The organism is Lysinibacillus sp. NPDC096382 (assembly GCF_044762845.1).
Classification (GTDB): Bacteria; Bacillota; Bacilli; order Bacillales_A; family Planococcaceae; genus Lysinibacillus.
Window position 1 is genome coordinate 1 of the sequence record NZ_JBIWFC010000009.1, and the last position, 57,157, is coordinate 57,157.

General features: G+C 39.1%; 70 protein-coding genes, 1 pseudogene and 2 other annotated features (1 of these 73 cut by a window edge). Of the genes and pseudogenes, 2 read left to right on the forward strand and 69 right to left on the reverse strand.

The annotated features are described in order from the left end of the window. Positions 1-564 precede the first annotated feature (564 nt). Positions 565-1,221, forward strand: a complete 657-nt coding sequence (locus tag ACIQZA_RS13675) for a hypothetical protein (RefSeq protein ID WP_402884596.1) — start codon at positions 565-567, stop codon at positions 1,219-1,221. A 40-nt stretch (positions 1,222-1,261) separates the two neighbouring features. Here ACIQZA_RS13675 and ACIQZA_RS13680 read toward each other — a convergent pair whose 3' ends face one another. Next, on the reverse strand, positions 1,262-1,939 hold the full coding sequence (locus tag ACIQZA_RS13680; protein ID WP_400937704.1) for a KinB-signaling pathway activation protein: 678 nt from the start codon (positions 1,937-1,939) through the stop codon (positions 1,262-1,264). A gap of 153 nt (positions 1,940-2,092) precedes the next feature. On the opposite strand from ACIQZA_RS13680, the gene gerD reads away from it, so the two are divergent. Beyond that, positions 2,093-2,695 (forward strand): spore germination lipoprotein GerD, encoded by a 603-nt coding sequence (gene gerD, locus ACIQZA_RS13685; protein WP_400937701.1) that lies wholly within the window; start codon positions 2,093-2,095, stop codon positions 2,693-2,695. A 54-nt stretch (positions 2,696-2,749) separates the two neighbouring features. On the opposite strand, the gene ACIQZA_RS13690 is transcribed toward gerD, so the two are convergent. The 68 genes and pseudogenes from ACIQZA_RS13690 to ispD all read right to left on the reverse strand — a co-directional run. Then, positions 2,750-3,805: a P-loop NTPase gene (locus tag ACIQZA_RS13690; protein WP_402884598.1), complete on the reverse strand. Its 1,056-nt coding sequence runs from the start codon at positions 3,803-3,805 to the stop codon at positions 2,750-2,752. A gap of 72 nt (positions 3,806-3,877) precedes the next feature. Then, on the reverse strand, positions 3,878-4,591 hold the full coding sequence (locus ACIQZA_RS13695; protein ID WP_400937697.1) for an N-acetylmuramoyl-L-alanine amidase: 714 nt from the start codon (positions 4,589-4,591) through the stop codon (positions 3,878-3,880). Positions 4,592-4,770: 179 nt separating this feature from the next. After that, complete coding sequence (locus ACIQZA_RS13700; RefSeq protein ID WP_402884600.1) at positions 4,771-5,721, reverse strand: DUF4822 domain-containing protein; 951 nt, start codon at positions 5,719-5,721, stop codon at positions 4,771-4,773. A gap of 201 nt (positions 5,722-5,922) precedes the next feature. After that, the gene (rpsI, locus tag ACIQZA_RS13705) at positions 5,923-6,315 is read right to left on the reverse strand and encodes a 30S ribosomal protein S9 (protein ID WP_004233744.1); all 393 of its coding nucleotides are present in this window, start codon (positions 6,313-6,315) and stop codon (positions 5,923-5,925) included. A gap of 25 nt (positions 6,316-6,340) precedes the next feature. Beyond that, positions 6,341-6,778, reverse strand: a complete 438-nt coding sequence (gene rplM / locus ACIQZA_RS13710; protein ID WP_049662886.1) for a 50S ribosomal protein L13 — start codon at positions 6,776-6,778, stop codon at positions 6,341-6,343. 513 nt (positions 6,779-7,291) lie between these two features. After that, complete coding sequence (gene truA, locus ACIQZA_RS13715) at positions 7,292-8,032, reverse strand: tRNA pseudouridine(38-40) synthase TruA (RefSeq protein ID WP_402884601.1); 741 nt, start codon at positions 8,030-8,032, stop codon at positions 7,292-7,294. 14 nt (positions 8,033-8,046) lie between these two features. After that, positions 8,047-8,844, reverse strand: coding sequence for an energy-coupling factor transporter transmembrane component T family protein (locus tag ACIQZA_RS13720; protein WP_402884603.1), 798 nt, complete (start codon positions 8,842-8,844; stop codon positions 8,047-8,049). Next, on the reverse strand, positions 8,841-9,713 hold the full coding sequence (locus tag ACIQZA_RS13725) for an energy-coupling factor ABC transporter ATP-binding protein (protein ID WP_402884604.1): 873 nt from the start codon (positions 9,711-9,713) through the stop codon (positions 8,841-8,843). The genes ACIQZA_RS13720 and ACIQZA_RS13725 overlap by 4 nt, the downstream gene beginning before the upstream one ends. Next, positions 9,689-10,534: an energy-coupling factor ABC transporter ATP-binding protein gene (locus ACIQZA_RS13730; protein ID WP_402884606.1), complete on the reverse strand. Its 846-nt coding sequence runs from the start codon at positions 10,532-10,534 to the stop codon at positions 9,689-9,691. Before ACIQZA_RS13730 ends, ACIQZA_RS13725 begins: the two co-directional genes overlap by 25 nt. Positions 10,535-11,027: 493 nt before the next feature. Continuing rightward, entirely contained in the window at positions 11,028-11,408 is a 381-nt protein-coding gene (gene rplQ, locus ACIQZA_RS13735) for a 50S ribosomal protein L17 (RefSeq protein ID WP_012296051.1), read from the reverse strand. A 57-nt stretch (positions 11,409-11,465) separates the two neighbouring features. Continuing rightward, positions 11,466-12,410 (reverse strand): DNA-directed RNA polymerase subunit alpha, encoded by a 945-nt coding sequence (locus ACIQZA_RS13740; RefSeq protein ID WP_403009909.1) that lies wholly within the window; start codon positions 12,408-12,410, stop codon positions 11,466-11,468. Between the two features lie 139 nt (positions 12,411-12,549). Further along, positions 12,550-12,939 (reverse strand): 30S ribosomal protein S11, encoded by a 390-nt coding sequence (gene rpsK, locus ACIQZA_RS13745; protein ID WP_142509888.1) that lies wholly within the window; start codon positions 12,937-12,939, stop codon positions 12,550-12,552. 25 nt (positions 12,940-12,964) lie between these two features. After that, a complete protein-coding gene (gene rpsM / locus ACIQZA_RS13750; protein ID WP_049662875.1) occupies positions 12,965-13,330 on the reverse strand; it encodes a 30S ribosomal protein S13 in 366 nt (121 codons plus the stop codon). Between the two features lie 24 nt (positions 13,331-13,354). Further along, entirely contained in the window at positions 13,355-13,468 is a 114-nt protein-coding gene (gene rpmJ / locus ACIQZA_RS13755) for a 50S ribosomal protein L36 (RefSeq protein ID WP_000868344.1), read from the reverse strand. A 37-nt stretch (positions 13,469-13,505) separates the two neighbouring features. After that, a complete protein-coding gene (infA, locus tag ACIQZA_RS13760) occupies positions 13,506-13,724 on the reverse strand; it encodes a translation initiation factor IF-1 (RefSeq protein ID WP_004233690.1) in 219 nt (72 codons plus the stop codon). An 86-nt stretch (positions 13,725-13,810) separates the two neighbouring features. After that, positions 13,811-13,888 (reverse strand): annotated as a pseudogene (locus tag ACIQZA_RS13765) (type I methionyl aminopeptidase); the annotation flags it as partial. 248 nt (positions 13,889-14,136) lie between these two features. Further along, positions 14,137-14,790: an adenylate kinase gene (locus ACIQZA_RS13770; RefSeq protein WP_142509889.1), complete on the reverse strand. Its 654-nt coding sequence runs from the start codon at positions 14,788-14,790 to the stop codon at positions 14,137-14,139. A 70-nt stretch (positions 14,791-14,860) separates the two neighbouring features. After that, a complete protein-coding gene (gene secY, locus ACIQZA_RS13775) occupies positions 14,861-16,156 on the reverse strand; it encodes a preprotein translocase subunit SecY (protein ID WP_400937681.1) in 1,296 nt (431 codons plus the stop codon). Then, positions 16,156-16,596 carry a 50S ribosomal protein L15 gene (gene rplO / locus ACIQZA_RS13780; RefSeq protein ID WP_142509891.1) on the reverse strand — a complete coding sequence of 147 codons (441 nt, stop codon included), beginning with the start codon at positions 16,594-16,596 and terminating at the stop codon, positions 16,156-16,158. Before rplO ends, secY begins: the two co-directional genes overlap by 1 nt. A 34-nt stretch (positions 16,597-16,630) precedes the next feature. Continuing rightward, positions 16,631-16,813, reverse strand: a complete 183-nt coding sequence (gene rpmD, locus ACIQZA_RS13785; protein WP_142509892.1) for a 50S ribosomal protein L30 — start codon at positions 16,811-16,813, stop codon at positions 16,631-16,633. Positions 16,814-16,826: 13 nt separating this feature from the next. Further along, positions 16,827-17,330 carry a 30S ribosomal protein S5 gene (rpsE, locus tag ACIQZA_RS13790; RefSeq protein WP_049662867.1) on the reverse strand — a complete coding sequence of 168 codons (504 nt, stop codon included), beginning with the start codon at positions 17,328-17,330 and terminating at the stop codon, positions 16,827-16,829. Between the two features lie 21 nt (positions 17,331-17,351). Further along, positions 17,352-17,711 (reverse strand): 50S ribosomal protein L18, encoded by a 360-nt coding sequence (gene rplR / locus ACIQZA_RS13795; protein WP_142509893.1) that lies wholly within the window; start codon positions 17,709-17,711, stop codon positions 17,352-17,354. Between the two features lie 32 nt (positions 17,712-17,743). Next, positions 17,744-18,283, reverse strand: a complete 540-nt coding sequence (rplF, locus tag ACIQZA_RS13800) for a 50S ribosomal protein L6 (protein WP_100542760.1) — start codon at positions 18,281-18,283, stop codon at positions 17,744-17,746. 30 nt (positions 18,284-18,313) lie between these two features. Beyond that, entirely contained in the window at positions 18,314-18,712 is a 399-nt protein-coding gene (gene rpsH, locus ACIQZA_RS13805; RefSeq protein ID WP_008181717.1) for a 30S ribosomal protein S8, read from the reverse strand. 29 nt (positions 18,713-18,741) lie between these two features. Then, on the reverse strand, positions 18,742-18,927 hold the full coding sequence (locus ACIQZA_RS13810) for a type Z 30S ribosomal protein S14 (RefSeq protein ID WP_004233656.1): 186 nt from the start codon (positions 18,925-18,927) through the stop codon (positions 18,742-18,744). Positions 18,928-18,948: 21 nt separating this feature from the next. After that, positions 18,949-19,488 (reverse strand): 50S ribosomal protein L5, encoded by a 540-nt coding sequence (rplE, locus tag ACIQZA_RS13815; protein ID WP_079562362.1) that lies wholly within the window; start codon positions 19,486-19,488, stop codon positions 18,949-18,951. 27 nt (positions 19,489-19,515) lie between these two features. Continuing rightward, positions 19,516-19,824, reverse strand: a complete 309-nt coding sequence (gene rplX, locus ACIQZA_RS13820) for a 50S ribosomal protein L24 (RefSeq protein ID WP_053596063.1) — start codon at positions 19,822-19,824, stop codon at positions 19,516-19,518. 35 nt (positions 19,825-19,859) lie between these two features. Next, the gene (gene rplN, locus ACIQZA_RS13825) at positions 19,860-20,228 is read right to left on the reverse strand and encodes a 50S ribosomal protein L14 (protein WP_004233650.1); all 369 of its coding nucleotides are present in this window, start codon (positions 20,226-20,228) and stop codon (positions 19,860-19,862) included. Positions 20,229-20,271: 43 nt separating this feature from the next. Then, on the reverse strand, positions 20,272-20,535 hold the full coding sequence (gene rpsQ, locus ACIQZA_RS13830) for a 30S ribosomal protein S17 (protein WP_053482810.1): 264 nt from the start codon (positions 20,533-20,535) through the stop codon (positions 20,272-20,274). A gap of 18 nt (positions 20,536-20,553) precedes the next feature. Continuing rightward, entirely contained in the window at positions 20,554-20,754 is a 201-nt protein-coding gene (gene rpmC, locus ACIQZA_RS13835) for a 50S ribosomal protein L29 (protein ID WP_049662852.1), read from the reverse strand. Further along, positions 20,744-21,178, reverse strand: coding sequence for a 50S ribosomal protein L16 (rplP, locus tag ACIQZA_RS13840; protein ID WP_010860599.1), 435 nt, complete (start codon positions 21,176-21,178; stop codon positions 20,744-20,746). The genes rpmC and rplP overlap by 11 nt, the downstream gene beginning before the upstream one ends. 1 nt (position 21,179) lies before the next feature. Further along, positions 21,180-21,833 (reverse strand): 30S ribosomal protein S3, encoded by a 654-nt coding sequence (gene rpsC, locus ACIQZA_RS13845; protein WP_049662850.1) that lies wholly within the window; start codon positions 21,831-21,833, stop codon positions 21,180-21,182. 3 nt (positions 21,834-21,836) lie between these two features. Next, the gene (gene rplV / locus ACIQZA_RS13850) at positions 21,837-22,181 is read right to left on the reverse strand and encodes a 50S ribosomal protein L22 (RefSeq protein WP_004233639.1); all 345 of its coding nucleotides are present in this window, start codon (positions 22,179-22,181) and stop codon (positions 21,837-21,839) included. 22 nt (positions 22,182-22,203) lie between these two features. Beyond that, on the reverse strand, positions 22,204-22,482 hold the full coding sequence (gene rpsS / locus ACIQZA_RS13855) for a 30S ribosomal protein S19 (RefSeq protein ID WP_049662848.1): 279 nt from the start codon (positions 22,480-22,482) through the stop codon (positions 22,204-22,206). A 60-nt stretch (positions 22,483-22,542) separates the two neighbouring features. Further along, a complete protein-coding gene (gene rplB, locus ACIQZA_RS13860; RefSeq protein WP_036124661.1) occupies positions 22,543-23,373 on the reverse strand; it encodes a 50S ribosomal protein L2 in 831 nt (276 codons plus the stop codon). A gap of 47 nt (positions 23,374-23,420) precedes the next feature. Further along, a complete protein-coding gene (gene rplW, locus ACIQZA_RS13865; RefSeq protein WP_053482811.1) occupies positions 23,421-23,705 on the reverse strand; it encodes a 50S ribosomal protein L23 in 285 nt (94 codons plus the stop codon). Beyond that, positions 23,705-24,328, reverse strand: coding sequence for a 50S ribosomal protein L4 (gene rplD / locus ACIQZA_RS13870; RefSeq protein WP_142509895.1), 624 nt, complete (start codon positions 24,326-24,328; stop codon positions 23,705-23,707). Before rplD ends, rplW begins: the two co-directional genes overlap by 1 nt. Before the next feature lie 26 nt (positions 24,329-24,354). Next, a complete protein-coding gene (gene rplC / locus ACIQZA_RS13875) occupies positions 24,355-24,984 on the reverse strand; it encodes a 50S ribosomal protein L3 (RefSeq protein WP_142509896.1) in 630 nt (209 codons plus the stop codon). Positions 24,985-25,029: 45 nt separating this feature from the next. Next, the gene (rpsJ, locus tag ACIQZA_RS13880; protein ID WP_004233624.1) at positions 25,030-25,338 is read right to left on the reverse strand and encodes a 30S ribosomal protein S10; all 309 of its coding nucleotides are present in this window, start codon (positions 25,336-25,338) and stop codon (positions 25,030-25,032) included. 369 nt (positions 25,339-25,707) lie between these two features. Further along, complete coding sequence (locus ACIQZA_RS13885) at positions 25,708-27,024, reverse strand: Na+/H+ antiporter family protein (RefSeq protein WP_400937671.1); 1,317 nt, start codon at positions 27,022-27,024, stop codon at positions 25,708-25,710. Positions 27,025-27,190: 166 nt separating this feature from the next. Then, complete coding sequence (locus ACIQZA_RS13890) at positions 27,191-29,179, reverse strand: FtsX-like permease family protein (protein ID WP_402881926.1); 1,989 nt, start codon at positions 29,177-29,179, stop codon at positions 27,191-27,193. Then, on the reverse strand, positions 29,169-29,930 hold the full coding sequence (locus ACIQZA_RS13895) for an ABC transporter ATP-binding protein (RefSeq protein ID WP_142509900.1): 762 nt from the start codon (positions 29,928-29,930) through the stop codon (positions 29,169-29,171). The genes ACIQZA_RS13890 and ACIQZA_RS13895 overlap by 11 nt, the downstream gene beginning before the upstream one ends. A gap of 96 nt (positions 29,931-30,026) precedes the next feature. Next, positions 30,027-31,043, reverse strand: coding sequence for a sensor histidine kinase (locus ACIQZA_RS13900; RefSeq protein WP_402881929.1), 1,017 nt, complete (start codon positions 31,041-31,043; stop codon positions 30,027-30,029). Between the two features lie 6 nt (positions 31,044-31,049). Then, positions 31,050-31,733 carry a response regulator transcription factor gene (locus ACIQZA_RS13905; protein WP_400937715.1) on the reverse strand — a complete coding sequence of 228 codons (684 nt, stop codon included), beginning with the start codon at positions 31,731-31,733 and terminating at the stop codon, positions 31,050-31,052. A gap of 510 nt (positions 31,734-32,243) precedes the next feature. Further along, positions 32,244-33,431 (reverse strand): elongation factor Tu, encoded by a 1,188-nt coding sequence (gene tuf, locus ACIQZA_RS13910; protein ID WP_142509903.1) that lies wholly within the window; start codon positions 33,429-33,431, stop codon positions 32,244-32,246. Positions 33,432-33,570: 139 nt separating this feature from the next. Beyond that, entirely contained in the window at positions 33,571-35,649 is a 2,079-nt protein-coding gene (gene fusA, locus ACIQZA_RS13915; RefSeq protein ID WP_142509904.1) for an elongation factor G, read from the reverse strand. A 42-nt stretch (positions 35,650-35,691) separates the two neighbouring features. Next, positions 35,692-36,162, reverse strand: a complete 471-nt coding sequence (gene rpsG, locus ACIQZA_RS13920; protein WP_132362681.1) for a 30S ribosomal protein S7 — start codon at positions 36,160-36,162, stop codon at positions 35,692-35,694. A 148-nt stretch (positions 36,163-36,310) separates the two neighbouring features. Continuing rightward, positions 36,311-36,730: a 30S ribosomal protein S12 gene (gene rpsL / locus ACIQZA_RS13925; protein ID WP_010860613.1), complete on the reverse strand. Its 420-nt coding sequence runs from the start codon at positions 36,728-36,730 to the stop codon at positions 36,311-36,313. A gap of 98 nt (positions 36,731-36,828) precedes the next feature. Beyond that, positions 36,829-37,077, reverse strand: a complete 249-nt coding sequence (locus ACIQZA_RS13930) for a ribosomal L7Ae/L30e/S12e/Gadd45 family protein (protein WP_142509905.1) — start codon at positions 37,075-37,077, stop codon at positions 36,829-36,831. Between the two features lie 138 nt (positions 37,078-37,215). Then, entirely contained in the window at positions 37,216-40,902 is a 3,687-nt protein-coding gene (gene rpoC / locus ACIQZA_RS13935; protein WP_142509906.1) for a DNA-directed RNA polymerase subunit beta', read from the reverse strand. 376 nt (positions 40,903-41,278) lie between these two features. Continuing rightward, positions 41,279-44,854, reverse strand: a complete 3,576-nt coding sequence (gene rpoB, locus ACIQZA_RS13940; protein ID WP_185903523.1) for a DNA-directed RNA polymerase subunit beta — start codon at positions 44,852-44,854, stop codon at positions 41,279-41,281. A gap of 242 nt (positions 44,855-45,096) precedes the next feature. Next, complete coding sequence (locus ACIQZA_RS13945; protein WP_142509908.1) at positions 45,097-45,699, reverse strand: class I SAM-dependent methyltransferase; 603 nt, start codon at positions 45,697-45,699, stop codon at positions 45,097-45,099. 76 nt (positions 45,700-45,775) lie between these two features. Next, positions 45,776-46,135, reverse strand: a complete 360-nt coding sequence (gene rplL / locus ACIQZA_RS13950) for a 50S ribosomal protein L7/L12 (RefSeq protein WP_132362671.1) — start codon at positions 46,133-46,135, stop codon at positions 45,776-45,778. A gap of 68 nt (positions 46,136-46,203) precedes the next feature. Next, entirely contained in the window at positions 46,204-46,704 is a 501-nt protein-coding gene (rplJ, locus tag ACIQZA_RS13955; RefSeq protein WP_134022296.1) for a 50S ribosomal protein L10, read from the reverse strand. Positions 46,705-46,736: 32 nt separating this feature from the next. Next, positions 46,737-46,883: a sequence feature (ribosomal protein L10 leader region), on the reverse strand. 61 nt (positions 46,884-46,944) lie between these two features. Then, a complete protein-coding gene (rplA, locus tag ACIQZA_RS13960) occupies positions 46,945-47,643 on the reverse strand; it encodes a 50S ribosomal protein L1 (protein WP_142509909.1) in 699 nt (232 codons plus the stop codon). 119 nt (positions 47,644-47,762) lie between these two features. Continuing rightward, on the reverse strand, positions 47,763-48,188 hold the full coding sequence (gene rplK, locus ACIQZA_RS13965; RefSeq protein WP_004233593.1) for a 50S ribosomal protein L11: 426 nt from the start codon (positions 48,186-48,188) through the stop codon (positions 47,763-47,765). Between the two features lie 225 nt (positions 48,189-48,413). Beyond that, positions 48,414-48,947, reverse strand: coding sequence for a transcription termination/antitermination protein NusG (gene nusG, locus ACIQZA_RS13970; RefSeq protein WP_049662801.1), 534 nt, complete (start codon positions 48,945-48,947; stop codon positions 48,414-48,416). A 517-nt stretch (positions 48,948-49,464) separates the two neighbouring features. Beyond that, the gene (gene secE, locus ACIQZA_RS13975; RefSeq protein WP_053596042.1) at positions 49,465-49,650 is read right to left on the reverse strand and encodes a preprotein translocase subunit SecE; all 186 of its coding nucleotides are present in this window, start codon (positions 49,648-49,650) and stop codon (positions 49,465-49,467) included. Between the two features lie 48 nt (positions 49,651-49,698). Next, positions 49,699-49,845 (reverse strand): 50S ribosomal protein L33, encoded by a 147-nt coding sequence (gene rpmG, locus ACIQZA_RS13980; protein ID WP_402881935.1) that lies wholly within the window; start codon positions 49,843-49,845, stop codon positions 49,699-49,701. A 76-nt stretch (positions 49,846-49,921) separates the two neighbouring features. After that, positions 49,922-50,569: an RNA polymerase sporulation sigma factor SigH gene (gene sigH / locus ACIQZA_RS13985; RefSeq protein WP_049662792.1), complete on the reverse strand. Its 648-nt coding sequence runs from the start codon at positions 50,567-50,569 to the stop codon at positions 49,922-49,924. 68 nt (positions 50,570-50,637) lie between these two features. Next, entirely contained in the window at positions 50,638-51,150 is a 513-nt protein-coding gene (locus ACIQZA_RS13990) for an NYN domain-containing protein (protein ID WP_142509910.1), read from the reverse strand. A 2-nt stretch (positions 51,151-51,152) separates the two neighbouring features. After that, positions 51,153-51,905, reverse strand: a complete 753-nt coding sequence (rlmB, locus tag ACIQZA_RS13995) for a 23S rRNA (guanosine(2251)-2'-O)-methyltransferase RlmB (RefSeq protein ID WP_142509911.1) — start codon at positions 51,903-51,905, stop codon at positions 51,153-51,155. Next, a complete protein-coding gene (locus ACIQZA_RS14000) occupies positions 51,905-52,324 on the reverse strand; it encodes a Mini-ribonuclease 3 (protein WP_053482829.1) in 420 nt (139 codons plus the stop codon). Before ACIQZA_RS14000 ends, rlmB begins: the two co-directional genes overlap by 1 nt. Before the next feature lie 5 nt (positions 52,325-52,329). Next, positions 52,330-53,730 carry a cysteine--tRNA ligase gene (gene cysS, locus ACIQZA_RS14005; protein WP_400937655.1) on the reverse strand — a complete coding sequence of 467 codons (1,401 nt, stop codon included), beginning with the start codon at positions 53,728-53,730 and terminating at the stop codon, positions 52,330-52,332. Continuing rightward, positions 53,727-54,377: a serine O-acetyltransferase EpsC gene (epsC, locus tag ACIQZA_RS14010; protein ID WP_142509913.1), complete on the reverse strand. Its 651-nt coding sequence runs from the start codon at positions 54,375-54,377 to the stop codon at positions 53,727-53,729. Before epsC ends, cysS begins: the two co-directional genes overlap by 4 nt. Positions 54,378-54,563: 186 nt before the next feature. Next, positions 54,564-54,782: a binding site (T-box leader), on the reverse strand. A 50-nt stretch (positions 54,783-54,832) separates the two neighbouring features. Next, positions 54,833-56,293, reverse strand: a complete 1,461-nt coding sequence (gene gltX / locus ACIQZA_RS14015) for a glutamate--tRNA ligase (protein ID WP_402881938.1) — start codon at positions 56,291-56,293, stop codon at positions 54,833-54,835. 92 nt (positions 56,294-56,385) lie between these two features. Then, positions 56,386-56,862: a 2-C-methyl-D-erythritol 2,4-cyclodiphosphate synthase gene (gene ispF / locus ACIQZA_RS14020; RefSeq protein ID WP_400937650.1), complete on the reverse strand. Its 477-nt coding sequence runs from the start codon at positions 56,860-56,862 to the stop codon at positions 56,386-56,388. A gap of 288 nt (positions 56,863-57,150) precedes the next feature. After that, positions 57,151-57,157, reverse strand: partial view of a 2-C-methyl-D-erythritol 4-phosphate cytidylyltransferase gene (ispD, locus tag ACIQZA_RS14025; RefSeq protein ID WP_142509944.1) — the 3' portion only. It continues 686 nt past the right edge of the window; 7 of the gene's 693 nt are visible here — the last part of the coding sequence; its start codon lies beyond the right edge, outside the window; its stop codon occupies positions 57,151-57,153.

Sequence of the window (57,157 nt, forward strand, 5' to 3'; positions counted from 1 at the left end):
AGGATCAAACTCTCCATAAAAAGAAATTTGATTAGCTCAAATTGTTTTGCTGGCATCATGTTTGATGTCCAAAATTTTGTTTCGTTCACTAACTCGAGGTTAGCTAGTAAAAACTTTATTGATTACGTTTTGCTTGTTCAGTTTTCAAGGTTCATTTTTTCATTTACTGCGTCACCTCTTGGCGACTTATACATAATAACATCGATTATTCATGAAAGTCAACACTAAATCATAAGTTTTTTTAGGAACTTATTTTTTCATATCAATTATGCCTCGGCTAATTGCGTCCGGAATCGGCTTTATGCTTAGGTCTGCAAATGGTTTTTGTGCGAAAGTGTAGCGTCTGTAGCACCGATGCAGGTCAGTTAGCCGTTATCGCATGGATGCGACGTGACAAAGCTTTGGGTCAACACGATGTTCTTAGACGTTTTCACAGGGAGTAGCTTAAACCCGCATTCATCTCACCGCCCTACAGGGATAAGAAACATTTGTAGCTGACGTTCCACTTTCGCTACGAAAACATTTGCTGAAAGAAGTTAAAAATATAGAAACGAGGTCGTTAAGATGGTTCGTAAAACGTTGATTTCACTGTTTTTAATCGTAATACTATTTGTCTTTATAAAGCCGATAAATTCTACTATGATTTCTGTATTCAACATTGCTGATGCTCCAGCAGTTGTAACAAAAGGACATTATGGTACATCACTTATTGTCGAAATTTCTTTCTCTGATGACACCCTGTTGGACTGGCTTAAAACTGTAAAAGAACCTTATCCGCTTCTATTGTTAGATGCTGCATGGATTGAACGTTCACCTGAGCAACTAAAAATCATTCAAGAGCGAAAACTACCTACAGGATTATTAGGACCTGAGGATTCAGTAGATAAGCCAATTGATCTTGCCGTCGTTCAAAAAGATATTAAAATTTACGAAAAGCATTTTCAAAAAATACCACTTTGGTTTGCAACACGAAATCACCAGTATTCGCAGGATTTACAAAACAACTTATTTCAACAGCAGATGAATATACTTTCTCCCTCTCTCATCTGGAAAGGTGAAAAAACACCTAAATTACAAAAGGGAGATTTTGTTTTTATGTCTTTACACCAAAATAATAAGATCTCGTTTAAAGAGCTGAATACATTTCTACAACAAAATAAATTTATGTCGATTGAGGAAAATATATTCGGCTATAAAGTTCAAACTAAAAAATCACCATAAAAAATAAGTTGCCTCCAAAAATAGAGGCAACTTATTTTTATTATGCATTTTTAGCTTGTTCACGACGACGTGCTTTGCGGCGCGCTTCTAATTTTTGACGATCTTCTTCGGATTTTGCATTATATTTTGGTAATACTAATAATTGATAAGCATTTACAGCGAGAAGTGGGAATAGTAAAAGTGCAACATACTCGTTAATATTTTCATCACGACCCATTAATGCAATTGTCCATTCAAGTGTTGTAACGACAATCATAAAAAATAATGCCGAAATGAACACATGTTTTTTCCCCGTTAATTTTACTTTTTGAATGGCTGTTGCAATAGCACCTAATAGTAATACAATTAACAAACCAACATAGAATAACCAGCTTTGACCATCTTTTACACCTGGTATAAAGCGGAAGAATATAATATCAAAAATAGTAATAGCAATTAATAATAGCTGTACCCAATTCCATAATGTAAGTGTTCTAAAAATATTTACTCCCACTTGATGAAGCGTTAAATAAGCAAAAAAGCCCGCTTGTGCAATAACACTCATCGTAAATCCTAAGAAAACCATCCATAAAAGCCCGGCAAAAAATTCGCCCCAGTGACCGTTTGTTATGTATGGTTGGAAGAAGTCCCATCGAATAAATAAACTGCAAAGTCCGTTGACTGCGCCACCAACGAGCATTGCAAAGAAGAAAAACTTTGCCCAATTTCGTATCGTCACAACTAAAAGTCCCCCAATTTCTAAATGTATATCTGTACTTATTTTAACAATGCATTGTTAAAAAAGCTATTTCTCATCGTAACCAATACATAAAGTCATCATAAATGTGAACAATAATTGAAAGAGTCTATTTATAGAAAGGACTGACGATTGATGCGAAAATTCTTCTTACTACTAATCCTAATGCTTTTTCTTTCTGCCTGTTCTTCACCAGATAAAGCCTCTACCATGTCCTATGATGAAATAAAAAAAATAATGATCGACTCTTTACAAACCGAGGATGGTAAAAAGGCGTTGCGAAAGCTTTTAGAGGAACCAAGTTTCCGTGAATTATTGGTTTTGGAGCATGATGAAGTGAAAAAAGCTACCGAAGCTACACTGCTTTCCAAAGAAGCAGAAGACTTTTGGAAGAAAACATTCGAAGATCCAAAGTTTAAAGAAACTGTAGCTAAAAGTATGCAAAAGCAGCAACAGGATATTATGAAGGAATTAATAAAAGATCCCTCTTTCCAAAAAGATATGGAAGCTTTCTTTGGCCAGCCAGATATGCAAAAGCAGTTAGAGACTATTTTAAAATCCTCCAATATGAGAAAACAAATGGAGGAAGTCGTCAAGGAAACGATTGAAAGTCCGCTTATGCAAACGAAATGGCAGGAGCTTATTAAGAAAAGCGGTGGCGAGACAGGTAAAGCTAGCGGCGGTAAAAAAGAGGCTGGTGGCAGTGGTGGAGGTAATGAGCAAAAAGGCTCTGAGTAACCACTCATATATGAAAAACGGATTTCCTCCATTGTTCGAGGAAATCCGTTTTCATTATTTATTTAATTTATTAATGATGTTCGTCGCGATGTCTAAATAAATTTGTCCTGTTGTGTGTTTTTCAGCATAAACAGAAGGTGCAAAATATTCCTCTGACCAGTCAGGCTGACCAAGAGGAATTTGACCAAGTAGCTCTGTACGTAGTTCTTCTGCTAACTTAGGACCTCCTCCTTGACCGAATACGAATTCACGATCACCTGATTTCGATTCATACCATGCCATGTTTTCAATAACACCTAAAATTTCATGATCTGTTTGTAAAGCCATTGCACCTGCACGAGCTGCAACGAACGCTGCGGTTGGGTGCGGTGTTGTTACGACAATTTCTTTTGAAGAAGGAAGCATTTGGTGAATATCTAATGCAACGTCACCTGTACCTGGTGGTAAATCCAATAATAGATAGTCTAGTTCACCCCATTCTACATCACGGAAGAACTGATCTAACACTTTCCCTAACATTGGCCCACGCCATACAATCGGTGCGTTATTTTCAACAAAGAAGCCCATTGAAATCATTTTCACACCTAAACGATCAACAGGGAAAATCCGATTGTCTACCACTTTAGGCATATCTGTAACACCCATCATATCAGGCACACTGAATCCATAAATATCAGCATCAATTAAGCCAACCTTTTTACCTAGACGAGCTAATGCAACAGCTAAGTTAACTGAAACTGTAGATTTCCCTACACCGCCTTTACCAGAGGCAATTGAAATAACTTGGACTGTGCTAAGTGGAGATAAAATATCTTGTGCCTCAGCCTCAGTTGCTACGCCACGGAAGCTCTGTAGTTTTTCTGCTGACAGCTCTTCGAAACGAATACCTACTGTACTTGCACCTGCTTCTTTCAGAGTTTCAACAATTTTCATTTGTAGCTGTAATTGTTCAGGTGTATTAGTTTTAGCAATCGCAATTTTTACACTGACATGATTCTTCTCTTCTTTTATTGCTACGTTTGTAATACCGTCTGTTTCTGCAAATGATTTATGTAAAAATGGATCTTGTAGTTGTCCTAGTATTTCCCGTACTTGTTGTTCAGTTATCACGACGAACACTCCCCTTATATTATCTCAATGTTAGTATATCATATATGATTTGATTTACGTTGTGTTGTTGCTCTATTCAATTTTAGCTAATAAATACTCTTCTATACCTTCAACAATAGCATCTCCCATTTTTTCTTGGTATTTCTTATCAGTTAATAGTGCACGTTCCTCATCATTACTTATAAATCCTGTTTCTACTAGTGCAGCAGGTACCTCAGCTTTTTTCAGTAAATATATTTGTTGTATAGACATTGCTTCTCGATCTGTATTTTTCAAATTAGTGCGAATGGAATCTTGAATGCTCTTTGCTAAAAATTCACTTTCAGCATGTCCTTCTTTATGATAAAATACCTGAGCTCCACGCCATTTTGTTTCAGGAATGGCATTTGCATGAATTGTAATAAAAATATCCGGTTTTTCTTTTTCTACTATGTCTTTTCTTAAAAAGATGTCCTGCTTTTTTCGTTCTCTCAATGTTCCAAACTTTTCTGATGCCGCGTGCTCATCAATAACATCGCCATCTTTTGTTCGTGTCATTACAACTATTGCGCCTTTTTTCTTTAATTGCTTCTCCACATGCTGGGCAATTGCAAGTGTAATAACCTTTTCAATTACTTCGCCCTTTGAAGCACCTCCATCCTGACCTCCGTGTCCCGCATCAATGACAATTTTTATGCCACCAAGTGGGTCCGGTAAGAAGAAGTTACGGTTCGAAGCATTCGTTTCATATGCCACGACCACTATACTCATTAGCATAATTACTCCTAGTGCAAGCCAGCGCTTCACCCATATCCACCACCCTTTTACAGATAGTGTACGAAGTTAGTGATTGAACTATGCCAGAAAGTAAAAAAAACTCTCAAGTATTAAAGTTGAGAGTTTAAACTTGTAATGGAAGATACTTTATTAGTAATGCTAAAACGGCATTACTCCATTAATAATACATGGACTAAAGCCGTTAATTTTTATTTTAGTGTAAATTCTGGTTTATACTTACCTGCATAAGGTTCATGCTCAACAAATACTGTTATATCCTTACCGTCTTTATCTTTACCAGTTCTGATATATGTGAATTTCTTATTATTTAGTTCAGTAATTTCGAGTACAACCCCATATTTATTTTCACCAATTGAAACATGAGCTCTTAATTTATTTCCATCGATCACATTAAAGTATCCATAGTCACCACGACTTTTACCTGTTTCAGGATTGAAAAATTCATATTTATTCGTATTAGCATCGTATTTCGCAATGCTAATAAAATTTGTATTATATTGTGTTACATCATTTTTACTTGCATCTAATACAACTGTTCCTTGCCAAAGCGTACCAGCTAAAATTTTATCTCCATCAACGTCCTGAACAATAGGACCTGTAGAATTATTTAATTTTTTATCTGGTGCAGTAAATGTTAAGTGTTTTTCCTTATAAGGGACATGCTCAACAAATACCTCTACATCGCTACCATTTACATCTTTCCCCATTCGTTTATAAGTAAACATTTTATTTGTTAGCTTAGTGATATCCGCAATTTCTTGATAATTTTTTGTTTCTGAGATCAATATTCTATGCTTTCCATCATTCGTAATAAAGAAAACCCCTTTATCGTCGATGCTTCCAGCTGTATTCGGATCGAAGAATTCATAGCGTCCTGAATTAGCGTCATATTTCGCTAGGCCCATTAAATTTGAATTTTCCGCTGTTAAGTCTTTATTATTTTTATCGTAAACTTTTGTGGCTTGCCAATCTGAACTACTAAGAATTTCAGCATTCGCTTGACCGTCTGTTATTTCTACCTGTCTTTGGTCTGCCTTATTTCCTGTTCTTACTTCTTCAGTTTTTTTTACATCAGTCTTATTACCACATGCACCAAGAAGCGCCATTGCCGCAATGGATAATATTAATAGCTTTTTCATATATTGACCTCCATTTTCAGAATTACCAACTTGAAAATAGTATCAGCCATTTCTATATAAATTACACATCGTAATTGCTATTTATACAACAACAGTGCCACAGGATATTTTGAAACACTTGAACTTGAAGTATCAAAACATTAAAAAACCCCTTCTCGAAAATTCGAGAAAGGGCTTGTAAACGTTGATATAACAACGATATTAACGTTTTGAGAACTGAGGTGCACGACGAGCGCCGCGTAGACCTGGTTTTTTACGTTCTTTCATGCGTGAATCACGAGTAAGTAATCCAGCAGATTTTAATGCAGCACGGAAATCTGGGTCTACTTGAAGTAGAGCGCGAGCGATACCGTGACGTACTGCACCAGCTTGACCAGTGTATCCACCACCGTTAACGTTTACGTGGATGTCATAGCTTCCTGTAGTTTCAGTTGCTACTAATGGTTGTTTAATTACTTCACGTAATGCAGCGAATGGTACGTATTCTTCGATTTCACGTTTGTTGATAACAATTTTACCTGTACCTGGTACTAAACGTACGCGAGCTACAGAGCTTTTACGGCGACCAGTGCCGATGTATTGAACTTGTGCCAAAGTAATATCCTCCTCTTAATTTATATTATCCGCGAAGCTCGTATGCTTCTGGTTTTTGTGCAGCATGTGGATGCTCTGTTCCAGTGTAAACGTTAAGTTTAGTGAACATTTTGCGACCTAAAGAGTTTTTAGGAAGCATCCCTTTAATTGCTAATTCGATCATTCTTGTTGGGTACTTGTCTAGCATTTCACCAGCAGTACGAGTTTTTAAACCACCCGCAAATTGAGTATGGTGACGGTATAGTTTACCCTCTAATTTGTTACCAGTTAAATGGATTTTGTCAGCGTTGATGATGATTACGTGATCACCTGTGTCAACGTTTGGTGTGAATGTTGGTTTATGTTTACCACGTAAGATAGCAGCTACTTCAGAAGCTAAACGTCCAAGAGTTTGGCCTTCTGCATCAACTACTAGCCATTTACGGTCTACTTCGTGACCTTTAGCCATGAATGTTGTACGCATGTATATATCCTCCTAATCGATTCGATTACCGTTATTTTTCATTAGACTACACTATAAGTTTTCGGGGCTTATTTGTGGTGGTAATGAAAATACCATCTGTTATCATATAATGAATGACTTTTAAAGTCAAGCAATTTCAATAAACACCTGGCGAAGTTGTTCAGATTCATTGATTGGTTAAATTAGGGCTTTTATGAGCCTTCATTTTTAAAATAATAATGTTATTTCGTGTCAAAAATTTCATATCATTATAATGGCTCATCACCAAAACGAGTGGTTGATTTCCGTTCCGACTGGGCGCTTTCCTGGGGGCGTCCGATGAGCCGCTTCGCTACGCTGCAGGGTCTCGGGCCAACACGATGTTGGTCACGAAGGCGTTATCACAGGATGTGATGCTTTTAGCCTTCGTTCCTCTATCGCTGATCCCCGAGGAGTCGCCAAGTCTCCACTCCAATCAACTTATCCTCATGATATACGTTAAACAAATGACAGCCCAACTTTGGATAAGCCATTTTAATAGAAGACTTTCTCAAGATATAGGCCTTGTGGAGGTGCAGTTTTGCCTGCTTGATCGCGATTCATAGATTGAACGACTAGCCCCACGTTCTCAATGTCACGACGTCCTATACCAACTTCCCAAAGTGTGCCTGCAATGATGCGTACCATATTATATAAGAAGCCATTTCCTTCAATCACCATATGAAGCTCTTCACCATACCACTCAAATTGTAGTGTAGTCACTGTACGGACCTTATCTTTGACACTTGTATTGGCTGCACAAAAGCATGAAAAGTCATGTGTACCGATAATAGCCTTTGCTGCCTCCTGCATTGCCTCAACATTTGGTTTCACACCATTCGTCTCTACAGTGTATTGTCTGCGGAATGGACTTTGTACAGGCTCACATGACCATATATATCGGTACCGCTTTCCTGTTACACTGTAGCGCGCATGAAAATCAGCAGCTACTTCTTCCATCGACATTACTCGAATATCTCTTGGCAGTTGACCATTTAATGCCTTCATGTATTTATCTACCGGAATCGCTAGTGGTGAATCAAAATGCAATGTTTGGCCTGTTGCATGTACCCTTGCATCTGTACGTCCACTAGCTGTTACCTTTATCTTTTCCCCTTTATGCATAATAGCTAGAACACGCTCAACCTCAGCCTGCACTGTGCGTTCTCCAGGCTGTACTTGATACCCAGAAAATTGCGTTCCATCATAACTTATAATTGCTTTTAATCGTCGCATAAAGCTTACTCCTTTTAACTTCTATAGAAGAATAGTAAAACGGCCATTGCTACTAATAACACAAGCGAAAATGTATCACTCATATCCCATTTTAGCTTGCGATACCTCGTACGCCCTTCGCCTCCACGGTAACCTCTTACTTCCATAGCTGTTGCTAAATCTTCGGCTCGTTTAAAAGCACTGACAAAGAGAGGTACCAGTAATGGCACAACCGCTTTAATGCGATCTTTAATTGGCCCAGAAGATAAATCTGAACCACGTGCCATTTGTGCTTTCATAATTTTATCTGTTTCATCCATTAACGTTGGAATAAAGCGCAATGAAATAGACATCATCAAAGCCAACTCATGTACTGGCACTTTCACCGCTTTTAATGGATTTAACAGTACTTCAATACCATCCGTAATGGAAATTGGTGATGTTGTAAGCGTTAAAATAGATGTCATAAACACTAGAACTAGGAAACGTATCGAAATAAAGATCCCTTGACGAATACCTTCTTCGTAAATAGTAATAAACTTCCACTCAAATACTAGTCCACCTTCTTTCGTCATAAATATATGAATTAAGAAGGTAAATGCCATTAAAAAAATTACTGGTTTTAGACCATTAATTAAAAAATATAAACGAATATTTGATATTAGCACAATAAGTAAAGTAAAAGCTAATAACAAGGCATATGTCACTGTGTTGTTTGCTAAAAAAACAATAATAATGAATGCAAACACAAATATAAGCTTTGATCGTGGATCGAGCTTATGAACTGGAGAATTTCCGGGAAGGAAGCGACCAAATATCATTTTCTCCATCATGACTGTCCACGCTCCTCTCTTAGTACCCGAGCAATTTCAGCTGCTAGCTCTTCTTCGGTTAAGCAGATCTTTGAGAAGGATTTGTTTATCATTGCTTCGATTTTTTGTTGAAAGCGTACGATACGAGGTGGTTCTAAGCGGAAATTTTTTAATGTCTCTACATCTTTAAAAATTTCTTGTGGTGTGCCACTTAGTACATTTTTCCCTTCATGCATAATGACAATATTGTCTGCATAACGAGCTGCGTCCTCCATACTGTGCGTTACAAGAATCGTCGTTAGGCCGCGTTCCTTGTGTAGCTTATAAAACATATCCATAATCTCTTTCTGACCGCGTGGATCAAGCCCTGCAGTTGGTTCATCTAAAACAATAACTTCAGGTTCCATCGCTAAAACGCCAGCAATTGCTACCCTGCGCATTTGTCCGCCTGATAAATCAAAAGGTGATTTTTCAAGTACGTTCTCTGGTAAGCCGACTAAGCCTATAAGTTCTTTTGCTCGTGCTTCTGCCTCTTGCTCTGATACACCAAAATTCATAGGGCCAAACATAATATCCTTTAATACGGTTTCTTCAAACAGCTGATGCTCCGGGAATTGAAACACAATACCAACCTTATGACGTACAGCCTTTAAATCCTTCGCCTTTTTCCCAGCTACAACAATGCGATCTCCTATATGTACTTCCCCAGAGGTTGGTCTTAGAAGTGCATTGAAATGCTGAAGAATTGTCGATTTACCGGAACCTGTATGTCCGATAATTGCCTGATACGTATGTGAAGGGATTTCAAAATCTACATCGAATAATGCACGTTTTTCAAAAGGTGTACCCTGTGAATAGGCATAGCTTACTTGTTGAAGTTTGATGTCCATAAATCATTCACCAACTCTTCTTCTGTCATATGTTGTCCCATTAATGGAACACCTTCCTTTTGTAATAGCTTTGATAACTTCATGGCAAATGGTAAGTCTAGTCCAAACTCAACTAACTTGTCCCCAAGTGCAAAAATTTCACCAGGTGTACCCTCAGCAAATTTCTTTCCATCATTCATAAAGAGAACACGATCTGCAAGCATGGCTTCCTCTAAATCATGCGTAATAGATATTACCGTTAACCCTGTTTCAGCACGTAAAGTTTGAACAGTGTGTAATACCTCAGCACGCCCCTGTGGATCTAACATAGAAGTAGCTTCATCTAATATAAGGAGCTTGGGTTTCATTGCAAGTGCACCTGCAATAGCAACACGCTGCTTTTGACCACCTGATAAGTGATGTGGCTCATGATCTAAAAAATCGCTCATTTTTACTTGGTCAAGTGCCGCATGTACACGTTCTACCATCTCTTCAAACGGTACTCCGTTATTTTCAAGAGCAAAAGCAACATCATCCTGCACTGTCGCTCCAACAAATTGATTGTCTGGATTTTGGAAAACCATGCCTATCTGTGAACGGCTTTCCCATAGGTTTTCTTCACTTAATGGTTCTCGTAATATACGTACATCGCCCTGCTGTGGGTATAACAAACCATTCATAAGCTTTGCAATGGTGGATTTACCAGAACCGTTATGGCCAACAATGGCAATCCATTCCCCTTCTTGAACCGCAAAGCTTACATTTTCAACAGCATTGCGACTTTCTTTTTCTTCTGGTGTATATGAAAATGTCACATTATTTAATGATAAAATTTCTGGCATTTCTAGAACTCCTCTCTACATGCTCAGCTCTACTAACTAACTTACACTTTTTTATGTATGAATTCTACTACAATCATTATGTCAATAAAAGAAAAGTGCTAAAATCACTTTTCATTTATTTTTTTAAAACAAATAGGACTAAATATAATTTATAGAATACATCAAATATTGGTGTGGAGCACCTCAAACACTACCGTAACTGCATTCTATAAATCAGCCTATAAAAAAAAGCACCACTAAATTGGCGCTATCATACTTCCCTAAAAAATAAAAAAGCGCGCACCTCATTCGAAATGCGCTAGTCGTTACATTTTCAAGAAACACGGGTGCTCAAGCCCTTGTTCCGTTTGAATGAGGTGCGGAGAGCTAAACGAGACGCCACACAACAGTGTCCGCTCATCATAACGCTCAGCTTAATTATTTGTCGTATAAATCGTTTATAAAGAAAGAGGGTGGTGATTCCACCCTCTTCATCACTTGTCTTCTCTAATGATTAAACTAATTCAATCACTACAACAGGTGCACCGTCACCACGACGAGGACCTACTTTAAGAATACGAGTGTAACCACCTTGACGCTCTGCATAACGTGGTGCAACATCATCAAATAACTTTTGAAGTGCAAATGAAGTTGTTTCGTTACCTTCTGCATCAGTAGTTGTTACTAGTTCACGACGGATGAATGCAGCAGCTTGACGGCGTGCATGTAAATCGCCGCGTTTACCTAAAGTAATCATTTTTTCAACAGCTTTACGTACTTCTTTAGCGCGAGCCTCAGTAGTTTCGATACGCTCGTTGATGATTAAATCAGTAGCTAAGTCACGTAACATCGCTTTACGTTGAGAACTTGTACGACCAAGTTTTCTGTAACCCATGGATGTTTCCCTCCTTTATAAAAAAATATCTGATCTTGTAAGTTTTGTTTAAATCGCTTAGTCTTCTTTGCGTAACCCTAAACCAAGCTCTTCTAACTTCGCTTTTACCTCTTCAAGTGACTTACGTCCAAGGTTACGAACTTTCATCATATCGTCTTCTGACTTATTCGCAAGTTCTAGTACTGTGTTAATACCAGCGCGTTTTAAGCAGTTGTAAGAACGGACAGAAAGTTCAAGTTCTTCGAGAGTCATCTCTAAAACTTTTTCTTTTTGATCTTCTTCTTTTTCGACCATGATTTCAGCTGTTTGTGCCTCATCTGTCATGCCAACGAAGATGTTTAGATGCTCGGTTAAAATTTTTGCTCCGAGCGAAATCGCCTCTTTCGGACCGATGCTACCATCTGTCCACACATCAAGAGAAAGTTTATCGTAGTCAGAAGACTGACCTACACGAGTATTTTCCACTTGGAAATTGACGCGTGATACTGGAGTGTAAATAGAGTCGATCGGGATCACGCCGATAGGAAGATCCTCACGTTTGTTTTGATCAGCAGGAGTGTAACCACGGCCGCGTTGTGCGTACATACGCATACGTAAATGACCGTTTTTAGCGATTGTTGCAATATATAGATCCGGGTTTAAAATTTCTACATCACTGTCATGTGTAATGTCAGCAGCTGTAACTGTACCATCGCCTTTTACATCAATCTCAATAACTTTTTCTTCGTCAGAGTAGATTTTAAGAGCTAGTTTTTTCACGTTCAAAATAATTGAAGCTACATCCTCTACAACGCCTTCTACAGTTGAGAATTCGTGAAGAACACCGTCAATTTGAATTGAAGTGACAGCAGCTCCTGGTAATGAAGACAGAAGGATACGACGTAAAGAATTACCCAAAGTGTTTCCATATCCGCGTTCAAGCGGTTCTACAACAAACTTTCCATATTTGGAATCTTCGCTGATCTCCACCGTTTCAATCTTTGGTTTTTCAATTTCGATCATTTTATTTACCCTCCTTCAAAACATCGAATGTATAGGTTCTTTCCATCATAGATTCGATCGTCAATGACGTATCGTTTATTATCTGCACAAGACAGTCTGTACAAAAAATGATGTTCTCATACAATATGAGACGCACCCATTACACGCGACGACGTTTTGGCGGACGGCAACCATTATGAGGAACTGGAGTAACGTCTTTAATAGCAGTTACATCTAAACCAGCAGCTTGAAGTGCACGAATTGCAGCTTCACGACCTGCACCAGGACCTTTAACAGTTACTTCCAACGTTTTCAGACCATGTTCAAGGGATGATTTAGCAGCAGTTTCTGCAGCCATTTGAGCAGCGAATGGTGTAGATTTACGTGAACCACGGAAACCAAGAGCACCAGCACTTGACCAAGATACAGCGTTACCTTGCATATCTGTAATCGTTACGATTGTATTGTTGAATGTAGAACGAATGTGTGCAATACCAGATTCGATATTCTTTTTCACACGACGTTTACGAGTTTGTTGTTTACGAGCCATGTTAAGAAGGAACCTCCTTTACTGATTATTTTTTCTTGTTCGCTACTGTTTTACGAGGACCTTTACGCGTACGCGCATTGTTCTTCGTATTTTGACCACGAACAGGTAAACCACGACGGTGACGGATACCACGGAATGAACCGATTTCCATCAGACGTTTAATATTTAATGAAGTTTCGCGACGTAAGTCACCTTCAAGTTTGTATGAGTCTAATTGTTCACGGATTTTGTTTAACTCATCTTCAGTTAAGTCGCGTACGCGTGTATCTTCTGAAATACCTGCGTCAGCTAATACTTTCTGAGCTGTAGTTTTACCAATACCGTAAATGTAAGTTAATGAAATTACCACGCGTTTGTCGCGAGGAATGTCAACACCAGCAATACGTGCCATGTACGTTGTGCACCTCCTTTAAAATTATCCTTGTTTTTGTTTGTGTTTAGGATTTTCACAAATTACCATTACTTTACCGCGTCGGCGAATTACTTTACATTTTTCGCAGATCGGTTTTACAGATGGTCTCACTTTCATCTAACCTAACCTCCTTAGTAGTCCGGAGCGCAAAAGATTATTTAAAACGGTATGTGATACGACCGCGAGTTAAATCATAAGGTGATAACTCGATAGTAACCTTATCTCCAGGTAGAATACGGATAAAGTGCATACGAATCTTACCAGAAACGTGTGCTAGAATTACATGTCCATTTTCTAATTCTACCTTAAACATCGCGTTTGGCAAAGTCTCAACAACTGTCCCTTCGACTTCAATTACATCATCTTTCGCCATCTACTCTGTCTCCTCTCTATATGCAAATTAAAGTTCTCATCGTTACATCAAACGGATATCTGCTGCAACTATAGAAGCAACCTCGTTTCAACATATGTTTGGATTGTATGAGAGATGTTTGAAAGACGCTCGTCTGGTTTCGCTTCACACAATCCACGGAACATACAGAACCATTAAGGGCACTGAACCTCCCATGTTTACACGAATACCGGAATGTCTTTGATGAGATATTCATACCCGTTACACAGATGCTTCCACGAAACCCATTATACTCTTTCAAAAGTAATGTTGCACTTTTTAAAAGAAATATATACCGGGCACAATATGCTTTTGCAACTCTCAAAAAATTATGTTTCGTTGTTGCTCCCGCATGCCTCCCGCGGAAGCAGTATTCTGCGCCCGGAGCCGGGTATCAGCTGCGGCTGCCCTGTAATAGAGCATCAAGATCAGCAAACACTTTGTTAATATCTTGCTGTCCATCAATATTTGTTAACACACCTTTTACTTCATAGTAGTCAAGTAAAGGTTGTGCTTGTTTCATATTTACTTCCAGACGGTTTGCAACCGTTTCAGGATTATCATCCGCACGTGTATAAAGCTCGCCACCATCTTTATCACATTTTCCTTCCTCAGCTGGAGGATTGAAAACAAGGTGATAAGATGTACCACAAGTTTTACAAATACGACGACCTGATAGACGAGCAACTAGCTCATCTTTTTCAACTTGAATGTTAATTGTATGCTCAATAGCTTTACCAAGATCAGCAAGAATGCTGTCTAAAGCTTCAGCTTGAGGAACAGTACGTGGGAATCCATCTAATAAGAAGCCCTTTTCACAATCATGTTTAGCAAGTCGTTCACGAACAATACCAATCGTTACTTCATCAGGTACTAGAGCACCTTGATCAATAAACGATTTAGCCTGCAAGCCTAGTTCTGTACCATCTTTCATAGCAGCACGGAACATATCGCCTGTAGAAATATGAGGAATCGCGTACTTCTCAACAATTTTATCTGCCTGTGTACCTTTACCAGCACCTGGCAGACCCATTAAAACGATATTCATACGGAAATAATCCTCCCACAAAAGGTTTGCTGATTTCAGGAAACGATAAAACGTTCCCTAAAAACCAACATTACTTCATAAAGCCTTTGTAGTGACGTTTAACAAGTTGAGATTCTAGCTGTTTCATCGTTTCCAGCGCTACACCGACTACGATAATAATACTAGTACCACCGATCTGCACTGTGGCAGGTAGTTTCATAATGTTTATGAATATAACCGGCATTACTGAAATAACAGTTAAGAAAATCGCACCGACAAATGTCAGACGATATAACACGCTTGTTAAATACGTTTGCGTACTTTCACCCGGACGAATACCTGGAATGTAAGCACCTTGCTTTTTCAAGTTATCTGCCACATTTTCTGGATTCACTTGTACGAATGCATAGAAATATGTGAACGCGACGATCAATGCAATGTAAACAATCATCCCAACAGGTTTAGAATAATCAAACGTGTTCTCAATGAATGTTGTTACAGCACCTTCGCCAAAGAACGGAGCTAACGTACGTGGTGTCATCAGAAACGCTGATGCAAAGATTACCGGAATAACCCCTGCAGCATTTACTTTTAACGGTAAATGCGTTTGTTGAGCACCTGTTTGTTGGTTGCGTCCAGTAACTCGTTTAGCATATTGAATTGGAATTTTACGTAGTGCTTGTTGCACGTAGATAACTCCAACAACAACTGCAAGCATAACTAAGATAAGTAAACCAAGAATTACTAGATTGATAAATAGCTTATCTCCAGCGCCCTCGATTTGCTGTGCATAGATTTGGTTAATGCCATTCGGTAATGCCGCAACGATACCTGCGAAAATTACAATTGAAATACCATTACCAACACCATGCGCAGTAATTTGTTCAGCAAGCCATACTAGGAATGCTGTACCCGCCGTTAATACAATAGAAATCGTAACATATGTTAATATTCCTTCTTCTTTAATCAATGATCCACCATACATTTTGTTAAAACCAAATGACATTGCGAATGATTGAATAAAGGCAAGAACAATTGTAAAGTAACGAGTAAATTGAGCAAGTTTACGTCTTCCGACTTCACCTTGCTTTGCCCACTCAGCAAATTTCGGTACTACGTCCATTTGCAATAACTGAACAATAATTGAGGCCGTGATGTATGGATATATTCCCATCGCGAAGATAGAGAAGTTTTTCAAAGCACCACCGCCAAAAGTATTCAGGAAACCAACGAGGTTGAACTCATCAGTTACCTTTAATACATTAGCGTCAACGTTTGGCACTGGTACAAACGTACCAATACGGAAAACGATTAACATTAAAAGAGTGAAAATGATTTTATTTCGTATATCTCGAACACGCATAAAGTTAGAGATCGTCTGAAACATTAAATCACCTCAGTAGTTCCGCCGGCATTCTCGATTGCTTCTTTAGCTGAAGCAGAGAATTTATGAGCTTTTACTGTAAGCTTTTTATCAAGAGTTCCGTTTCCAAGAACTTTAATTCCAGCTTTTTCATTGCTCACTAAACCTGATTCAAGTAATAATGCAGTTGTTACTTCTGCACCATCTTCAAAACGGTTTAATGTGTCAAGATTAACGATCGCGTATTCTTTACGGTTAATGTTAGTAAAGCCGCGTTTCGGTAAACGACGGAATAAAGGGTTTTGACCACCTTCGAATCCAGGGCGTACACCGCCGCCAGAACGAGAGTTTTGACCTTTATGACCTCTACCTGCAGTTTTACCGTTACCAGAACCGATACCGCGACCTACGCGGTTACGTACTTTACGGGAACCTTCTGCTGGTTTTAACTCATGAAGTTTCATATTGGATGGCACCTCCTTGTTCGTTAATTAAAAATTAGTTTTCTTTTACAGTAACTAAGTGAGCTACTACATCAATCATACCGCGAGTAGCTGCATTATCAACTTTCTCAACAGTTTGGTTTAATTTACGTAAACCTAGTGCTTCAATAGTTTTGCGTTGTGCTGGTTTAGAACCAATCACAGATTTTGTAAGGGTGATTTCTAATTTGTTAGCCATTATCTTTCCCCCCTTATCCTAATATTTCTTCCACTGATTTACCACGTAATTTAGCTACGTCCTCTACGCGTTTTAATTCAGTTAAACCTTGAACAGTTGCACGCACCATATTGATTGGTGTGTTAGTTCCAAGTGATTTTGAAAGAATATCAGTAATACCAGCAAGTTCTAGTACGGCACGTACTGGACCACCAGCGATAACTCCTGTACCAGGAGCAGCAGGTTTAATTAGGATTTCTCCTGCACCAAAGCGACCTTGCACTAAGTGTGGAGTTGTTCCACCTACGCGTGGCACTTCGATTAAGTTTTTCTTCGCATCTTCAACAGCTTTACGGATAGCATCTGGCACCTCTTGAGCTTTACCAGTACCGAAACCAACGTGACCGTTTTTATCGCCAACTACAACTAATGCTGTGAAGCGGAAGCGACGTCCACCTTTAACAACTTTAGCAACACGGTTAATAGTAACTACGCGTTCTTCAAGTTCTCCAAGTTTGTTTGCGTCAATTCGACTCATGAAATGTGTCCCTCCTTTTTATTAAAATTCTAAACCGTTCTCACGTGCAGCTTCAGCTAAAGCTTTAACACGTCCATGATATAAGTAACCACCACGGTCAAATACTACAGCAGTAATATTTTTTTCCGTAGCGCGTTTTGCGATTGTTTCACCGACTTTAGTTGCAGCATCAACATTGCTACCAGCACTTTCAAAACCATTTTCTTGAGAAGATGCGCTAACGATTGTTACGCCTGCTACGTCATCGATTAGTTGCGCGTAGATGTTCTTGTTAGAACGGAATACGTTTAAGCGTGGACGCTCAGCAGTACCCGAAATTTTAGAACGTACGCGTGCATGACGTTTTTTACGAACCTGATTTTTATCTTGTTTCGTAATCACAAGGGTCACTCCTTTCTAATGCTTAAGCAGCATTATTTACCTGTTTTACCTTCTTTACGACGAACGTATTCGCCTTCATAACGGATACCTTTACCTTTGTAAGGCTCTGGTGGACGCACGTCACGGATGTTAGATGCAAGAGCACCAACACGTTCTTTGCTGATACCTTTAACGATGATTTTAGTGTTTGAAGGAACTTCAACTTCTAGACCATCTTCAGGTGTGAACTCAACTGGATGTGAATAACCTACGTTAAGAACAAGTTTTTTTCCTTGTAATTGCGCACGGTAACCGACACCGATAAGTTCTAATGATTTTTCGAAACCTACAGAAACACCAGTAACCATGTTCGCTAATAGCGCACGAGTCGTACCGTGGTTTGTGCGGTGTTCTTTTGAATCAGAAGGACGAGATACAGTGATTACGTTACCTTCTTGCTCAATTTTCATATCTTGGTGGAAAGAACGAACAAGTTCGCCTTTAGGACCTTTAACGGTAACTGAGTTGTCAGCTGCAACAGTAACAGTTACGTTAGCTGGTACCTCGATAATTTTTTTACCTACACGAGACATTTAGTTGCACCTCCATTCATTTATTGCTAATTACCAAACGTATGCTAGAACTTCGCCGCCAACTTGTTTAGCGCGAGCTTCTTTATCTGTTAATAAACCTTGTGAAGTTGACACTAAAGCGATACCAAGACCGTTCAGTACTTTAGGAACTTCATTTGTTTTTGCGTATACTCGTAGACCAGGTTTAGAAATACGTTTTAAACCAGTGATAACGCGCTCGTTATCTTTACCGTATTTTAAGAAGATACGGATGATACCTTGTTTGTTGTCTTCCACGTATTCTACGTCACGTACGAAACCTTCACGCTTTAAAATTTCAGCGATTTCTTTTTTCACGTTGGAAGCTGGTACTTCTAACTTCTCGTGACGAACCATGTTCGCATTACGAATGCGAGTAAGCATATCTGCAATCGGATCAGTCATTGTCATTACATTTACCTCCTTCCCAAATTAGGGGATTACCAGCTGGCTTTTTTCACGCCAGGAATTTGTCCCTTATATGCAAGTTCTCGGAAACAAATACGGCAAAGTTTGAATTTGCGATATACAGAGTGTGGACGGCCACAGCGTTCACAACGTGTATATTCTTGCACTTTAAACTTTTGCTTACGTTGTTGTTTAACGATCATAGATTTTTTAGCCACGTTTTCGCCCTCCTTGTTTAATTACTTTTGGAACGGCATACCGAATTGTGTCAATAACTCGCGAGCTTCTTCATCAGAATTCGCTGTCGTTACGATCACGATGTCCATACCGCGTACTTTTGAAACTTTATCGTAATCGATTTCTGGGAAAATTAATTGCTCTTTAACACCTAAAGTGTAGTTACCGCGACCGTCGAATGCTTTTTTAGAAACACCACGGAAGTCACGTACACGAGGTAGTGAAATTGAGATTAATTTGTCCAAGAATTCATACATACGCTCACCGCGTAATGTAACTTTAGCACCGATAGGCATACCTTCACGTAGACGGAAACCTGCGATCGATTTTTTCGCTTTAGTTACAACTGGTTTTTGACCAGTGATAATTGTTAATTCTTCTACAGCTGCATCTAATGCTTTTGAGTTTTGAACTGCATCACCAACACCCATGTTGATAACGATTTTGTCAACTTTCGGCAATTGCATAACTGATTTATATCCAAACTTGCTCATAAGAGCAGTTGAAACTTCATTTAAATATTTTTCTTTTAGGCGGCTCATTTGTGTACCTCCCTTCTTTTATAGAAATTAGTCGATTACTGCACCTGATTTTTTTGCAACACGAACTTTTTTACCGTTTTCGATTTTATAACCTACACGAGTCGGCTCGCCAGATTTAGGATCGATTAGCATTACGTTCGAAACGTGAATTGCAGCCTCTTGGCTTACAATTCCACCTTGTGGATTCAATTGGTTAGGTTTTACGTGTTTTTTCACGATGTTTACACCTTCAACAAGAACGCGATCTTGTTTAGGGTAAGAAGCAAGAATAACGCCTTCTTTGCCTTTGTCCTTACCAGTGATAACCTTAACCTTGTCACCTTTTTTTACATGCATGCTGTCGCACCTCCTTGATTGGCACTATCATGAAATTAAAGAACTTCTGGAGCTAGAGAAACGATTTTCATGAAGTTGCTGTCACGTAATTCACGTGCAACAGGTCCGAAAATACGAGTTCCGCGTGGTGATTTATCATCACGAATAATTACACAAGCATTTTCATCAAATTTGATGTACGTACCATCTTTACGACGTACGCCTGATTTAGTACGAACGATAACAGCTTTAACAACGTCACCCTTCTTAACAACGCCACCTGGTGTTGCTTTCTTAACTGTACAAACAACGATATCACCGATGTTAGCAGTTTTACGGCCAGAGCCACCAAGGACTTTAATTGTAAGAACTTCACGTGCACCTGAGTTGTCAGCAACTTTCATACGACTTTCTTGTTGGATCACTTAGGTTACCTCCCTTCGGAAATTGGTTGTTCCGAAATAGTTATTAAATAATAACCGCTTTTTCTACAACTTCAACTAGACGGAAACGTTTAGTAGCTGATAGCGGGCGAGTTTCCATGATACGTACGATATCACCGATTTTCGCTGTGTTTAACTCATCATGAGCCTTAAACTTTTTTGAGTATTTTACACGTTTACCATAAAGCTTGTGCTTTTTGTGAGTTTCAACTAAAACAGAAATAGTTTTGTCCATTTTATCTGAAACAACGCGGCCCGTGTAAACTTTGCGTTGATTACGCTCAGTCATACTTGAAAACCTCCTTTATCAGTTGTTTGCACTGATTTCTCTTTCACGAATAACAGTTTTCATACGCGCGATTGCTTTACGCACTTCACGAATACGAGCTGTGTTTTCTAATTGACCAGTCGCCAATTGGAAGCGAAGGTTGAAAAGCTCTTCTTTCAGTGATTTCACTTTCAATTCTAATTCAGAAGTGGCAAGGTCACGGATTTCATTAGCTTTCATTAGATTCACCACCAGTTTCTTGACGTTTTACGATCTTACATTTAACAGGAAGCTTATGTGATGCTAAACGAAGTGCTTCACGTGCGATCTCTTCAGATACACCAGCGATTTCGAACATTACTTTTCCTGGTTTTACTACTGCAACCCAACCTTCAGGAGAACCTTTACCAGAACCCATGCGGACTTCTAGAGGTTTTTTAGTGTAAGGTTTGTGCGGGAAGATTTTAATCCAAACTTTACCGCCACGTTTCATGTAACGAGTCATCGCGATACGTGCAGATTCGATTTGACGGTTAGTAATCCAGCTAGCTGTTTGAGCTTGTAAGCCCCATTCGCCGAAAGATACTTCTTTACCGCCTTTCGCTTCGCCACGCATGTTTCCGCGGTGTTCACGACGGTATTTTACGCGTTTAGGCAATAACATATTATTTGCCTCCTTCCACAGATTTCTTCGTAGGAAGAACTTCACCACGGTAGATCCATACTTTAACGCCTAATTTACCGTAAGTAGTGTCAGCTTCTGCGTGTGCATAGTCGATGTCAGCACGTAGAGTATGAAGTGGAACAGTTCCTTCACTATAGTGTTCAGCACGCGCGATATCAGCGCCACCTAAACGACCAGATACTTGTGTTTTAATTCCTTTTGCACCAGCACGAATTGTGCGTTGGATCGCTTGCTTTTGCGCACGACGGAATGATACACGGTTTTCTAATTGACGAGCGATGTTTTCAGCTACTAGACGAGCGTCAAGATCAGCACGTTTGATTTCGATAATGTTGATGTGTACACGTTTACCAGTCAAATCGCTAAGGTATTTACGAAGATTCTCAACTTCAGAACCACCTTTACCGATTACCATACCTGGTTTCGCAGTGTGAATTGTAATGTTTACACGGTTTGCAGCGCGTTCGATTTCTACTTTAGAAACAGAAGCGTCTTTAAGAGCCGTTTCAATATATTTACGCACTTTGATGTCTTCGTGAAGTAGAGTTGCATAGTCTTTTTCAGCGTACCATTTTGACTCCCAGTCACGAATAATACCAACGCGCAGTCCTATTGGATGTACTTTTTGACCCACGGATTAACCCTCCTTCTTCTCAGATACCACTAGAGTAATGTGGCTTGTGCGTTTGTTAATTGCGCTTGCACGTCCTTGTGCACGTGGACGGAAACGTTTTAATGTTGGACCTTCATCAACGAATACTTCAGAAACTACTAAAGAGTTGATGTCAAGATCGTAGTTATGCTCAGCGTTAGCAACTGCAGATTTTAATACTTTTTCAACGACTGGAGACGCCGCTTTTGGAGTATGACGTAAAATTGCAACTGCCTCACCAACTTGCTTGCCTCGAATTAAGTCTACAACTAGACGGACTTTACGAGGAGCAATGCGAACAGTACGAGCGATAGCTTTAGCTTGTGTCATTAGGATTTACCTCCTCTCAAAATTAGCGTCTTGTTTTCTTGTCGTCTGCACCGTGACCTTTGTAAGCACGTGTTGGTGCGAATTCACCAAGTTTGTGGCCTACCATATCTTCTGTTACGTATACAGGAACGTGTTTACGTCCATCATAAACAGCAATCGTTAAACCGATAAAAGTCGGGAAAATTGTTGAACGGCGAGACCAAGTTTTAATAACTTGTTTTTTCTCAGAAGCCTCTTGCGCTTCCACTTTTTTCATTAAGTGGTCATCGACAAAAGGTCCTTTTTTCAAGCTGCGACCCATGTAGGAACCTCCCTCCGTGATTCCACCACGGCTCTCACATAGAACCGTAGTTTAACCACTTTATTTTTTACGACTACGGATGATGAATTTATCCGATTTGTTTTTCTTCTTGCGAGTTTTGTAACCAAGTGCTGGTTTACCCCAAGGAGTCATTGGTGATTTACGTCCGATTGGAGAACGTCCTTCACCACCGCCGTGTGGGTGATCGTTAGGGTTCATTACAGAACCACGAACTTCTGGGCGTTTACCTAACCAACGGCTACGACCTGCTTTACCGATGTGTACTAGTTCATGTTGTTCGTTACCAACTTGACCGATTGTAGCGCGGCAAGTAGCTAACACTAAACGTACTTCACCAGATTGTAGACGAACGATTACGTATTTGTCTTCACGACCAAGTACTTGAGCAGAAGTACCTGCAGAACGTACTAATTGTCCACCTTTACCAGGTTTTAACTCGATGTTATGGATTGTAGTACCCATTGGAATGTTTGCTAATGGTAATGCGTTACCTACTTTAATATCAGCATCTGGACCAGATACGATTGTTTGACCAACCTCTAGACCTTTTGGTGCTAAGATGTAAGCTTTTGCTCCATCAGCGTAGTTGATTAATGCGATATTCGCAGAACGGTTTGGATCATATTCAATAGTAGCAACTTTAGCCGGAATGCCATCTTTTACACGTTTGAAATCGATAACACGGTATTGCTTCTTATGTCCACCGCCATGATGACGAACAGTGATTTTACCTTGGTTATTACGACCAGCTTTGCGTTTAGTTGGTTCAAGCAATGATTTCTCAGGCTTGTTAGTTGTAATTTCCGCAAAGTCTAAAGACGTCATATTACGACGACCATTAGAGGTAGGTTTATACTTTTTAATCGCCATTGTGTTTCCCTCCTTCTTGATTGTTCAAATCATAAATCCATAAAGGATTACATTTCGAATAATTCGATTTCTTTGCTATCAGCAGTTAATTTAACGATCGCTTTACGACGTTTGTTAGTGTAACCACCGTAACGGCCTACGCGTTTGAATTTACCTTTGTAGTTAAGAACGTTTACTTTCTCAACTGTTACACCAAAGATTTCTTCTACAGCGTCTTTTACTTGAGTTTTGTTAGCGCGAGTGTCTACTTCGAAAGTATACTTTTTCTCTGCCATAAGTTCTGAAGAACGCTCAGTAATGACCGGACGTTTTAAAATATCACGTGCTTCCATTATCCAAGCACCTCCTCAACTTTTTCTACTGCAGATTTTGTGAATACAACTTTTTCATGACCTAATAGATCAAGAACATTGATTCCATTTGCAGTTAAAACTGTTACACCAGGGATGTTACGAGCAGATAATGCTACGTTTTCATCTAGGTCAGCAGTTACGAATAAAGATTTTTTCTCTAGAGAAAGATCTTTAAGGATTTTTGTAAATTCTTTTGTTTTTGGTGCTGCTAATGTAAGAGCATCAAGAACTAAGAAGTTTTGTTCTACTACTTTAGCTGATAAAGCTGATTTAAGAGCTAAGCGGCGAACTTTTTTAGGTAATTTATAAGAGTAGCTACGTGGAGTTGGACCGAATACGATACCACCACCGCGCCATTGTGGAGAACGGATAGAACCTTGACGAGCACGACCAGTTCCTTTTTGACGCCATGGTTTACGACCACCACCAGCAACTTCAGAACGGTTTTTAACCTTGTGATTACCTTGACGAAGAGAAGCGCGTTGTGCTACTACAGCGTCGAATAATACTGCTTCATTTGGCTTGATTCCAAAAATCGCATCGTTTAATTCGATTTCACCAACTGAAGCACCTGTTTGACTAAGTACAGATACTTTTGTCATTCCTGTTTCCTCCTTTCCTTAGGTGATTACTTAGCTTTAATTGCAGTTTTAACTGTAACTAGAGCTTTTTTAGAACCAGGAACATTACCTTTAACAAGTAGTAAGTTACGTTCCGCATCAACTTTCACGATTTCTAAGTTTTGGATTGTAACTACAGTGCCACCCATTTGACCAGGTAATTTCTTTTGTTTGAATACGCGGTTCGGAGCAACTGGACCCATTGAACCAGGACGACGGTGGTAACGAGAACCGTGGGCCATAGGACCACGAGATTGACCATGGCGTTTAATTACACCTTGGAAACCTTTACCTTTAGTAACACCTGTTACATCAATTACATCGCCTTCTGCGAAAATTTCTACTTTGACTTCTTGACCAACTTCGTATTCTCCAACGTTTACGTTGCGGAATTCACGGATGAAGCGCTTAGGAGCAGTGTTCGCTTTTGCTACGTGACCTTGTTCTGGTTTGTTAGAAAGCTTAACACGCTTGTCTTCAAAACCAACTTGGATTGCTTCGTAGCCGTCTGTTTCAACAGTTTTCTTTTGAAGAACTACGTTTGGAGCAGCTTCGATAACTGTTACCGGGATTAAATCGCCGTTTTCAGCGAAAACTTGTGTCATACCAATTTTTCTACCTAAGATTCCTTTAGCCATTTGTCACACCTCCTGTAAGTTTTAAAAAAGTTATATTTTTTACCATTAAAGTTTGATTTCAATATCAACGCCAGATGGTAAATCAAGTTTCATTAACGCATCAACAGTTTGTGGTGTTGGGTTAACGATATCGATCAGACGTTTATGCGTACGCATTTCGAATTGTTCACGAGAATCTTTGTACTTGTGAACAGCACGAAGAATCGTGTACACAGACTTCTCAGTTGGAAGTGGAATCGGACCTGATACACTTGCACCTGAACGTTTTGCAGTTTCCACAATTTTCTCAGCAGACTGATCTAAAATACGGTGATCATACGCTTTTAAACGAATACGAATCTTTTGTTTTGCCATTATTTTCCCTCCTTCTCGCCTATTTTCTAGACATTCTCCACGAAAATTTTCCCACACACCGCCATGGCAAAGCGGCCGGGTGTGTCGGCAACCTCTCGTTTCATCGCAGTCAAAGACCAACATTCAACATTATACACAATAAAAAAAGAATAAGCAAGGCCTTTCGCTAAATTCTTTTTAAATGTTGCAGATATTCTTACTACTAATATTTCTCGCTTATCTAAGCCGTTTACTAGTATATAAAATTTCAATGTACTTTGCAACACATAAGGCAATTACACCAACGTTTTCGGACATTTCTAACAATTAAGTAGTACCAATATATAAAAAAGCAGTCTCTACTATTTAGAAACCGCTCTTACTATTACTTTATAAGAAGAACACACATGCAATCCAGCCAAATATAATAAGTGGGATGTTAATAAAAATGAACGTTGGCACACATGTATCCCAAATGTGATTATGCTGTCCATCTACATTTAAACCAGCAGTAGGTCCAAGAGTAGAATCTGAAGCAGGAGAGCCCGCATCACCTAAAGCACCTGCTGTACCTATTAGACAAATAATCGCCAAAGGACTCAATCCCAGCCCTTGTGCAAGAGGAACAAATAAGGTCGCGATAATTGGTACTGTCGCAAAGGAAGATCCGATTCCCATCGTCACAATTAAACCAATGACCAACATAATAAATATAGCTAGACTCGTATTCCCTTGAAGAATGTTTATCGAACCATTAATTAAGCTATCTATTTGACCTGTGGCGTTAATAACAGATGCAAAGCCATTTGCTGCGATCATAACGAAACCAATAAAGGCCATCATCTTCATTCCTTCTGAAAGAATCTCATCTGCTTCTTTCCATTTAAGTGCACCAGTGAAATACATAATCATAATGCCTGCAAAAGCACCTACAATCATCGAATCAGTATAAATTTGGGCGCATAGAGAGATAATTAAAGCCACAGTCGTAGAGACAATAACATACTTACTAACATTTACGTTTAAAGACTCTGTCTCCACATCATTATTTTGATATTGTCGAGGCTTTCGGTAAACGAAAAAGGCCCCACATAACCCAATTAGCATCCCTAGAACGGGTATAGCCATCGCTGCTGGTACATCACGTGAAGATACCTCCATACCAGCCTTAGATACTTGCGTAGATACAATGTCTTGGAATATAGCTCCGAAGCCAGCGGGAACGAAACTATATGTTCCTATTAAACCAACAGCAATTAATGTTGCGATAATTCGTCGATCAACTTCTAGCATATTTAAAACTTTTAAGAGTGGCGGTAGCAATAATGGGATAAAGGCTATATGAATTGGAATTAAATTTTGTGAGAAAATAGACATCATGAAGATCAGTAAGAAGATTAAAACCTTTACTAAACCTTTTCGATTGCTTGTACCGTTTTTATTTAATATCTTTAAAATCCATGCAATCATTAATTCAGGAATTCCTGTTTTGGAAATGGCGATAGCAAAACCACCAAGCAACCCATAGCTTAAAGCAATCGTTGCGCCTGCCCCTAATCCTTCTGTAAATGATTTTACAGTTGCTTCTATACCCATTCCGCTTGTTAGACCTCCCGCAAAGGCCCCCAACACTAGAGAAAGAACAACATTGATACGGAGCAAGCTTAATATTAACATGACAGCTACTGCCACAATTACTGCGTTCATTTCAACACTCCACTTTCGTACACTAGATTACTAATACGTTAAACTTTAACCGTCTAACAATTGAAAGTCAAGATATTTTTATAGCCCTATATTAATCTTCCAAATTTAAACGACACAAAAAAACAGTATGATCTTAAATAACCATACTGTTTTAGATTTCTTCCTATTATAATGATTCACGAATAACTTTTTTATAATAGCCGACGGAAAGTATAGCGAAAATAGCGTATAACGCTATATAACAGCTCATAGCAATCCATAATGGTGCAGTTAACTCTGAGCCGAATAAAAACCATCCTGACTTTACAGCAAAGTAACTATGAAGCAGCCCTATTATTAATGGAACACCAAAATTAAAGGCTTGTTTCATATATATACCTTTCATAATATCTTTTTCAGCGAAGCCAATCTTTCTTAATATCGTATAAGAGCCTCGCTCCTCTTCAGCCTCAGACATTTGCTTAAAGTATAAAATACTACCAGTTGTCATTAAAAATGCTAAGCCTAAAAATGCTGCTGTAAAAATTGTTAAGCCTAAAATTTCTAAATTCTCTTTGCGTAGTTTTTCATAGGACTTTATATAGGATGGATTATAAACAACAGCCCCATTTCCTTTCACATGCGTACTCTCATCATATAAATTCTCCGCTAAAGCTAAATCACTTTTATTCTTTAAGTTAATAGAGGTTTGTTTATACAACAAATCAGATACATTGTAAGTAGCTAATTCTTCAAACAATGCGTCTGGAACTACGAAAACCGGTCCTCCAGGCCCACCAGTTATAGCACCACTTATAATACTTTCATGCCGAACCTCTTTAACATGAAGCGTCTCTTTCTTAGTTTCCTCTGGTCCTCCTATAGTGACATCTACATCACGATCCTTTTCAAGCGGAAACATTTCTGCCATATAGCCACCATAGTTTGTTAAAATAACGTCGTAATCCGAAATGGAAGCTTCGGGGGCTATTTGTTGATAATCAGAAAGTGGAATTGTAGTAATGCTTCCTTCTGCACCATAAAGGGGATTATCTGCATTTTGCTGACTTTCAGATAATAATTGTGAAAATGAAGCTAAAACACTTTGTGTTCGGTACTCTATTTTATCAAAAGCTATATTATTTTCTTCAAGTTCCTTTAAAAACTCCTGACCGTGATCTTCAAGTAAAATATAATCTGCAGGCACTTGGCTATATGACGACGAGCCTGTTGAATAATAAGCTATATATGCTAATGTTGTAACCCCCAGTGAAACACCCGTTAAAACCGTTATAAGCGTTAAGGATTTCGCATTACCTTTCATACGATGCATAATTGGTGTTAATGCTAATACATCACGCACAGTCAAATGTCCATTTTTCTTAAGACGAATTGAATTCATAATAAATGCTACAGAGAAACGGAAAACAAGGAACGTTCCGCCAATGGTAGTTGCTAAAATAATAATCATATTAAGCGTTAAATTACCCTGAGAGTTAATATCGAAAAGCTTAGTTGATGCATAGTAGCCATATACAATAAATACAAGTCCTAAAAAACCAATAACCATTTGTAATGGGCTGAAACGTTTTACACGCTCATCAGCTTGCTTGGAAGCACTGAATAATGACAGTAATGACACTCGGTATATCATCCAAGCCATTTGCACGAGTACAATGACTAGTAGAATGGCAAATACTATGATAGATTGCTGTAATGCCTCTATACTAAATGTCATCGTCACAAGCGCTTCTTTTTCGAGTACACGCAGTAAAATCATTGCAAATAAGCGCGAACTAAAGAACCCAGCAAGCATACCTAATACGATAGCGCCTACAAATAATAGAATACTTTCTACCGCTAATAAGCGAACAATAAGCCCCTTTGTCATTCCTATTAGCTGATACAAGCCTATTTCCTTACTACGACGCTTCATAAATAGATGATTTGCATAAAGCACAAAAAATAGGACAATAAAGTACAGCATATATGTTGCCGCAGCAAAACCCGCTGTAGCTGTACCGCTCTCCTGTACTGTAGCCAGCACTTCAGCATTATTCTGCAATGTCACAAAAGAAAAATATAAAGTAACACTAAAAATAAGTGCGAAAAAATATAAATAATAATGCTTCATATTTTTCTTCATACTGCGCAATACGAGTTTACTAAGACTCATAGCCGTCACCGCCTAGCACACTTTGCGTATGCATGATTTCTTGGAAAAATGCCTGTCTCGTTTTATCTCCTTTATATAGCTCACTATAAATGAGTCCGTCCTTTAAAAATAAAACACGGGTACAAAAACTCGCTGCTACCGCATCGTGCGTAACCATCATAATCGTTGCTTTTTTTGACTCATTAATACTTTGTAGATTTTTTAAAAGTGCAGTAGCTGATTTTGAGTCAAGTGCGCCTGTAGGTTCATCAGCGAATACAAGCGACGGATTTGTAATTAGTGCACGCGCTGCTGATGTACGTTGCTTTTGACCACCCGATATTTCATTTGGATATTTATTTAAAATTTCAGTAATACCTAATAAATGAGTAAGCTCTTTTAAGCGACTCTCTGCCACAGCCTTTGGTAGCCGACCAATAGCTAACGGCAGTAAAATATTTTCTTTTACCGTCAGTGTATCTAACAAATTATAATCTTGGAATATGAATCCTAATTGTTCACGACGGAAATTAGCTAACGCCTTCTCCTTCATACCACGTAAGTTTTGACCATTTATTTCAATTACACCTTCTGTTGCAAAGTCAATCGAACACAAAACATTTAAAAGTGTTGTCTTCCCAGAGCCTGAAGGTCCCATAATACCAACAAATTCACCTTTACTAACTTCTAAATCAATACCCTTTAAAACCTCTTGGGCTGTTGATTTTTTGCCATATACTTTTTTTACTTTACGACCAATTAAAACTGCCACTTGTAAACGCCCCTTTCTATAGTTCAAGTGTATCCTGTCTTCTTCACTAATTCGTGTGTTTTACATGACAATATAAAAAGGTAGGTGACAATTTCGTCATCTACCTGTTAGTTTGACATATTCATTTTGCAATGGAAAACGTAATGTAAATATCGAACCTTCCCCAACATTAGATTGGACAGTTATACGAACGCCGATTTTCTGCGCCACGTTATGTGCTAAGTATAGACCCATACCTGTTGATTGTGCAGACTCTCTACCGGCTGTCCCAGTATACGACTTATGAAAGATTCGAGGTAAATCCTCCTTACGAATGCCAATACCTGCATCTTTTATATGTAGTAATGTTGCTCCAGTAGCATCTACTTCCGTAAAAATCAATACCTCTGAATTTGCAGGACTATATTTAATCGCATTGGACAGAATTTGTCGGATTATAAAGGCTAGCCATTTTCCATCTGTCATCACTGTCACTGTTAACGCTTCAACATCGAAACCGATACCTTTTTCAATACACCATGCCTGCATAGCTCTTATTTCCTTATAGACCACAGTTCTTAGCTCGACCTCTGTCATATAATTATCTTTTTCAATAGAAGCTAAACGTGTTTGGTGTAGCTGCTGATCGACCAATAAATGTAGTCTTAACCACTCCGTCTCTAATTTACGACGTAGTGTCAAATCTTCTACGTGATCCAGCATTAAATTAATTGAAGTTAAAGGTGCCTTAACTTCATGAACCCACGCTAGCAGTTCATCCGAATATTCCTGCAGCTGTACTTTTGCTTGATTTAACTCTGTATTCTTATCATAAAATACATCTTCAATTTTCGTCAGGTATGCTGCTTGAAAGGGTGATAACGTCATACTTTTGCCATGCACATCCTCGAGTTGACTTTCCACATTTCCCAGGAAATCCTTTAACTGCCTTACTTCTAGTATATATCGCCAAATAAGAAAAATCATAAAACTAATAAGTACACTAATATTCATATACCAAATAGATATTCCCTCTAATCCAGCATCTAAAGAGAATAAAACATTGATCATAACAATGATAAAAGCAAAAAAGCCTATCCAAGCGAGGCGTTCTTTTAAAAATAAAATTAGCATTGTCACTCACTTCCCTTGTGTTACAGCCATATAACCAAGTCCCTTTTTAGTTAAAATCGCTTCTTGTAAACCTATATCCTCAAGTTTAGTACGTAATCGATTAACATTTACCGACAATGTATTATCATTAACAAAGCGTTCATCATCCCATAACTTTCTCATTAAATCATCTCTTGAAACTATTTGATCGGCCTTCTCCACTAAAATACGTAAAATAAAGAGTTCATTTTTAGTTAGCGAGGCAAGATTACCCTCATACATAATTTCACTGCGTGCATAGTCAATGACTGCACCATTAAACCGTGTGACATCCATAGATTCTTCTATATAATCATATGTACGACGTAAAATGGCTTGTACCTTTGCTAGTAATACTTCCATATGGAAAGGCTTTTGTACAAAGTCATCCGCACCCATTTGCATTGCCATGACCATATCCATTGGGTGGTCTCGTGAAGATAGAAAGAGAATTGGCACCTTTGAGATATAACGTATTTCGCGACACCAATGAAAACCATCATAAGCTGGAAGCTGAATGTCAATCAATACAAGCTGTGGCTTTTGTTCAATAAAATCATCCATTACCTTTTGAAAATCTTTAGGACCCACAACCTGAAGCGACCACTGTGCAAAACGTGTCTGAATCATTTCGAAAATTGATGGATCGTCTTCAATTAGCAATATTTTCATTTCCATATGCAAATTCTCCTTCCATGAAGTGTTCTTATGTATTAAATAGGCTAATCGTCATAACGTGAGGTCGATTTTCGCTCCGACTGGGCGCGTCCGATGAACCGCCCAGCCTCCACTCCAACCAATTTATATATATCATACGTTTTTAACAAATATTATCCTAACTTTTTAAAGATGAATTATTAAACGGCTAATAGTAATTAAAAGGGGTGCGATTCTATACTCTACATGCTACACTGCCTTTTAATTTTAACTTTTTTAAGCAGCTGTCCAAACATCCGTTGAAAGAAGTTAAAACTTCCGGCGGATGTCTCTGGTACTAGCTTTCACCTCTAGCGGTTTCGTAAAAAGTCGATATTTCTACTTTTTGATATTTCACCCATTATGTACACATAAAATAATCTAATTCAACTAAGATTACCAAATATTCTTTACATATTTTAACACAAAAAAACCAATCTGTAAGCGTCCCTACAGATTGGTTTGGAAAATTAGCTTGCGCTAAAATTATTTTTGGATAGAAGCAACTACGCCAGCGCCTACAGTACGGCCACCCTCACGGATAGAGAATTTAGTACCTTCTTCAAGAGCGATTGGAGCGATAAGTTCTACTGTCATTTCGATGTTATCGCCAGGCATTACCATTTCAACGCCTTCTGGTAAGTTACAGATACCTGTTACGTCAGTTGTACGGAAGTAGAACTGAGGACGGTAGTTAGAGAAGAATGGAGTATGACGGCCACCCTCTTCTTTTGATAAAACATAAACTTCAGCTTTGAAGTTAGTGTGTGGAGTGATTGAGCCTGGTTTAGCTAATACTTGACCACGTTGGATTTCTTCACGAGCTACACCACGAAGTAAAGCACCGATGTTGTCACCAGCTTCAGCGTAGTCTAATAATTTACGGAACATTTCTACACCAGTTACAGTTGTAGATTTAGCTTCTTCAGTGATACCGATGATTTCAATAACGTCACCAACTTTAACTTGACCACGTTCAACACGGCCAGTTGCAACTGTACCACGACCAGTGATAGAGAATACGTCCTCTACTGGCATCATGAATGGTTTGTCAGTTTGACGTTCTGGAGTTGGGATGTAAGAATCTACAGCGTCCATTAATTCAATGATTTTTTCTTCCCATTCTGCTTCACCTTCAAGAGCTTTAAGAGCAGAACCTTTGATTACAGGAAGATCGTCGCCTGGGAAGTCATATTCAGAAAGTAGGTCACGGATTTCCATTTCTACTAATTCTAATAATTCTTCGTCGTCAACCATATCACATTTGTTCATGAATACTACTAAGTATGGAACACCTACTTGACGAGATAAAAGGATGTGTTCACGAGTTTGTGGCATTGGGCCGTCAGCAGCAGATACTACTAAGATACCGCCGTCCATTTGTGCAGCACCAGTGATCATGTTTTTAACATAGTCAGCGTGTCCTGGGCAGTCAACGTGTGCATAGTGACGAGTATCAGTTTCGTATTCTACGTGAGAAGTATTGATTGTGATACCACGTTCTTTTTCTTCTGGAGCGTTATCGATATCAGCGTATGATTTAGCTTCTCCACCCATTTTTTTAGAAAGAACTGTTGCGATAGCAGCAGTTAAAGTAGTTTTACCATGGTCAACGTGTCCGATTGTACCAATGTTAGCATGCGTTTTTGAACGGTCGAATTTTTCTTTAGCCATTAGAGATTGCCTCCTCAAAATTATATGTTTATATTTTTTAAAAATTTATAGAATGATTGCTGATGGCGGATGGGCCCATCCACCATCCCACAATCATAGCTTACAAATTAGTTATACTTTATGCAAGATGAAAATTCAATTATTCACCTTTATTTTTTTTGACGATTTCAGCAGCAATTGATTTTGGTACTTCTTCATAATGATCAAATGTCATTGAGAATACACCACGACCTTGTGTTGCTGAACGAAGAGTTGTTGCATAACCAAACATTTCCGATAGTGGAACCATTGCACGAACAACTTGAGAGTTACCGCGAGCTTCCATACCCTCAACGCGTCCGCGACGAGAAGTAATGTTACCCATGATATCACCAAGGTATTCTTCTGGAATTACAACTTCTACTTTCATCATTGGTTCTAAGATAACTGCGTCACATTGTTTAGCAGCTTCTTTAAGAGCCATAGATGCAGCAATTTTGAACGCCATCTCATTCGAGTCAACGTCATGGTAAGAACCGAATACTAATTTCGCTTTAATGTCGATAAGTGGGTAACCAGCTACTACACCGCGGTCAAGAGAGTCACGAAGACCAGCTTCTACTGCAGGAATGTATTCACGAGGTACTACACCACCAACGATAGCGTTTTCGAATTCAAAGCCTTTACCTTCTTCATTTGGAGAGAACTCAATCGTTACGTCACCATATTGTCCACGACCACCAGATTGGCGAGTGAATTTACCTTGAACTTTTGCAGAGCCACGGAATGTTTCACGGTAAGATACCATTGGAGCACCTACGTTAGCTTCTACTTTAAATTCACGGCGCATACGGTCAACTAAGATATCAAGGTGAAGCTCACCCATACCTGAGATGATTGTTTGACCAGTTTCTGTGTCAGTGTGAGCACGGAAAGTTGGATCCTCTTCTTGAAGTTTTTGTAAAGCTTGACCCATTTTATCTTGGTCAGCTTTTGATTTTGGTTCTACAGAAAGAGAAATTACTGGCTCAGGGAATTCCATTGATTCAAGAATAACAAGGTTTTTCTCGTCACATAGAGTATCACCAGTAGTAGTATCTTTAAGACCTACTGCTGCTGCGATATCCCCAGCAAATACTTTAGAAATCTCTTCACGAGAGTTTGCGTGCATTTGTAGGATACGGCCTACACGTTCACGTTTACCTTTAGAAGAGTTTTGTACGTATGAACCTGATTCTAAAGTTCCAGAATACACACGGAAGAAAGTTAATTTACCTACGAATGGGTCAGTCATAACTTTGAATGCAAGAGCTGAGAATGGCTCTTCATCTGAAGAATGACGTTCTAATTCCTCGTCACCATCAACATCAGTACCTTTGATTGCTGGTACATCTAATGGAGATGGTAAGTAATCAACTACTGCATTTAACATTGGGCGTACGCCTTTGTGTTTGAATGCTGTACCACAGATTACTGGGTAAAATTCTACTGCGATCGTAGCACGACGGATAGCCGCTTTAAGTTCAGCAACAGAAATTTCTTCGCCTTCTAAATATTTTTCCATGATTTCTTCATCAACACTTGCAACAGCATCGATTAATTTTTCACGGTATTCTTCAGCTTGTGCGCGGTGTTCTTCAGGAATTTCGCCTTCAGTCACTGCTGTACCTTTTTCGTCGCCGTAGAAAGTAGCTTTCATTTCAACTAAGTCAATGATTGCTGAGAACTGATCTTCAGCCCCGATAGGTAATTGGATAGGGTGAGCGTTTGCTTGTAAACGTTCGTGTAGAGTTCCTACAGAATATAGGAAATCTGCACCTGTTTTATCCATTTTGTTAATGAACACGATACGTGGAACGCCATAAGTTGTAGCTTGACGCCATACTGTTTCAGTTTGAGGCTCAACACCAGATTGAGCATCAAGAACTGTTACAGCACCATCAAGTACGCGTAGTGAACGTTCAACTTCTACAGTGAAGTCTACGTGTCCAGGAGTATCGATGATGTTTACACGGTTGCCGTTCCATTGAGCTGTTGTCGCAGCAGAAGTGATTGTGATACCACGTTCTTGCTCTTGTTCCATCCAGTCCATTTGAGAAGCGCCTTCGTGAGTTTCACCGATTTTGTGAATCTTACCTGTGTAATAAAGGATACGCTCAGTAGTTGTTGTTTTACCAGCATCAATGTGAGCCATGATCCCAATATTACGAGTATTCTCTAGAGAGAATTCGCGTTTCATAAGGTATTTCTCCTTCCATATTGGGCTTATGCGATGTTTAGATTACCAACGGTAGTGAGCGAATGCTTTGTTCGCTTCTGCCATTTTGTGCATATCTTCACGTTTTTTAACTGATGCACCAGTGTTGTTAGAAGCATCAAGGATTTCGTTAGCTAAACGCTCTTCCATAGTTTTTTCACCACGAAGACGAGCGTAGTTAACTAGGTAACGAAGACCTAAAGTTGTACGACGTTCTGGACGTACTTCTACTGGCACTTGGTAGTTAGAACCACCAACACGGCGAGCGCGTACTTCAAGAACTGGCATTACGTTATTTAGAGCAGCTTCGAATACTTCAATTGGATTTTGACCAGAACGTTCTTTAACTAAATCGAACGCACCGTATAAAATCTTTTGAGAAGTACCTCTTTTACCATCAACCATCATTTTATTAATTAAACGAGTTACTAGTTTTGAACTATAAATTGGATCTGGTAACACGTCACGTTTGGAAACAGGACCTTTACGAGGCATGTGTTTTCCTCCTTTCGAATAATTATCGATTTATTTTATAAAAATTGTCTTGTCATATTTGCCGCAAAAAATCCCAATCTGCTAGCAAGATTAGAAATTTGCGACAACTACTCAAGCTCATTATTAAGCAATGCTCAATAATGTTAAATTATTTTTTTTCTTTAGGGCGTTTTGTTCCGTATTTAGAACGTGATTGTAAACGACCGTTTACACCAGCTGTATCAAGAGCTCCACGTACGATATGGTAACGAACACCCGCTAAGTCTTTTACGCGTCCGCCACGGATAAGAACAACACTGTGCTCTTGTAAGTTGTGGCCTTCACCTGGGATATAAGCTGTAACCTCGATTTGGTTAGTTAAACGTACACGAGCGTATTTACGTAACGCTGAGTTTGGTTTACGAGGTGTCATTGTACCCACACGAGTACAAACTCCGCGTTTTTGTGGAGACTTAACATCAGTTAAAGATTTTTTAAATGAGTTATATCCTTTGTTTAACGCTGGTGATTTTGATTTCGTGATTTTAGATTGACGAGGCTTACGTACTAATTGGTTAATTGTAGGCATCGATATTTCCTCCCTTCATTTATTCCTTGTTAATACCACACATCCAGGTGGTTCATTTTTTGGGTAAAAACAAAGTCTTTGTGTTTAATACACAAAAACTACTCTACAGTAATCGCAACTACCGCAGCTCCAACATGGATTCCACAGGCCTTGCCCAGTTCCTTTTTGGACTCAACAAGAATAACTGGTATACCGATTTCTCTCGCGAAAGATATGGCCGAATCGGTTACCCAATTGTCTGCATCAAGTGCCACGAAAAGTTCTTTCACTGAACCAGCTTGCATTGCTTTTACTGCTTGCTTTGTACCTATGATTGTTTGACTATCCCTTACTCTATCATAAGACATTTTCATATCCTCCGAAGTACAGACAGTTAACTATCAACCTTCAATATATTATCATTACCAATTTCGACTGTCAACTAATATCTTTAAAAAGCCCGAAGAGATGATCAAAATACATCTCTTCGGCACTTATTTTAATGATTATTCAGCAGAAATTAGGTCTTCTGTGTCAAGCTCATCTTTTTCAATACGGATTTGACGGTAACGTTGCATACCAGTACCTGCAGGAACAAGTTTACCGATAATTACGTTTTCCTTCAGACCAAGAAGTTCATCACGTTTTCCTTTAATAGCAGCATCCGTTAACACACGAGTTGTTTCTTGGAATGATGCAGCGGATAAAAATGATTCTGTTTCAAGAGACGCTTTTGTAATACCTAGGATAACAGGACGACAAGTTGCAGGGTTTTTGCCATTTAGCACAGCATCTGCATTTGCTTCTGAGAATTGGTGAATATCTAGTAATGAGCCTGGTAATAATTCTGTATCACCAGCTTCGATCACACGAACTTTACGAAGCATTTGGCGAACCATTACCTCGATATGTTTGTCTCCAATTTCTACCCCTTGCATACGGTATACTTTTTGTACTTCTTTTAACAGATATTCTTGAACTGTAGAAACGTCTTTAACTTTTAATAATTGTTTTGGATCAATAGAACCTTCTGTTAATACTTGACCACGTTCAACAAAGTCGCCTTCTTGTACTTTCAGACGAGCATTGTAAGGTGCTGCGTATTTACGTGTTTCTACTTCACCTTCAATTGTAATCTCTTTTAGACCTTCACGGATTTCGGTGATGTCTGAAACAGTACCTGCGATATCAGAAATAACTGATTGACCTTTAGGATTACGTGCTTCAAAAATCTCTTGGATACGTGGAAGACCTTGTGTAATATCATCCCCGGCAACCCCACCTGTATGGAATGTACGCATTGTTAATTGTGTACCTGGTTCACCGATTGATTGAGCCGCAATAATACCAACTGCTTCTCCAACTTCAACCTCTTCACCTGTTGCTAAGTTCATGCCGTAACATTTTTTACATACACCATGTTTTGTATTACATGTGAATGCTGAACGGATTGTTACTTCCTCGATACCAGCCTCGATAACCGCACGAGCGATATCTTGATCGATTAAGCCATCTTTTTCTAAGATAACTTCAGCTGTTTCTGGATGCATAATTGTTTTCTTCGTATGACGACCGATAATACGTTCATCTAACGCTTCAATTAACTCTGTGCCTTCCATTAACGCACCAATTGTTAAACCGCGGTCAGTTCCACAGTCATCCTCACGAACGATAACATCTTGTGCTACGTCAACAAGACGACGTGTTAAGTAACCTGAATCGGCAGTTTTTAGGGCTGTATCGGCAAGACCTTTACGAGCACCGTGAGTTGAGATGAAGTACTCTAATACCGTTAAACCTTCACGGAATGAAGATTTAATTGGAAGTTCGATGATACGACCAGCCGGGTTGGCCATCAGACCACGCATACCAGCTAACTGTGTAAAGTTAGATGCGTTACCACGGGCACCTGAGTCAGACATCATAAAGATTGGGTTTGTTTTCTCAAGCGACTTCATCAGCTTCGATTGAATTTCATCTTTCGCAGCACTCCAGCTTGAGATAACGCGATCATAACGCTCCTCTTCCGTGATGAAACCACGACGGAATTGCGCTTGAACTTTATCTACTTTTTCTTGAGCTACCGCTAAAATTTCACCTTTGTCTGGTAATACGACGATGTCAGAAACACCTACAGTGATACCAGCACGTGTTGAATATTTGAATCCTAAGTTCTTCATGCGGTCAAGCATTTTAGATGTTTCAGTGATGTGGAAACGTTTAAATACTTCAGCAATGATATTACCTAAGAATTTTTTGCGGAATGGGTTTACAACTGGTACTGATGCAAAGTGTTTACGCAGTACAGCTGTGCGTTGTGCATCAACTTTACCTTTTTCATCAAGCCCATTATAAGTAGCATCTGCTTCAAGTTCTTTTAACGTTTCTTCATCAATTGTTAAATTAACAAAGTATTTGTCTGGTGTTTCTTGTTCTAAGTTGAATGCAGTTGGCTCATTAATGTATGGGAATGATTTAGGCAAGATTTCGTTAAAGATTACTTTACCAACAGTCGTTAATAGGAACATATTATTTTGTTCCTCAGTAAATGTTGGGTTATTTAACGAACTTGCTTTAATCGCAATACGAGTATGCAAATGAACATGACCTGTATCGTATGCAATTAATACTTCGTTTGGTCCATAGAAAGTTGTTCCTTCACCGCGAGCTGTTTCACGCTCAAGTGTTAAGTAGTAGTTACCTAATACCATATCTTGAGATGGTGTAACAACCGGTTTCCCGTCTTTCGGATTCAGGATATTTTGTGCAGCAAGCATTAGAAGACGAGCTTCTGCTTGTGCTTCTGCTGATAATGGTACGTGAACCGCCATTTGGTCACCATCGAAGTCAGCGTTATAAGCTGTACATACTAATGGGTGAAGACGAATAGCACGACCCTCAACTAGTGTTGGTTCAAACGCTTGAATACCAAGACGGTGAAGCGTAGGTGCACGGTTTAGTAATACTGGATGCTCACGAATGACATCTTCTAAAACGTCCCATACATCGTTGTTTAAACGCTCGATTTTACGTTTAGCAGATTTAATATTATGAGCAAGACCACGTTCTACTAACTCTTTCATAACGAAAGGCTTAAATAGCTCAATTGCCATTTCTTTCGGTAGACCGCATTGATACATTTTTAAGTTTGGACCTACTACGATAACCGAACGACCAGAGTAGTCAACACGTTTACCAAGCAAGTTTTGACGGAAACGACCTTGTTTACCTTTCAGCATATGTGAAAGTGATTTTAATGGACGGTTACCAGGACCTGTAACAGGACGACCACGACGACCGTTATCGATTAATGCATCAACAGCTTCTTGTAACATACGTTTTTCGTTTTGTACGATGATACTTGGAGCGCCAAGGTCTAGTAAACGTTTTAAACGGTTATTACGGTTGATTACACGACGATATAAATCATTTAAGTCAGAAGTTGCAAAACGACCACCATCTAATTGCACCATTGGACGTAGCTCTGGCGGAATAACCGGTAGTACATCTAAAATCATCCATTCAGGAGAGTTACCTGAGTTACGGAATGATTCAACAACTTCAAGACGTTTAATTGCACGTGTACGACGTTGACCTTGTGCTGATTTCAACTCTTCTTTTAAAGAATGAGTTTCATCTTCAAGATCAATTTTGCCTAGCAATTTCTTAATTGCTTCCGCACCCATAGCTGCTTCGAATGTGTTGCCGAATTTTTCACGATATGCACGGTACTCTTTTTCAGAAAGCAGTTGCTTACTTTCTAAGTTTGTAGCACCTGGCTCGATTACAACGTAAGAAGCAAAGTAAATTACTTCTTCTAGTGCACGTGGGGACATATCTAAAATAAGTCCCATACGGCTAGGAATACCTTTGAAGTACCAGATATGAGATACCGGTGCTGCTAATTCGATGTGGCCCATACGTTCACGACGAACTTTAGCGCGTGTTACTTCAACTCCACAACGATCACAAACTACGCCTTTATAGCGTACACGTTTGTATTTACCACAATGACACTCCCAGTCCTTAGTTGGACCAAAAATACGCTCACAGAATAAACCATCTTTTTCTGGTTTTAAAGTACGATAGTTGATTGTTTCAGGTTTTTTGACTTCACCGTATGACCAAGAACGAATCTTGTCAGGAGAAGCTAAACCGATTTTCATATATTCAAATTCATTAACGTCTATCAAGGAGCCTACCTCCCTCTAGTATAGGTCTTTATAAAGACTCTTTTACGCAGCTCGATAATCGTTTGCAAGAATCATGTCTCTTTAGCAAAAGATTAAAAATAGAATGATTTAATCAATTATGCCTCGGCATAATTGTGTCCGGAATCGGCTTTGTGTTTCCACAAAGAATTCCTTTCCGATTCCGTGACATCCGCCGGAGGCTTTCACTTCTTTCAGCAAGTGTTTTTTGTAGCGAAAGCGAAGCGTCAGCTACAGACATTTGGACTTCTGCTGAAAGAAGTTAAAAGAAAAAGCCGGACAGGGCGTTAAATCCTGCCCGACTAATTTGAAAAATAACTTTGATCGTGTTCACAAAGTTGTGAACTAACGTTTTCCATTATTCAAAAGACTCTACTGGCTCTTCTTCTTTTTCTTGCTGTGGTGCAATGTTAAGTGCGTCAGCTGGTTGAAGATCTTCTTCTTCGTCTAAGTCGCGAAGCTCTACCTCTTCATCATTAACTGTTAACATTTTCACATCCATACCAAGAGATTGAAGTTCCTTAATCAATACTTTGAATGATTCAGGAACGCCTGGCTCTGGTACACTTTCACCTTTAACGATTGCTTCGTATGTTTTTACACGACCAACAACGTCATCAGATTTAACTGTTAAGATTTCTTGAAGTGTGTAAGCAGCACCGTATGCTTCAAGTGCCCATACTTCCATCTCACCAAAACGTTGTCCACCGAACTGTGCTTTACCACCAAGCGGCTGTTGAGTAACAAGTGAATAAGGACCTGTTGAACGAGCGTGAAGTTTATCATCAACCATGTGAGCAAGTTTGATCATGTACATGACACCAACTGATACACGGTTATCGAATGGTTCACCTGAACGTCCATCATACAGGATTGTTTTACCATCACGGTTCATGCCTGCTTCTTCCATTGTTTCCCAAACATCTTCCTCGTTGGCACCATCAAATACTGGAGTTGCCATATGAACGCCTAAGTAACGAGAAGCCATACCTAAGTGTAGTTCTAAAACTTGTCCGATGTTCATACGAGAAGGTACACCAAGTGGGTTTAACATGATATCAACAGGAGTACCGTCTGGCATGAATGGCATATCCTCTTCCGGTAAGATACGAGAGATAACCCCTTTGTTACCGTGACGTCCGGCCATTTTGTCCCCTACGCGAATTTTACGTTTTTGAACAATATAAGCACGAACTAATTGGTTAACACCCGGTGGTAATTCATCGCCATCTTCACGGTTAAATACTTTAACGTCAAGAATAATACCGCCAGCACCATGTGGTACACGTAATGAAGTATCACGAACTTCACGAGCTTTTTCACCGAAGATAGCATGTAATAAACGTTCTTCAGCAGTTAATTCTGTAACCCCTTTAGGTGTTACTTTACCTACAAGAATGTCACCATCACGTACTTCTGCACCGATGCGGATAATACCGCGTTCGTCTAAGTTACGAAGCGCATCTTCCCCAACGTTTGGAATATCACGAGTGATTTCTTCCGGTCCTAATTTTGTATCACGAGACTCTGATTCATATTCTTCAATATGAACAGATGTATAAACATCGTCTTTTACAAGGCGTTCGCTCATGATAACAGCATCCTCATAGTTAAAGCCGTTCCAAGTCATGAACGCAACAAGTACGTTACGACCAAGAGCAAGTTCACCATTTTCCATAGATGGACCATCTGCTAAAATGTCACGAGGTTTCACACGTTCGCCAACTTTTACAAGTGGACGTTGGTTGTATGAAGTACCTTGGTTAGAACGAATGAATTTTTGTAATTTATATTTTGTTAAATCGCCTTTTACCTCTTTACCGTCAACGACTTCAATGCGGCGAACATGGATAGAGCGAGCTTCAACGTGCTCAACAATACCATCATATTTCGCTACTACAGCCGCACCTGAGTCACGCGCATCAACGTGTTCCATACCAGTACCAACGAATGGAGCTTCTGGGTTAAGAAGAGGAACTGCTTGACGTTGCATGTTGGCACCCATAAGTGCACGGTTCGAGTCATCGTTTTCTAAGAACGGGATACATGCAGTCGCAGCTGACACTACTTGTTTAGGAGATACGTCCATGTAGTCCATTTGCGATTTATTAAATACTGTATTGTCCCCACGGAAACGACCTACTACTTCGTCTTTAGCAAATGTACCATCAGGATTTAATAGTGAGTTCGCTTGTGCTACATAGTAGTTATCTTCTTCATCAGCTGTTAAGTAATCAATTTGATCCGTTACTTGACCTGTTTCATGGTCAATACGACGATAAGGTGTTTCAATGAATCCGAATTTATTTACTTTGGCAAATGAAGATAGTGAGTTAATTAAACCAATGTTTGGACCCTCTGGTGTCTCGATTGGACACATACGACCATAGTGAGAATAGTGAACGTCACGTACTTCGAAACCAGCACGCTCACGTGTTAAACCACCAGGTCCTAATGCAGATAGACGACGCTTATGCGTTAACTCTGCCAATGGGTTTGTTTGGTCCATGAATTGTGATAATTGAGAGCTACCAAAGAACTCTTTAATTGACGCAATTACCGGACGAATATTAATTAATTGCTGTGGTACGATCGCAGCTGTATCGTTAATAGACATACGCTCACGCACTACACGTTCCATACGGGATAAACCGATACGGAATTGGTTTTGTAAAAGCTCACCAACAGAGCGTAGACGACGGTTACCTAAGTGGTCGATATCATCTGTTGCCCCTACTTGGTAAAGTAAGTTGAAGAAATAACCTACTGAAGATAATACGTCAGCCGGCGTAATATTCTTCACTTCTTCATCGATGTACGCATTACCAATAATATTGATTTCTTTTTGCGCTTCATCTTTTGGTGCATAAATTTTAATAGACTGGATTGTTACATCGTCTTCAAGTACCCCGCCAACTTGTGATAAAGTGCGGTAACCGATTCCTTTTGATGAATCTTCTAAATACGGTAAGATTTTATCTAAAGTACGACGATCAAGAACTGTACCCTTCTCTACTAAAATTTCGCCTGTTTCTGGGTCTACAAGCGTTTCAGCAATCGTTTGGTTAAATAAACGATTTTTGATATGAAGCTTTTTATTCATTTTGTAGCGACCAACATTCGCTAAATCATAGCGTTTTGCATCGAAGAAACGAGAGTATAATAAACTCTTCGCACTTTCAACTGTTGGTGGCTCACCTGGACGCAAACGTTCATAGATTTCTAAAAGTGCTTTTTCAGTACTTTCAGAGTTATCTTTTTCTAACGTATTACGTAAATACTCGTTATCACCGATAATATCGATAATTTCTTGGTCTGAACCGAAGCCTAATGCACGAAGTAACACTGTTACTGGTAGCTTACGAGTACGATCAATACGCACGTATACTACATCTTTCGCGTCAGTTTCATATTCTAACCATGCACCACGGTTCGGAATAACTGTCGCTCCGAAACCTTTCTTACCGTTTTTATCAGTTTTATCATGGAAATACACACTTGGCGAACGAACTAATTGTGAAACGATAACACGTTCAGCACCATTGATAATGAACGTACCTGTCTCTGTCATTAATGGGAAGTCACCCATGAAGACATCCTGTTCTTTCACTTCGTCTGTTTCTTTGTTGTAAAGACGTACTTTCACACGTAATGGAGCTGCGTAAGTAACATCTCGCTCTTTACACTCATCAACATCATACTTAGGATCTCCTAATGAATAATCGATGAATTCTAATGAAAGATTGCCTGTAAAGTCCTCGATCGGCGAAATGTCACGGAACATTTCACGTAAACCTTCTTCAAGGAACCACTCGTAAGACGCCGTTTGAATCTCAATCAGATTTGGAAGCTCAAGCACCTCGTTAATACGCGCAAAGCTTCTACGCTGGCGGTGTTGTCCATACTGAACTAGTTGACCTGTCAACTCATTCACCCCTCAATAAAGCGATATTAGGTCTTTGCAAAATCATACAAATAGTGTATGATTTCGAAAGACAAAAAGAAAACGAGTCTTCAAAAAGATCTCATTTTCGGTTAACTAAACTTATCTTGGCAAGTATACCCACATTATAACAATCATATTCAAAAAGGGCATACGACCTCAAAATAATATTTTTGCATTGTATCATGTTATCATAGCCGATTTGTCAAGTCAATAATTTATGCATATTTCACTTATTTTTTCGCGCGTACTATCCAGTACCCTTTTTTCTTCTCCACAACATCGACTTCAGAAAATTTTTCTTCCAAGTAACTTACCGTTGATGGTGCACCTTGCTTCTTCTGTATTACTACCCACAGCTCACCAGATGACACTAACTTATCATAAGCTCCATCGTAAAAGCGGAAAATTGTTTCCTTTCCTGCGCGAATTGGAGGATTGGTTAAAATAGCTGCGGCGTTTACATTATTGTCAACCATCGATAGTCCGTCACTCACAAATATCCGTACATTTTGAACACCGTTTACTTGCGCATTTTTTTGTGAGAGTGCAACAGCACGTTCATTGATATCCATCATAAGAACGGTACGGTCTGGGTTTGTTTTGGCAATCGATAATCCGATTGGTCCGTACCCACACCCCACATCAAAAATCGCACCATCAATATCAGGCATTTGAAAAGCATCTATTAAAACACGGGATCCAAAATCTACTTCGCTTTTACTAAATACACCTGCATCCGTTTCAAAGGAAAACGTATGCCCTAACAACTTGAATGTCCAGTGACGAGGTTTACTCTCGGTTTGAGGCTTACTCGTATAATAGTGATCTGACATTTCCACGCCTCCTCAGAATGAAGAAAAAAGCTCGCCACAATGACGAGCTTCCCTTTTGTTTAAAAGTAATGCGAGATTACTTAACTTCTACAGATGCGCCAACTTCTTCAAGTTTAGCTTTGATTTGTTCAGCTTCATCTTTAGAAACGCCTTCTTTAAGAGCTTTAGGAGCGTTATCTACTACTTCTTTAGCTTCTTTAAGACCTAAACCAGTGATTTCACGAACCACTTTAATTACTTTGATTTTTTCTGCACCAGCAGATGCTAATACTACGTCAAACTCAGTTTTTTCTTCAGCAGCGCCAGCAGCAGCACCTACTACTGCTACAGGAGCAGCAGCTGTTACACCGAATTCTTCTTCGATAGCTTTTACTAAATCGTTTAATTCAAGAACTGTCATAGCTTTGATAGCTTCTAAGATTTGCTCTTTATTCATTATAATTTCCTCCTAATTGGATAATGTTTTATTGTTGCGGTCAGGCCGCGGAAGTTACAGTGCGTATATTACGCGCCTTGTTCTTCTTTTTGTTCTGCAACAGCTTTTGTTGCAAGTGCGAAGTTGCGCACTGGAGCTTGAAGTACAGATAAAAGCATAGAAAGAAGACCTTCGCGTGATGGAAGTTCTGCAAGTGCTTTAACATCTTCAACAGATGAGATTGTACCTTCAATAATACCCGCTTTAATTTCTAAAGCTTCGTTTTTCTTAGCGAACTCGTTGATGATTTTAGCAGGAGCTACAACATCTTCATTTGAGAACGCAATTGCGTTAGGACCAACTAATACGTCATTGATTCCTTCAAGACCAACAGCTTCAGTAGCACGACGTGTTAAAGTGTTTTTGTAAACTTTGAACTCAACGCCAGCTTCACGAAGTTGTTTACGAAGTTCAGTTACTTGCGCAACGTTAAGACCACGGTAATCCACAACTACTACGGAAGCAGCGTTTTGGAATTTCTCAGTAATCTCTTGAACTTGTGCTTGTTTGTTTTCGATAACTTTGCTCATGATGACACCTCCTATTAGAATGGGTCATTTATACCGACAAAAGAAAAGCCTCTGGGTCACATAGACACAGAGGCTGAAAGTCATCATCTTTAAAATAAGATTCCGAATTCCGCTGTCCTCGGTAGGATCATTAAGTGACAAGTCACTCCTACTGTCTACGGTACAAATGGATGATTCACAACAGCAACCATCTTATCATAGATAGACAGCGCCGTCAACAGATTTACATAAAAACTTTAATTATTTTACTACTACACTTGAAGCGTCAACTTTAAGAGCTGGACCCATTGTAGTTGTAACGTTTACAGATTTCATGTAAGTACCTTTAGCTGCAGCAGGTTTAGCTTTTTGCACTACATCAAATACAGTTAAGAAGTTTTCTACTAATTTTTCTGTAGAGAAAGAAACTTTACCGATAGGTGCGTGGATGATACCAGCTTTATCAGCACGGTATTCTACTTTACCAGCTTTAATTTCGTTGATAGCTTTTGTTACATCGAAAGTAACTGTACCAGTTTTAGGGTTTGGCATTAAACCTTTAGGTCCTAATACGCGACCAAGTTTACCAACTTCGCCCATCATGTCAGGAGTTGCAACGATTACATCGAAATCAAACCAACCTTGTTGGATTTTTTGGATGTATTCTGCATCGCCTACATAGTCGGCACCAGCAGCTTCAGCTTCTTTAAGTTTTTCACCTTTAGCGAATACTAATACGCGTTGAGTTTTACCAGTACCGTTTGGTAACACTACTGCACCACGGATTTGTTGGTCGTTTTTACGAGTATCGATTCCTAGACGGAAAGCAACTTCTACAGTAGCGTCGAAGTTCACTGTGCTAGTTTTTTGAGCAAGTTCGATTGCTTCTTGAGCGCCGTATAATGCGTTACGGTCGATTAATTTTGCTGCATCTTGCAGTTTTTTACCTTTTTTAGCCATTATATAATTCCTCCTTGATTGTGGTTATAGCGGATTTTACCTCCCACGAATAAAGGTTGCGCGTTCACAAAGAAACTCCGCAACCTTCCAAAAAACAAATACATCATCAAGTAATGGGATTAGTCTTCGATAACAATACCCATGCTTCGTGCAGTACCTTCAACCATTAACATTGCAGCTTCTACTGAAGCAGCGTTAAGGTCTGGCATTTTAGTTTCAGCGATTTCGCGAACTTTATCACGTTTAACCGTTGCCACTTTTTTACGATTTGGTTCACCAGATCCAGATTGGATACCAGCTGCTACTTTAAGCAGTACTGCTGCAGGTGGAGTTTTTGTAATGAAAGTGAATGAACGGTCCTCGAATACTGAAATTTCAACTGGAATGATAAGACCAGCTTGATCTGCAGTACGCGCGTTGAATTCTTTACAGAATCCCATGATGTTCACACCTGCTTGACCTAATGCAGGACCAACCGGTGGAGCTGGGTTTGCTTTACCAGCAGGGATTTGAAGTTTAACAACTTTAATAACTTTTTTAGCCACGAGACACACCTCCTTAAGTCCGTGATGTGGTAATTGGGTTGCCCCTCCCACTCAATATCTGTCTGTCAGCTAATTGCCGATAACATTAAAATTATCATTGCAGACGTCAAACCAAAGTATGACAGTCTGACCTAGAAATGATACCACTTTTAATTTTTTTAAGCAAGTAGTAATTAACAAAATCTGCGACATACGTCTTAGACATATGTACTTTAGTTACTAGAACTACATTTTTTGTATTTGCTCAAAATCTAGTTCCATAATTGTTTCGCGACCAAACATATCGACAGAAACTTTCACTTTTCCTTTTTCAGTGTCAATTTCTTCAACACGTCCTTGGAAGTGAGCAAAAGGCCCTTCCAATACTTCTACTGCTTCTCCAACAGAAATATCAATCTCGACAATTTTGTCAGTCATTCCCATTTGTTGAAGTAGACGATCCGCTTCTTCAGGTAATAAAGGTGTCGGTTTTGCACCACCACCAGATGAACCGATAAAGCCAGTTACACCTGGTGTATTACGTACAACATACCATGAATCATCTGTCATAATTAGCTCTACTAAAACATAACCAGGGAAAACTTTACGCATCATAGTACGCTTTTTCCCATCCTTCATTTCTGTTTCTTCATGTTCAGGTACAATAACACGGAAAATCTTATCCTGCATACCCATTGTTTCTACACGTTTCTCTAGGTTTGCTTTTACGCGGTTTTCATACCCTGAATACGTATGAACAACATACCAATTTTTCTCCATAACTACTAGGACTCCTCGTCCGTCCCTCCCTTACAAATAAGAGTGAAAATGATTCACGATATGCTAAGTGCATTCTTTACTCTTTTCACAAACTGCTCATTAGAAAAACATAGCTTTCGCTAACAGCTAGCGAAAGCCTGATGATATATACCAAATCTAGCATAGTCATCTATCGCTACCCTCATACTATCCCTAGTAGCATACTAATCCTATTGAGAATATTTTATTGCTGTTCACTTCTTCAATTTCGCCTTGGCGTAATTGTAGCTGACGCTTCACTTTCGCGCAGATAAACAATGCGTCCGGATTTTCAATTGTGCCCAGGCCTGCAGGATGCAGGTCAGTTAGCCGTTTTCGCAGGACGCGAAGACTTTAGGCTAACATCCTTATATTCATTCCTTTAAAAATCCACGACATCCGCCAGATGTTTTATCTTCAACGAAGATAAAACAAACGAAAAAACCCGTTTATTGTAATGACGGGCTATTTCAGAAGTATTAACATGCTATTTACTAAATTATAACTCTAAGTACCAGCGGAATAATGATGAAATACCTAAGTCTACTAACACAAAAAATAAAGCCATAATTACAACAGTTGAAATTACAACGACTGTATATTTCGTCAGTTCTTTACTTTTTGGCCAGCTTGTTTTGCGCATTTCCGACATTACATTGCTGAAAAAGCCTTTAATCTTGCCCATTCTAGCCTAACCTCCGAATCAATCATATCTGTCTATTTACAAATTATTTTATAGCGTTTGTTTATGCACTGTATGTTCATTGCAATGCGAGCAAAATTTCTTTAATTCGAGGCGTACAGTTGTATCTACCTTAGCTGGAAACGTATAATTTCTCGATCCGCATTTTTCGCAATTTAGAACGACTTTTTTTGCCATATAATCACCTTTTCGGCACTTTGTCTTTTCAAGACTAACACCTATATTTGTCAATGTCAATAAAGGCATACAACCGCTAAGACATTTCTTCAAGAACTAAATGTCGCTCTAATTTACGCTTTACTCGTTGCAAAGCATTGTCAATAGACTTCACATGGCGATTTAATTTCTCAGAAATTTCATGGTAAGATTGCCCGTCTAAGTAAAGCGCTAACACTTGTAGCTCTAATTCACTTAAAATCTCACCCATCTTTTCTTCTAAGTAGCCAAACTCTTCTCTATGAATCATTAATTCTTCCGGATCATCCATAATAGCACCGGTTAACACATCCATTAATGTACGGTCTGACTCTTCATCAAAAATAGGCTTGTCCAAAGAAACATAAGAATTTAGTGGTATATGCTTTTGTCTTGTAGCTGTTTTAATAGCCGTAATAATTTGTCTCGTAATACATAATTCAGCAAAAGCTCGAAAAGAAGCAAGCTTATCTCCCTTAAAATCACGAATAGCTTTATACAAACCAATCATGCCCTCTTGCACAATGTCTTCTTTATCTGCACCAATTAAAAAATAAGATCTAGCCTTCGCTCTCACTAACAAACGGTATTTCGTAATTAAATAATCCAACGCATCTGTATTACCTTGATGCACCATTTCAATAAGTTCTTCATCATTGAATCGTTCAAAATCTTGTGTCACTTGTACAATACTATTTTTAAACATGGTATCACCTCAGCCACAACAGATAATTAGGAACAGTATAACGGAATTGGAAAATACGAGTCAATCAATCATTTCAAACCACGCCGCCATTTTTCGAAGGCCAAAGCAACATCAGGCTTTAGTGCTATGCGAGAAGGCGGCTTGCTATCCTGTTTTTGTTTCACATCATGAGAAATTTTATGTTGGATAATACCCATCTCAATTTCTAGCTCTCTCGCCGACTTTCGGAGAGCACCATTACCAAAAATAACATTTTGCTCTGCCATATCAGAGGTTGCTACGTGAATCTGTACATTTCTAGCTTTTAGTTCGTGTGTCATTTTTTCGATACGTTCATCTGCTGTTTCGTTTTTCCGTGTATAAATGACTTCGACATCATTTTCTAAATAAGTTTGCTCCACACCCGATACAAGATGTGCGTCAAAAACTATAATTACGCGCCACCCTATAGCTGCCTTATACTCAGCCATAAGCTCAATTAATCTCCTACGGGCATCTTCAAAATTAGTATCACGTAATGGTCGAAGCTCTTTCCAAGCTCCTATCATATTATAGCCGTCAACAAGCAAAATGTTGTTCATCGTCAATCATTCGCTTCTTGACGTTTACGATACACTTCGTACATTAAAAGTGCAGCAGCTACTGATGCATTTAGTGATGTGACATGCCCAATCATCGGTAAATGATATAAAAAGTCACATTTCTCTTTTAATAAGCGGCCCATCCCTTTACCTTCACTACCAATAATAATCGCAAGTGGCAATGTTGCATCCATTTTACGATAGTCTGCAGAACCTTTTGCATCTGTACCCGCAATCCAAACTCCTCGCTCTTTCAGCTCATCTACCGTCTGCGCTAGGTTATTAACACGCACGACAGGTACATGCTCAATTGCTCCCGTTGATGACTTTGCCACTACAGCTGTCAAACTCACAGAACGGCGCTTCGGAATAATAATACCATGCGCACCTATCGCATCAGCAGTTCGCATAATAGAGCCTAGATTATGAGGGTCTTCTAGCTCATCTAAAATTAAAAAGAATGGATCTTCTTGTTTTTTTGCCGCTACAGCAAATAAATCCTCTAGCTCTGCATATCTATATGCTGCAACAGAGGCAACTATTCCTTGGTGATTGGCATCTGATAATTGATCCACCTTTTTTTTCGGGACAAATTGAACGATGATGCCACGTTCTCGTGCTAAATCTAGAAGTTCATTAACACCTGATTTTTTCACACCTTCTGCAATCCATACTTTATTCATATCGCGGCCTGAACGAAGTGCTTCTAACACTGGGTTTTTACCGGCAATAATTTCACCATTTTGCTCTGCCATTAATTCGACACTCCTTTTGATTCCTCGATAATTTGAATAGCGTATGCAATGATTGCATAAACGCGTTCTAATTCATTTAATAAATACAAACTACCAAGCACAGCCTCAAAGCCTGAACTATTACGGTATGTTTGAACATCTGTATTTTTGGGCACAGAGCCGGATTTGGCATTGCGTCCACGACGGAACACAGCCAACTCCTCCTCTGTTAAAAAGCCTTCATCCATCATTCGATGTACAATCATAGATTGTGCTTTCGCTGATACGTAACGTGTTGCTTCTCTATGAAGTGTGTTAGGTTTGACACGGCCAGCACGTAGTAAATGCTCTCGTATCTTTTGTTCTAAAACTGCGTCTCCCATATAGGCTAACGCTAATGCATTCAATTGCTTAACATCTTCGTTGCGGAGTTTATCCAAGTTACTTACCCTCGTTTCCATCTAGTTCCTTGTCGCGTATCTTCTAAAATGATACCTTGCGCTTGCAAATGGTCACGAATTTCATCCGAACGAGCAAAATCACGATTTTTACGTGCATCTACACGTTCCTGTAACAGTGCTTCAATTTCTTCGTCTAATAGCTCTTCTTCTTTTGCAAATTCAATACCTAAGACGTCACCTAACACCTCAAAAGTTTCAGTAAAACTTACTAATACTTTTTCATCAGTATTCGTTTCATTTAGATAAATATTTGCGATACGCGCTAATTCGAATAATACAGAAATGGCATTGGCTGTATTAAAGTCATCATCCATCGCTTCTTCAAAGTGAGCTTTTTGTTCAGCAATTTTTCCAAGCCATTCTGCTGAGTGATCACCTAAGTTCGCAGTTGCTGTTAAACGGTGTTTCACATTGTTGTAGGCAGTACGAATTCGTTCTAACCCATTTGCGGCTGCATCTACTAAATCCTTCGCAAAGTTAATCGGATGACGATAATGCACAGAAAGCATAAAGAAGCGTAAAACTTGTGGGTCGATTTGTTTACGAATATCATTAACGAGTATAAAATTACCAAGGGATTTGGACATTTTTTCATTATCAATATTAATATACCCATTGTGCATCCAGTAACGCGCAAATGTTTTATCATTATGAGCTTCAGATTGTGCAATTTCATTTTCATGATGCGGGAATGTTAAATCTTGCCCACCAGCATGAATATCAATAGTATCTCCTAAATGCTCACGTGCCATTACGGAGCACTCAATATGCCAACCCGGACGTCCTTTGCCCCAAGGACTTTCCCAGTAAATTTCACCTGGCTTTACAGCTTTCCATAGAGCGAAATCTAACGCATCATCTTTTTTCTCGCCTGCTTCTATACGAGCACCAATTTTTAAATCATCCACCGATTGGTGAGATAATTTACCGTAACCATTAAATTTTCGAGTTCGGTAATAGACATCACCAGCTGATTCATAAGCATAACCCTTATCGACTAAAACTTGAATAAATTGAATGATATCATCCATATGCTCTGTTACACGCGGATGTACATCTGCTTTCTTACAACCTAGCGCTGAAACATCTTCAAAGTATGCGGCAATAAAGCGCTCCGTTAATTCATGAACTTCTTCTCCAAGTTCATTTGCAGCCTTAATAATTTTGTCGTCCACATCTGTAAAATTTGAAACAAATTTTACATCATAGCCTTTGTATTGGAAATAACGACGTACTGTATCGTAGACAATTACAGGACGTGAATTTCCAATATGAATGTAGTTATAAACTGTCGGACCGCAAACGTACATTTTTACTTTGCCTTCTTCCAACGGCACGAAAGTTTCCTTTTGTCGTGTTAATGAGTTGAAAATTTGAATACTCATTGTGTTTCTCTCTCCTTTTGTAAGCGTTCGATTTCCTGATTCAATGCTGCAATCTGCTTCTCGAAAGCTTGACAACGTTCTTCTACAGGGTCAGGTATATTTTGGTGGTCTAGTTTTTTCTCTAGACGAACTCCATCCTTAATCACTATTTTACCAGGAATGCCGACAACTGTAGCATTTGGCGGCACTTCTTTTAAGACAACTGAACCTGCACCAATTTTACTATTTTCGCCAATTGTAATAGAACCTAACACTTTTGCACCTGTCGCAACTAGTACATTATCCTCTAACGTCGGATGGCGTTTCCCCTTTTCTTTTCCTGTACCACCTAAAGTTACACCTTGATACAACGTTACATTATCACCAATCTCACATGTTTCACCAATTACAACGCCCATCCCATGGTCAATAAAGAAACGTCGACCGATTTTCGCTCCAGGATGAATTTCAATTCCAGTAAAGAAGCGACTAATTTGTGAAATGGCACGGGCTATAAAATAAAACCGCTTTTTAAAGAACCAATGGGCAACTCGATGTGACCAAGTAGCGTGCAAACCTGAGTATGTTAATATAACTTCGAATACACTACGCGCCGCTGGATCATTCTCAAAAATTGTTTCTACATCTTCCTTCATTCTTTTAAACACAAAAGCTCCCCCTTTTCGTTTTGATCTGCTTTAATTCCACACAACCACTTGCATCCCTGGCCATTGAAATATTATAGCTGACGTTGATCTCACCGCAGAGTCAGTGAAGTAGAATCCGGCGCATCCAGCGCTTCAAGTCACCTGTCCAGAAAATAAAAAAGCGCCCCTATCATCCCAAAAAGGAATGACAGAGACGCTAAATTTGCGCGGTTCCACTCTGATTGAAGGCGTATGCCTTCCACTCTGGACGTTCTGTAACGGGAACGAATCGATAAAGCCTACTAGTTGTTCAGCTTTATGCTCAAAGGTGCATTTCAGTTTTGCCTAGGCTCAGACCACTTGCAGCCGGTGATGGTCCTCTCTTTGGAGCATGCGCCACTTACTTCTCCTTATCAACGCTTTCTCAATGTAAATACATTTTACAACGAACTAATAAATTGTCAATCAATTTCTACTTATTGTGCAAATTTTTCTACACGGCCAATTGTTTTCTGTTTGCCAATTAAGCAAATCGCGTTAGGTAGTTCTGGACCATGCGTTTCACCTGTTGTTACGACACGGATTGGCATAAATAGATTTTTACCTTTGTGACCTGTTTCTTTTTGAACAGCTTTAATAGCCGCTTTGACAGCTTCAGGCGTAAATTCTTCTAAACCTTCAAGTTGTGCTTTAAATGCAGCCATTACCTCAGGTACTTGCTCACCTGCTAAAACTGCTTTTGCTTCTTCATCATATTCAATATGATCGTTAAAGAATAGGCGAGATAGTTCTACAATTTCAGCACCAAAGCTCATTTGATCATGATAAAGTGCGATTAAATCTGTAGCCCATGCACGTTCTTCTTCTGTTAACTCTTCTGGTAATAAACCAGCTTTTTGTAAGTGCGGTAAAGATAATACCACTACTTCTTCTAAAGATAATTTTTTAATGTATTGGTTATTCATCCAAGTAAGCTTTTGTTTATCAAACATAGATGGTGATTTTGAAAGACGTTTTTCATCAAAGATTTTAATAAATTCCTCTTTTGAGAAAATCTCTTCTTCTCCTTCAGGAGACCAACCAAGTAATGCGAAGAAGTTGAACATCGCTTCAGGTAAGTAGCCTAAATCTTTATATTGTGTGACGAATTGAATAATGGATTCATCACGTTTTGATAATTTTTTGCGGTTTTCATTAATGATTAATGTCATATGACCAAAGCGTGGATATTCCCAGCCGAATGCATCAAAGATCATCATTTGTTTTGGTGTATTCGATAAATGCTCTTCACCACGGAATACATGCGAAATTTCCATAAAGTGATCATCTAGCACTACCGCATAGTTATACGTAGGGATACCGTTCGCTTTTACAAGAACCCAGTCACCAATATCTTTTGACTCAAACGCTACTTGTCCACGTACTAAGTCTTCAAATTTATATGTTACATTTTCAGGTACGCGCATACGAATTGTATATTGTTCACCAGCAGCTTCTTTAGCCGCAACTTCCTCTGCTGATAAATGACGACAAGTACCATCATAAGTTGGAGCTGCAACACCTCGTGCTTTTTGTTCTTCACGAGACGCTTCTAATTTCTCAGAAGAACAGAAGCATTTGTAAGCCAAAACTTGCTCTAGTAGCTTCTCAGCGTGTTCTTTATAAATATCAAGACGTTCCATTTGACGGTAAGGTGCATATGGTCCACCAATATCGATCGACTCATCATACTCTATACCTAACCATTTTAAATTATCTAGCTGAGATGCTTCTCCGCCCTCTACATTACGCTCAATATCTGTATCCTCAATACGTACGATGAATTTACCGTTATGATGTTTTGCATATAAATAGTTAAATAACGCTGTACGCGCTCCACCGATATGTAAGAAACCAGTAGGGGATGGCGCGTAACGAACACGAACTTCTTTCGCCATAATTAAAAGCCTCCTAAATTTTCGATCAAAAAATTGACTTTGTTCATTTTACCACTCTGTTACAGGAAATAAAAGCGCTTTAGAGCCTGCTTTTATTTCTTAATCAATAGGATTGTCGCCATCGCAGCAATCCCTTCCTCGCGACCTGTAAAACCTAAACGCTCAGTTGTTGTTGCTTTTACATTCACTTGAGAAGGCTCTGCATGAAGCAATTCAGCAATACGATTTTGCATTTGTTGAATATACGGCGCCATTTTCGGACGCTGTGCCATAATCGTACAATCCACATTACCTAGAACATAGCCCTTATCCTCAACAATATTCCAAATATACTCTAATAATTTCGCTGAATCAGCATCCTTGAACGCGGGATCTGTATCTGGGAAATGACGACCGATATCTCCCTCACCAATTGCCCCTAACGCTGCATCTGTTACAGTGTGCAATAAAACATCAGCGTCGGAATGCCCTACTAACCCTTTTTCATGAGGAATTGTTATACCACCAATAATTAAAGGACGTCCTTCTTCAAATGCATGCACGTCAAATCCTTGTCCCACTCGAAACATATGATTTTGAAACTGTCTAATAAGATAAATAAAACAGGAAAATCCACCAACTGAAGCTCATTCACTTCAAAAAATATGCAGACTTAAAAAGCTTCTACTCAGCTTATAAGGCAGCCTCATTCACCTTCCTTCACTTATATATTTACTCTATATTATACCCTCACATTTTAACATATTTCCTAGGAAATTGAGTCGGTAGTGAACAGTACTGTGAATTAACATCAAAATATAGCAAAATGTAAAATCTCATCAGCAAATTATAATGCTGATGAGATTTTTAGTTTGTTATTATAAT

Excerpts from the sequence above, each read along its gene's own strand:
- ACIQZA_RS13930 (WP_142509905.1), bottom strand. The coding sequence starts at position 37,077 with ATGTCTTATGATAGAGTAAGGGATAGTCAAACAATCATAGGTACAAAG.
- rplX (WP_053596063.1), bottom strand. The coding sequence starts at position 19,824 with ATGCATGTAAAAAAAGGTGACAAGGTTAAGGTTATCACTGGTAAGGAC.
- rplA (WP_142509909.1), bottom strand. The coding sequence starts at position 47,643 with ATGGCTAAAAAAGGTAAAAAACTGCAAGATGCAGCAAAATTAATCGAC.
- rplW (WP_053482811.1), bottom strand. The coding sequence starts at position 23,705 with ATGGAAGCACGTGATATTTTAAAACGTCCGGTCATTACTGAGCGTTCT.
- ACIQZA_RS13740 (WP_403009909.1), bottom strand. The coding sequence starts at position 12,410 with ATGATCGAAATTGAAAAACCAAAGATTGAAACGGTGGAGATCAGCGAA.
- rpsG (WP_132362681.1), bottom strand. The coding sequence starts at position 36,162 with ATGCCTCGTAAAGGTCCTGTTTCCAAACGTGACGTGTTACCAGATCCA.
- rplV (WP_004233639.1), bottom strand. The coding sequence starts at position 22,181 with ATGACACAAGCTAAAGCTATCGCTCGTACTGTTCGCATTGCTCCTCGT.
- rpsE (WP_049662867.1), bottom strand. The coding sequence starts at position 17,330 with ATGAGTCGAATTGACGCAAACAAACTTGGAGAACTTGAAGAACGCGTA.
- rplQ (WP_012296051.1), bottom strand. The coding sequence starts at position 11,408 with ATGGGTTACAGAAAACTTGGTCGTACAAGTTCTCAACGTAAAGCGATG.
- infA (WP_004233690.1), bottom strand. The coding sequence starts at position 13,724 with ATGGCGAAAGATGATGTAATTGAAGTCGAAGGGACAGTTGTTGAGACT.
- rplE (WP_079562362.1), bottom strand. The coding sequence starts at position 19,488 with ATGAGCCGCCTAAAAGAAAAATATTTAAATGAAGTTTCAACTGCTCTT.
- rpsM (WP_049662875.1), bottom strand. The coding sequence starts at position 13,330 with ATGGCACGTATTGCTGGTGTTGACATTCCTCGCGACAAACGCGTGGTA.
- sigH (WP_049662792.1), bottom strand. The coding sequence starts at position 50,569 with ATGTTTAAAAATAGTATTGTACAAGTGACACAAGATTTTGAACGATTC.
- rpsS (WP_049662848.1), bottom strand. The coding sequence starts at position 22,482 with ATGGGTCGCAGCTTGAAAAAAGGACCTTTTGTCGATGACCACTTAATG.
- rplC (WP_142509896.1), bottom strand. The coding sequence starts at position 24,984 with ATGGCTAAAGGAATCTTAGGTAGAAAAATTGGTATGACACAAGTTTTC.
- truA (WP_402884601.1), bottom strand. The coding sequence starts at position 8,032 with ATGCGACGATTAAAAGCAATTATAAGTTATGATGGAACGCAATTTTCT.
- rplO (WP_142509891.1), bottom strand. The coding sequence starts at position 16,596 with ATGAAACTTCATGAGTTAAAACCAGCAGAAGGTTCCCGTAAAGTACGT.
- rplJ (WP_134022296.1), bottom strand. The coding sequence starts at position 46,704 with ATGAGCAAAGTTATCGAAAACAAACAAGCACAAGTTCAAGAGATTACT.
- rplP (WP_010860599.1), bottom strand. The coding sequence starts at position 21,178 with ATGTTATTGCCTAAACGCGTAAAATACCGTCGTGAACACCGCGGAAAC.
- gerD (WP_400937701.1), top strand. The coding sequence starts at position 2,093 with ATGCGAAAATTCTTCTTACTACTAATCCTAATGCTTTTTCTTTCTGCC.
- rpsH (WP_008181717.1), bottom strand. The coding sequence starts at position 18,712 with ATGACAATGACTGATCCGATTGCAGATATGCTTACTCGCATTCGTAAT.
- rpmJ (WP_000868344.1), bottom strand. The coding sequence starts at position 13,468 with ATGAAAGTGAGACCATCTGTAAAACCGATCTGCGAAAAATGTAAAGTA.
- rpsJ (WP_004233624.1), bottom strand. The coding sequence starts at position 25,338 with ATGGCAAAACAAAAGATTCGTATTCGTTTAAAAGCGTATGATCACCGT.
- rpsK (WP_142509888.1), bottom strand. The coding sequence starts at position 12,939 with ATGGCTCGTAAACAACAAACTCGTAAACGTCGTGTGAAAAAGAATATC.
- rplB (WP_036124661.1), bottom strand. The coding sequence starts at position 23,373 with ATGGCGATTAAAAAGTATAAACCTACCTCTAATGGTCGTCGTAATATG.
- ACIQZA_RS13725 (WP_402884604.1), bottom strand. The coding sequence starts at position 9,713 with ATGGACATCAAACTTCAACAAGTAAGCTATGCCTATTCACAGGGTACA.
- cysS (WP_400937655.1), bottom strand. The coding sequence starts at position 53,730 with ATGAGTATTCAAATTTTCAACTCATTAACACGACAAAAGGAAACTTTC.
- tuf (WP_142509903.1), bottom strand. The coding sequence starts at position 33,431 with ATGGCTAAAGAAAAATTCGACCGTTCAAAAACGCATGCTAACATTGGT.
- secE (WP_053596042.1), bottom strand. The coding sequence starts at position 49,650 with ATGGGCAAGATTAAAGGCTTTTTCAGCAATGTAATGTCGGAAATGCGC.
- secY (WP_400937681.1), bottom strand. The coding sequence starts at position 16,156 with ATGTTTCAGACGATCTCTAACTTTATGCGTGTTCGAGATATACGAAAT.
- gltX (WP_402881938.1), bottom strand. The coding sequence starts at position 56,293 with ATGGCGAAAGAAGTTCGTGTTCGTTACGCGCCATCCCCTACTGGTTTC.
- ACIQZA_RS13700 (WP_402884600.1), bottom strand. The coding sequence starts at position 5,721 with ATGAAAAAGCTATTAATATTATCCATTGCGGCAATGGCGCTTCTTGGT.
- ACIQZA_RS13770 (WP_142509889.1), bottom strand. The coding sequence starts at position 14,790 with ATGAATATCGTTTTAATGGGTCTGCCAGGTGCTGGTAAAGGTACACAG.
- rpmC (WP_049662852.1), bottom strand. The coding sequence starts at position 20,754 with ATGAAAGCTAATGAAATCCGTGACCTTGCCACTTCTGAATTAGAATTG.
- ACIQZA_RS13905 (WP_400937715.1), bottom strand. The coding sequence starts at position 31,733 with ATGAAAATATTGCTAATTGAAGACGATCCATCAATTTTCGAAATGATT.
- rplF (WP_100542760.1), bottom strand. The coding sequence starts at position 18,283 with ATGTCTCGTGTAGGTAAAAAAATTATCGAGGTACCAGCTAACGTAACT.
- ACIQZA_RS13945 (WP_142509908.1), bottom strand. The coding sequence starts at position 45,699 with ATGTCAGATCACTATTATACGAGTAAGCCTCAAACCGAGAGTAAACCT.
- ACIQZA_RS13885 (WP_400937671.1), bottom strand. The coding sequence starts at position 27,024 with ATGAACGCAGTAATTGTGGCAGTAGCTGTCATGTTAATATTAAGCTTG.
- ACIQZA_RS13890 (WP_402881926.1), bottom strand. The coding sequence starts at position 29,179 with ATGAGTCTTAGTAAACTCGTATTGCGCAGTATGAAGAAAAATATGAAG.
- rplD (WP_142509895.1), bottom strand. The coding sequence starts at position 24,328 with ATGACAAAAGTATCTGTACTTAGTCAAACAGGTGCTTCAGTTGGTGAA.
- rpmG (WP_402881935.1), bottom strand. The coding sequence starts at position 49,845 with ATGGCAAAAAAAGTCGTTCTAAATTGCGAAAAATGCGGATCGAGAAAT.
- rplM (WP_049662886.1), bottom strand. The coding sequence starts at position 6,778 with ATGCGTACAACATTCATGGCTAAAGGTCACGAAGTAGACCGTAAATGG.
- rplL (WP_132362671.1), bottom strand. The coding sequence starts at position 46,135 with ATGAATAAAGAGCAAATCTTAGAAGCTATCAAAGCTATGACAGTTCTT.
- fusA (WP_142509904.1), bottom strand. The coding sequence starts at position 35,649 with ATGAAACGCGAATTCTCTCTAGAGAATACTCGTAATATTGGGATCATG.
- rpmD (WP_142509892.1), bottom strand. The coding sequence starts at position 16,813 with ATGGCTAACAAATTAGAAATCACCCTTACAAAATCTGTGATTGGTTCT.
- ACIQZA_RS13990 (WP_142509910.1), bottom strand. The coding sequence starts at position 51,150 with ATGAACAACATTTTGCTTGTTGACGGCTATAATATGATAGGAGCTTGG.
- ACIQZA_RS13675 (WP_402884596.1), top strand. The coding sequence starts at position 565 with ATGGTTCGTAAAACGTTGATTTCACTGTTTTTAATCGTAATACTATTT.
- rpsL (WP_010860613.1), bottom strand. The coding sequence starts at position 36,730 with ATGCCTACAATTAACCAATTAGTACGTAAGCCTCGTCAATCTAAAATC.
- ACIQZA_RS13900 (WP_402881929.1), bottom strand. The coding sequence starts at position 31,043 with ATGCTAATTTTATTTTTAAAAGAACGCCTCGCTTGGATAGGCTTTTTT.
- ACIQZA_RS13730 (WP_402884606.1), bottom strand. The coding sequence starts at position 10,534 with ATGCCAGAAATTTTATCATTAAATAATGTGACATTTTCATATACACCA.
- rpsQ (WP_053482810.1), bottom strand. The coding sequence starts at position 20,535 with ATGACTGAGCGTAATCAACGCAAAGTTTACACGGGCCGCGTTGTTTCA.
- ACIQZA_RS13720 (WP_402884603.1), bottom strand. The coding sequence starts at position 8,844 with ATGATGGAGAAAATGATATTTGGTCGCTTCCTTCCCGGAAATTCTCCA.
- nusG (WP_049662801.1), bottom strand. The coding sequence starts at position 48,947 with ATGGAGAAAAATTGGTATGTTGTTCATACGTATTCAGGGTATGAAAAC.
- rlmB (WP_142509911.1), bottom strand. The coding sequence starts at position 51,905 with ATGGCAGAGCAAAATGGTGAAATTATTGCCGGTAAAAACCCAGTGTTA.
- ispF (WP_400937650.1), bottom strand. The coding sequence starts at position 56,862 with ATGTTTCGAGTGGGACAAGGATTTGACGTGCATGCATTTGAAGAAGGA.